Origin of the sequence: Blautia sp. OM07-19 (assembly GCF_003481595.1) — a bacterium.
Lineage (GTDB): Bacteria > Bacillota > Clostridia > Lachnospirales > Lachnospiraceae > Blautia_A > Blautia_A intestinihominis.
This window is the reverse complement of sequence record NZ_QULA01000001.1, coordinates 498311-555981: the sequence shown is the minus strand read 5'-3', so window position 1 is coordinate 555981 and position 57671 is coordinate 498311. Positions and strand designations below refer to the sequence as shown.

Here is a 57671-nt window from a genome sequence, read left to right as displayed (position 1 = left end):
GAGCACGCCAGATGCACTCAGTGCTCCAAGCTCCATATAAGTGTAACATTTGGGAATAGAAGAATAAGAATAACTGTTAAATTCCAGTGCCGGAACATCCTGCTCCGGGACATAAAGAATCCCGAACAGGTCATTCACAATCTGAAACGTATCATCGGACTGGTAATCAAAATCTCCATGAAGATTCTGATTATATCGGACGATAAAGTTCTGATACTGCTGATCCTGTGCCGGCACGATAATGCCTTCCTGTATGCGCATAGTCATCGGTCTCCTGCACATATTTCTGTACAGGCTATGCAGACATCAACCTCTTTATTCCTGTTATTTCCATATCTACGTTTTCCTCAAATCTGAATCCAATTTCCATCTGTAAGTCCAGTCTGCTCAGGCATTGCTTTTCTTGCTTCGGAGGATCAATATGATAATTCCCGCCGCCCCGGTAAACAGACTGATAAACTGAGAAGTCGACAGCACGCCCACGCTTCCACGGATCAGATCCCCGCGGAAAAATTCCAGGATAAACCTTCCGATACTGTAAAAGATCAGATAGCACGCCGCCACCTGTCCGTCCTTCTTTTTACGGCTGGCAATAAACAAAAGCAGCGCAAAATGTGCAAAATCAAGCACGCTGGAATAAATCTCTGTCGGGATCAGCGGCACATTGTTTGGTGCAAACTCTGACTCATGAAAGGTGATCGCAAAGATACTGTCCGTTTCTTTTCCATAACAGCAGCCTGCAAGCAGACAGCCGATCCGTCCAAATCCCTGTGCCAGCGCAACAGACGGCATCACGAGGTCAAAATATTTCCAGAAATTGACTTTTTTATTCTTGCAGTAGATCCAGCCTGCGAGGATTCCTCCAAGAATCCCGCCATAGACTACAAATCCATCCGACAATGTGTCCAGAATAAATCCCGGATCTGCCATGATGGATTTCCATTCTGTGATCCAGTACAGAAGTTTCGCACAGAGCAGACCGCCCAGAAGCCCCCAGAGGGCAAGGGCGAATACATGGTCACTGCTGAGTCGGAGCTTTTTTGCCCGGAGTTCTGTCACTACCCAGGCTGCGATCACGCCAAGTGCGATCATTGCACCATATCCGTAGACCGTCAAAGGTCCGATCGCCAGGAGTTCATTTTTCATAAATCTATCGCTCCTTTCTCCATAGTTCCAGAAGTTTCCGGTTCGCCAGATCGTTCAGATGATCACCCTCACAGGCATCCGGATCACATTCTCCGCAGACATCCATTCCCAGAATGTCCTGTTTTTCCAAAAGGATCTTTACAAACTCGCACAATTCTTCCAGTGTCATCTCTCCCTGGCTCCAGGTCGTTGAGGCCTCCTCCGGACAGAGTACATCCTTATCAACCGAGAGATACGTCGGAAGTTCTGCTGTCAGCTCCTCAAAAAACGAAACTTTCTCCTCCAGCGTCATCTCTCCCAGCTTCTCCCTCGACAAAAAACGTACTTTTTCCCGAAGGACCGGTTCTGTCTGGTCAAAAGCCTCCTGATCCGGTCCGACCAGGAGCACTTCTTTAAGCAGTGGAAGTTCCTCAAGGGACGCCGCCACCCATCCTCCACAGGAAAGCAATCCTCCAAATGTCGGCGGCTGCATATCGGTATGGTTGTCAAAAACGACCAGTCTGAATGGTGTGTTCAGTTTCTCAAGCCAGATACGGCTCATATAGTGATAATTGCCGGAATCAATGAAATGGATCCCATCTGCATCAAATTCCTCCAGCTTTTGCCGCAAAGTCTCCATTGCATCTCCATCGCAGTAGCAGTTGCTTCCCGGAAGTTCCTGTACCTCCACCCAGGAAATTTCTTCTCTCTGTATTTCTCCGTTCTGCCAGAACTGCTGCTCCTTGTAGATTCCCGAAAAATTCATAATGATGATATCTTCTTTTTTTGTCATAGCGCTATCTTACCACGAAGAGAAATATCCCGCAACCTCTGCGTGACAGGAACCCTGCTGAACAGCTTTTCAGAACACAAAAGACCTGGAAAAGATTCCGAAAAATCCTCTCCAGGTCTCTCTCTTTACAAATTACTCAAGCTGAATAAATCTCAGGCTTTGTTAACAGAACCAAACAGTTCCATTTTTTCTTTAACAGTAGCCTTGATTGCTTCGAATCCAGGAGCAAGAAGTTTACGTGGGTCATATCCTTTGCCCTGCTCATCCTTGCCTTCTTCGATGTATTTACGTGTAGCTGCAGCAAATGCAAGCTGGCACTCTGTATTTACGTTGATCTTGGATACGCCAAGGTCGATAGCTTTCTTGATCATATCAGCCGGGATTCCTGTACCACCGTGAAGTACGAGCGGCATATCTCCTGTCAGCTGCTGGATAGCGTCCAGAGTCTCAAAGCTCAGGCCTTTCCAGTTTGCCGGATATTTACCATGGATGTTACCAATACCTGCTGCAAGGAAGTCGATACCAAGATCAGCGATCATCTTGCATTCCTTAGGATCTGCACATTCACCCATACCTACAACACCGTCTTCTTCACCGCCGATGGAACCTACTTCTGCTTCCAGGGACATTCCGTGATCTGCAACGATCTTAACCAGTTCTTTTGTTTTTGCTACGTTCTCTTCAATCGGATAATGGGAACCATCAAACATGATAGATGTGAATCCGGCTTCAACACATTTCAGGCATCCTTCGTAGCTGCCGTGGTCAAGGTGAAGTGCAACCGGAACAGTGATGTTCAGTTCTTCCAGCATTCCTTTCACCATACCAACAACTGTCTTGTAGCCTGTCATATACTTTCCTGCGCCTTCGGATACACCGAGGATAACTGGTGAGTTCAGTTCCTGTGCTGTAAGCAGGATTGCTTTTGTCCACTCAAGGTTGTTAATGTTGAACTGACCAACTGCATAGTGACCAGCTTTTGCTTTTTTCAACATTTCTGAAGCGTTTACTAACATGATAAATTCCTCCTAATCTTATCGGAAGTTGGTCTTACCACTTCCAATTTATATGTCTAGTTTAACAGATTCCATCCATTTCGTCCAGTCTATTTGGACAAATTCCTGAGTTAATCTGACAAAATAATGACGATCACCTGCTGACCGGCTCATGAACCGGTGCTTCTGTGGTAATCCCGGGTGAGTTTCTGAAGTGTTTCGTCTATATTTTCGTAGTCTGTCGGGATTTCCGGTTTCTTTCCGAATTCTGCAAGTTTCTCCTTGATCTCCCTTAAGACTTCCTTCTCGACACCAAGCCTCCTTACCAGATTCTGATATTCTTCTGATGTCTTTGTGACACCAAACGCCAGAAGATATGCGATCAGTGCATCCTTACTCCTGCTGCCCTCATACGCCCTGCGGAAACATTCGACCGCTTTTTCCATCTGGAACAGGTAGCTGTAGGCACATCCCAGATTGTGGAAGATATCCTCCGTAAATCCTTCCCTGACCTCTTCCAGTGTTTCTTCTTCCAGAAGTTTCTGATAAACCTGGATCGCATGGACATACATGCCATTCTCTACCAGTGCATCGCCTTTTCGCTTTTCTCTCAGAAAAGGAGCTTCTTCTGCAAGCTTCTGGATCTGCATGTTCAGGCTCTTCATTTCTTCATAAGTGAGATAATTGATCTCCTTGAACACCGGATACAGAAACTCCTCGATACTGTAATTTCTCTCAAAAAGAGGGCGGAGCTTCGCCGCCAGTTTCGGAAGTTCCAGTTCCTCCTGCAGCCATCTGCACAGATTTTCATTCAGGATGGTCTCATCTACAAGATAAAGATTATGATAAAAATAGTAGCAAAGTTCCTCCAGGGAATAAACATTTGTGCTGATATTCTCGATATAATACGGAATCTTCGCTTTTTTTGTCTGGCATAAAATATATCCGCTCATGCTATCCCCTCCTTACCATCTGGTTGTTTCTTTCCATACTTTGCCGCTTGACGGGAACATCTCACCGAACCCCAGATCCGTTACCATGATCTCGCATTCATCCTGAGAAATATACTGCAGTTTCACATCAAGGCGGGTAGTCTTATTTGGACGCTTCGGAAGCCCCGGAAGACGCATGCCGATGTATTTCTTCTCACTTTCTCCCATCGCAGATGCGACAAATATCAGCTCATCCGTTCCGTCAAGGATCAGTTCACACTCTGCCCTGCATTCATACCAGTTTCTTCCTGCCTCGATCAGTGGATAATATGCCTGCGCTCCCATAACACGCATGTCCATCCCCACATCTTTAAGGACAAGGGAACTGCTCAGATAGCGGTAATCCCGAAGTTTTCGTGTAAGGAAGCGTTCTGCTCCTGCTGCACAGGCTCCTTTTGCAAAAAGGTTATTGCCATAGAACACTTTACGCTTCTGATAGTAGAGCAGCTTGACGGATTTCTGCGCCCATTCCTGGTCAAATCCCTCACCATCGATCTGTATGCTGGAATACAATTCCGATCCCAGTGTATTCTTGGCAAATGTATAGAAATCTGCGTCTCTCTGCTCATTATCGCTGTCATTCAGATCAGTTTCCACCGGATCTTCCAGTTTCACCAGAATCGGTTTCGCATTAGAATTCATGACCATCTTGCGGAAGGTCACATGATTTTTGTCGAAACTGTACCAGCCGACACTTCTGTTCCAGGTCTCCGTTTTCTGGGTCATGATATAATAATAGAAGCTTTCTTCATGATCCATGATGATAAAGCTGGTATTCTGGATCTCCAGTTCTTCTCCTGCTTTCTGAAGGTTTTCTACCTGGATATCGTCCAGCGATTCCATTGTCACAGTCAGACAGCGGATGTTTCTGTTGATATCAGCAACTCCGGTAAGCTTCAGCATTCCATTCAGGAAATATGCAAGGATCTCCCAGGGCTGTTTCTCCTCGCCTGCTACCTGGACCGGTTTACGGCTTTTGGAGATACCATAGATATCTTCTACCAGAAAACCGCCTTTTTCTCTTGCAAAATATTCTGCCTCGATGCCAATGCAGTAGTCTTTCTGCTCTACTCTCCTGCACAGGCAGGTCGGCACCTCATACTGACTGCTGCCCACCTTTACCGGAAGCGAACGTGGTTCTTCTGCTTTTCGGTCATAATAACAAAGCTGTGAAGAATCCTTACCCAGATCGATCCCGATCATCAAATCTCTTGTTTCGTTCATTTTCCGTTTTCCTTATCTATTGTAAACATTTCTTTGACATACTGTTCCTGGCGGAGATAACTCTTGAGTCCGTCCTTTACTTCTTTCTTCTTGTCCAGTCTCCGGTCAGAAAGCATCTGGTTGAGAAGCTGGTATTTGCTTCCGGAGATCCCCTCGATTTTTTTCATGTTGAGGACGCGCTCCGCTGTTGTTCTGGTACTCCGCTCTCTGTCGATCTGGAAATAGTAATGAAGATTTTCACCATAAAACAGAGTAAAAGTCCTGCCAAAAATCCCCTCGTAAATTTCTCTTAAAGGCTCACACTTGTATTCCAGTTCTTTTCCAAGGCCGGTATCCAGCGCATAGAACAAAGTAACCCTTGCCCCCGGATGCGCATGACACTCTACAAATGTCTTGTCATCCAGCTGATATGGACTCAAAAGTTCCGGTGAAAGTCTTCGGAAAAATCCAAAAACAAGGTTGTCCCTCGCACATTCCTCCAGGATCTTCTGCTCCATTCCTACATATTCCGGCTTCGGATCTTTTTCCCTGGAAATTTCTTGCAGAAGTGCCAGTCTGCATACCTGGTTCAGCGGCCATCCATTCATATAAGCATACTCCAGTCTGCTCCGTATAAATGGGCTCATGGTATATTCCTTAACAAAAACGCCATAGGCTACCTGTGTCAGATAAGCCCCGATCAGACGCTCCCTGCCTGACTGATTCACATAGGACTCGAGCACTGCCTCTCCTTCTTTGCGGTAATCCGCGGTGAAGATCAGAAGTTCCAGGATCCTTTCCTCCAGATCATACGTATCCATCTCAAAACCACGGGCACTTTTCCAGATGGAGATCAGTTCTCCGACCGGTCCGAAGCGATACAGCATCAGGTAATGCAGGATCACCTCGTCATATTTGCCCTCACGGTATACCTCGGATGCCAGTGCCAGGAGTTCATCGTCCTCTGCCATATCGCTCTTGAGGATCATCCTGCTGGTGAGTTTGAGGAGACTTCCAAGTTCGATCCCTTCATAGCCAAACTCCTCGACAATACTCATTGCCTGGCGGAACATCCTGCGGGAGATCAAAACTTCCAGAAGCACTTTGCGGTCTGCTTTGATATATTTGCGATAGTCCAGTCTGCTCAGATAGCTGTCCAGATCTGCTCCGTTCACATGACCTGCATAAAAATCCAGGATCTGTTTTCTCACAGAATTCCTGTATTCCTCAGTACATTCTTCTGCTTCTGCCAGTTTCTGGAAATATTCCAGATTTTCTCCATTCAGTTCATGACTCTCACAGTAATGCAGAAGGACACCTGTATCATCCACACCGCACTTCAGGATCCTCTCCAGCGCATCACATTCATTCATCAGTTTTTTGATATTATAATGTACCGTGGATGCATAGCAGCGCTGTTTGTCGTCGCGGAACAAAAGAACAGCATCTTCTGTATAGATCCGTGGATATGCAACACCCTGCACACATGGATAAACCTCCTGCGTGGCAAGCTGACTGTGGCAGACGATCACTTCCCGGATCTTTCGGTCATCACAGTAAAGACGATTGGTAAAAAGTTTCCCTGAAATCTTGTCAGCATCTTCTTTTTGCTTTGGTCCAAGAAGAAATTCCTGATAAAGTACAGCGTAATTCTCATCGATCTGTCCGTCTGCTGCCTTGCGCTGTGCAAAACGCTCCATGGTTTCCTTATAGTTTCCATAAGTCTGCGGGTCATTATCCTTATATGTGATCACACTCGCATAGACATACGCTTTTCTTGAATCTCCCAGAGAATTATCATTATAGGCAAAATACATCAGAAGCGGTTTCGGAAGCTGTCTGCGATAGGAAATATCCATTGTTTCCATATAATATTCGTAAAGTCTCGTGATACGCAGCCCCCTCTGTACTGCAAGGGAAAACCATCGGAAATATGCAGGTTTACGCGGATCTCCCTTCATCACATATTTGCAGATTGCTTCCAGCACATCGTCGGACGGAAATTTCTCATATCCTGCCGCCAGTGCCTTGTACAGACATCCATAAAATTTCTTTTCATAACCGGAAAGATAAGCAAGGCGCATCACCAGTTCTTCCGTGAGGAAACCTTTCCTTCCGGCATAATGGAACACCTGCATCCAGAAAGGGGAAAGTCTGTGCAGATTGGAAATATCCTTACTGATCCAGTTCCATGCTTCCAGATAGAGGATCGGGCTGGTACAGCCTTTCTCATACAGCTCTTCCATCATAAAGAGTGCCATGGATGGTGATTTCTGATAAGTCGGATCTAACTGGAGAAGGATCCAGAGAAGCTGGAAGCTGTCAGATTTCTGACGGAAAAAGTTCTGTAGTTTCTGGACCGCCTGCCCTTTGTCTCTGTAAAGGCCTACCAGCGTACACAGATAAAGGAAAACTCCTGCTTCTTCCAGTTCATCACGGGTAAATTCTTTACTCTGATAGTTCTTGAGAATTTCTTTCGCAAGTGCCTGGTTATCCTCCAGGTAAGCAAGATAGGCTTCAAACAGCCGGTATTCCGGATACTCATTTCCTGATTCGTGAAGTCTCTCCAGAGTTCTGTGTGACTTCTCCGCCCAGGTCCTGAAATCTGTTTTTTCTTCGCAGTAATCAATATAATCACGAACCAGACTTGCTTTGCGGCGTTTTTCTTCTGTATTAAGATCAATACGGATGCGCGCTCCTCTGGAAGCAGTCACATGGTAGACAAGTTCCTGATACGGACTCTTCACGATGATCTCGCCGAGCTGGTTTCCTTTTTTGAGTTTTTCTGTACGGACCACATAATTGATACTGCAGCTGCTTCCGATAAAATCTTCCTCTGTGATCACATGTCTCTCCGGCTCCAGGAAATCTGCGGTAGACTCAATTTCAAGCCGGAGATGCCCCCACCCTGTCTTGTGGATGTCAAAAGATTCCTGGATCGGCTCACGGAGTCCATAAAACTCATTCGCTGTTGTCTTGAGGGAAACCGATACCGGTTCCTTCTCTCCAAGACCGATCAGAAATTCTTCAAGATTCTGATATGTAACAGGAGCTGCTGAAAGTCCTGCATATAAAGCTTTCTGTTTCTCGTCTGCATTCTCCATCACTGCTGCAAAAGATGGATCCTTGAAAAGATGATATGCTCCTCTGAAATCTTCTTTTGCAATTTTTTTGAATGCTTCAATATCCTTGATCTCTTCCAGAAAATTCTTCTCTTCGCCCTGCTTCGCTTCAATTGAGAATGGGATCTTGTACTCTCCAACACTGGAAGTTACACACAGCCATCCTGTGCATACTTCTCCCGGCTGCATCCCGGTTCCGTCAGCTCCGTATGGAATGCACACGGTCGTTCCTGAGAAACGGCTGTTTCCCGGCACAAGCCTGCGGTTGGATGAAGTTATATATCCTTTGATCTTGTCATTATCTTCGGTTCCAAGATACAGTTCTCCCCGCGCCGTCTTCCCCGCTTCCAGAGTGACAGACAGCTTTTCCTTCGAAAAAAGGAGCTGCGGCTGATCGTATTTGAATTTTCCGCTGAGTAATTGTTCAATCTGTTTTTTCAATATGGTTCACCTGATTTATCCCTAAAAATTGTATTTTTGGCTCACATACTCGGTATTATACACTACATCAGTTTGTTGCGCAAGAAAAGACAGATGTTCTTATCTGTCCAGTACTTCCTGACGCAGTGATATGGATGCGGTTGCCCCGGGGCGGGAAACTGCGACCGCGGATACTTTTGCCGCCGCAAAAAATCTGTCGGTCCTTAGAAGCCTGTGTCTCTCCCGGAATCAGAATGCTTTCTACCTGATATACATAATCGATGTTCAAAGAACCAAAATTTAATACTTTCATAAGTTTTGCACGCCCCACATGTTATTTATTTTTGTACCATTATAGCATATCTGCGGCTAAAGCTTCTATATTCTTTTTGTGGGAAAAGCACGCAGAACCTGTCTCAGACATAAACTATAAGGAACACCCCTTTCGAGGTGGATATTTGAAGACTTTTTCGAAACCTTTGACTTCCGCTCAGGAAAAAATATATCTTCACCGCTGTCAGGAGGGGGATCTGGATGCAAAAAACATTCTTATCGAACGAAATCTCCGCCTGGTCGCCCACATTGCAAAAAAATATCAGAATTCCGGGGAAGACCTCGAAGATCTGATCTCTATAGGAACTATTGGACTTATCAAAGCAATTTCCACATTCGACCATACACGCTGCGCAAGGCTTTCCACCTATGCTGCGCGCTGTATTGATAATGAACTTCTGATGATGTTCCGCTCCAAGAAAAAACATTCCAGGGAAATTTCGCTGCATGAACCGATCGGGACGGATAAAGAAGGAAATGAGATCAGCCTGCTGGATATTATCGAAAGCCCGCCGGTAGATATTGTAGAGGAGTATTCTACAAGAGAGGATATCAGGTTTTTGCTTTCTGTTTTGAAAGATACGCTTTCTGAGAAAGAATATCAGGTTATTTGTTTAAGATATGGGTTGTTTGGGATTGAGGAACAGACGCAGAGGGAGATTGCCACACAGCTCGGGATCAGCCGGTCGTATGTATCTAGAATTGAGAAGAATGCGTTGGAGAAGCTAAAGAAATTGTTCAACTACAGATAATAACACAAAGCTCATTCACAGCCGCTCAGATAAACGAAGCACAAAACAACATTCATAACAGATTTCCACATCGGAAAATATGCTAACTTCCAGTTCCGATGCATCGACGCATAATTCAGAACATAGAATAAGCCCACAGCATTTGCCATGGGCTTACTCTACAGTTTGAAAGCTTCAAAATCTCCTATGCTTCAGATCTTCTCAAGAGATCATATTTCTCAATTTCAACTCCAAGATCCACCGCGAGTTTCTGTTGCGGATGCGGTGCGCTCTCGACGGAATTTCCATCTTCATCATAGATCGCCTTCACCGTAGCTTCGATATTTCTGCCATCTGGTTTCATGATCTCGATGGTCTCACCTACAGTAAATTTATTTCTCTGGGTGATATGTGCGAAGCCGTTTTCATCAACTTCCTCTGCATATCCAAGATAAGTATATTCCTTAACATAGGTATTATTATCATAGATCTGCGTATTCTCATCTGGCTTGCCGTAGAAGAATCCTGTCGTAAACTGACGGTAGGTGCAGTTTGAGATCTGCTCCTGATACCAGGACATGTTTGCCTTGTATTTCTCCGGTGATTCCAGATAATCGTCAATCGCCTTGCGGTAGGTTCTTGCAACAGTCGCTACGTAGAGAGCTGTCTTCATGCGGCCCTCGATCTTGAGGCTGTCGATACCGCTGTTCAGGACATCATCCATGTGTTCTACCATGCACAGATCCTTTGAGTTAAAGATGTAGGTTCCTCTCTCGTTCTCAAAGACTGGCATGTACTCGCCTGGGCGTTTCTCCTCAACGATGGAATATTTCCAGCGGCATGGATGTGTACAGGCTCCCTGGTTAGCATCTCTTCCTACCAGATAGTTGCTGAGCAGGCAGCGTCCGGAATAGGAAATGCACATGGCACCGTGAACAAAAGTTTCAATCTCCATGTCATCCGGGATATTTGCACGGATCTCCTGGATCTCCTTGAGGGAAAGCTCACGCGCTGTTACAACACGCTTCGCTCCAAGGCGGTACCAGAATCTGTAGGTTTCATAGTTTGTATTGTTTGCCTGTGTACTGATATGGCACTCGATCTCCGGGCAGATCTCACGCGCATAGGTAAAGATTCCCGGGTCTGCGATGATAAGTGCATCCGGTTTTAATTCCTTGAGTTCCTGAAGATATTCTCTGACTCCCGGAAGGTCTCCATTGTGTGCAAGAATATTCACTGTGACATAAACTTTCACTCCATGCTCATGGGCAAAAGCGATCCCCTCTGCCATATCTTCATGGGAAAAGTTCTTGGCTTTGGCGCGGAGACCGAAGGCTTCACCGCCGATATATACTGCATCTGCGCCGAAGATGACTGCGATCTTGAGGACCTCAAGGCTGCTCGCCGGCACCAGTAATTCAATTTTTCTCATAATTTCCTCTTTCCTGTTTTACACTAAGTGAAATCCCGTCCCCCAGCGGCACGATGCTGGTAAGAAGCTGTGGATGGTGTTTCAGTTCATAGAGATATTCCCGCATCCTTTTGTAGATCGTGCGGTTTCTACGCTCTACCAGATAATGGGATTCGATCAGTTCGCCCTCCTGAAGCACGTTATCCGACAGAAGGATCCCTCCCGGTGCAAGCAGACGTACCACATCTGGAAGCCAGTGAATATACTGTCCCTTGGCTGCGTCCATAAAAATCAGGTCATATCGTCCCAAAAGTGTCGGAAGGATCTCACCTGCATCTCCTGTCAGAAAAGTGATCCTGTGTTCCTTTCCGGCTTTGCGGAAATTTTCTCTTGCGATGGGAATTCTCTTTTCATAGTTTTCTATCGTTGTGATATGCATATCCGGCTGTCCGTACTCACACATAAGAAGTGTGGAGAAGCCAACGGCTGTCCCCACCTCCAAAACCTGCATCGGCCGTTTGACCGCAAGCAGTACCTTCATGAAACTCTGCATTTCTTTACGTATGATCGGAACTTCATTCTCCAGGGCAAAACGTTCCAGTTCTTCAAGAAATGGTGTATTGCCCGTATCGAGAGAATTGATATATGCACGCATTCTCTCCTCTACGATCACGAAGTAACTCCCTCCTGCTCTGCATCCCCTGCCAGGATCCCCATGATCCTGTTCGGTGTATAGGCAGTGCTGAGAAGGTAGGTTCCCGGTCTCATCTTGCCACTGTAGTTAGACAGTTTCTCCTGGACCACAAACACCAGCGCATTATCGATCAGGCCCTTGCTCTTGAGAGTCTTCGCAATGTCATAACTGGTCGCATCTTCCTTGATGACAACCGTTACTTCCTGCCCTTCTCCCGGGCTCATCGCATGCTGGTTAAAAATGTCATAGCCGAACTGATATGTGACCTTACCGATCCAGATGATCAGAACTGCCACGCAGACATACAGTGCGATCTTAAAAAATCCTCCTGCCACTGCTACTCCGGCCGCCCCCATCCGGTCTCTCGTGTCTCCCATATTGGTTCTCCTTTCTTAGATCCGGGGAATATTCATCTCTATGCCGTCTGTCAGGGTCCGGCAGATCTTCTGCATCATCCTGCACAGGGCAAGCTCTGCATCCAGATAGGCATTTACTTCCGGAAAGCTGCGGAGTTCCTCGGATTCTCTGGCAAGCTGTTCTGCTTTTGCCAGGATATTCTCCGGATCTCCCTCATTCTGAAGTTTGAAGTTCTCAGCACGAAAATGCTGTACTCTCTGCGCCAGTTCCGGATTTTTGTTCAGGATTGCTTCCTGTTTCTTGAAATCTTTGTATACCTGGCACTTCTGGATCGAATTCAGAAGCGCATGAATATTCCTGTTTACTGTTTCCATCTGTATTGTTTATGCCTCCATGATGATCGGAAGAATCATCGGGCTTCTCTTGGTACGTTTCCAGAGGAACTCGCTGAGTGCATCCTTTACTACATTCTTGATCTTGCCCCAGTCGGTGATATTTCGTTCCAGGCAGGAATCCAGTGCGGATTCCACAACTTCCTTGGCATGTTCCATAAGATCCTCGGATTCCCTTACATAGACAAATCCTCTGGACACGATATCCGGTCCTGCAAGAACCACATTGCTGTGACGTTCCAGTGTCATGACTACGATCATGATTCCATCCTCAGCCAGATGCTGACGGTCACGAAGTACGATGTTTCCGACATCACCAACACCAAGTCCGTCGACAAGGATCGCTCCTGTGTGTACGGAACCTGTCACCTCTGCACTGTATTCATCCATCTCCAGAACATTCCCGGATGCCAGGATAAAGATATTTTCTTTCGGGATCCCAAGATCCTCTACAACATGCTTCTGCGCTGTCAGATGACGATATTCTCCATGAACCGGGATCGCATATCTCGGTTTGACAAGGGAATAGATCAGTTTGATCTCTTCCTGGCAGGCATGTCCGGAAACGTGGACATCCTGGAAGATAACCTTCGCACCCTTCATGGAGAGCTCGTTGATAACCTTGGATACTGCCTTCTCATTTCCAGGGATCGGGTTGGAACTGAAAATGATCGTATCATTTGGCTTGATCGTGATCTTCTTGTGGATATTTGCAGCCATACGGGAAAGAGCCGCCATGGACTCACCCTGGCTTCCTGTCGTGATCAGGACTACCTTATCATCCGGGTAATTCTTGACCTGGTCGATCTCGATCAGTGTATTCTCCGGGATACGTAAATAGCCAAGTTCAGACGCCACTGAAATGATATTGACCATACTGCGTCCCTCTACGGCTACCTTACGTCCGAAGCGGTATGCTGTATTGATGATCTGCTGTACACGGTCTACATTGGATGCAAATGTCGCGATGATGATCCTTGCGCTTCTGTGTTCGTTAAAAAGGCTGTCAAACACTTTACCAACTGTACGCTCAGACATTGTGAAGCCCGGACGTTCTGCATTGGTACTGTCGCACATCAGGGCAAGGACACCCTTCTTGCCGATCTCAGCAAAACGCTGCAGGTCGATCGCATCTCCGAATACCGGTGTATAGTCAACCTTAAAGTCTCCTGTATGGACTACAATTCCTGCCGGAGAATAGATTGCCAGGGCAGATGCATCCTGGATACTGTGGTTTGTCTTGATAAATTCGATCGCAAAATCACCGAGGTTGATGACCTGTCCGTGTTTTACTTCCTTGAGCTTGGTGGAACGCACCAGATTGTGTTCTTTGAGTTTGTTTGTGATCAGCCCCAGTGTCAGTTTGGTGGAATAGATCGGGACATTAACTTCCTTGAGTACATAAGGAAGGGCTCCGATATGGTCCTCATGTCCATGTGTGATCACAAATCCCTTGACCTTGGAAATATTTTCTTTAAGGTAGGTCACATCCGGGATAACAAGGTCGATTCCGAGCATGTCATCCTCCGGGAAGGAAAGACCGCAGTCTACGACCACAATGCTGTCACCGTACTCAAAAGCGGTGATGTTCATTCCGATCTGCTCCAATCCGCCTAACGGAATGATCTTGAGTTTGGAAGCACTCTTGCGTCCTCGCTTGCCTGTATTTCTGTTCTGGACTTTGGCAGGTGCCTTGAGAGCAGCTTTTGCCGGTGCTTTGGACTGGCCGCTTCTGAAATTAGATCTGCTGTTCCGCTCGCTTCTGTCTGTCTTGTCATTTCTGTTGTCGTTTCTGTCGCTGTTTTTGTCGTTGTGTCTGTTATTTCTCTGCTGCTTATTGTAACGATAATTGTTTTTTCTGTTTGTCGGTCTTTTGTTATCGTTTGGTCTTCTGTCGTAACTACTGTATTTTCGTTGAGTTTCTTTTGCTTCGGCTGTATTTTCAGTTACATTATTTTCACTCTTCAATCAAGCACCTCCATATTATTCCGTGCATTTTGTGCACACTAATGTAGGAATACCGTGGGCATTCCTTCCAAATTTGCCTTGCAGATTATATTTTTGATTTTGCTTACATTTCAAGATCTACGTCATCAAGCATCTGCTCAAAAACTTTATAAACTGCCTGCAGTTCTTCGTCGTCTTCTACCATCTCATAGCAGGCTTCCGGCTCTGTGCCTGCGGAAACATCCTTAAGGATATATGCAGTTGCTTCCTCATCCATAGAGTCTGATACCAGAAGATAGGATACTCCTCCTATCATCGTCTGCTCTTCGATATAAAATTCTTCTACTGTTCCGTCCGGAGACTGAAATTTGATTTTTTCCATTTTGTCACCCTTATTTCATCACCAGAGAATCAAGATATCCCTGTAAAATAAAAACTGCTGCAAGTCCATCCAGATACTGCTTACGGTTTTCTCTCCGCACGCCCGCCTCCATGAGAGTTCGATCTGCTTCTACAGTTGTCAGTCTTTCGTCCCACATGACAACCTCAAGCCCGGTACGTCTCTTCAGCATCTCGCCAAACTCCAGCGCTTTCTCTGCACGTTCCCCCACGGTGTTATTCATGTTCTTCGGATAACCGACCACGATCCGCTCTACACCGTATTCTTCTACCAGAGCTTCAATGCTCGCAAGGGTCTTACGCAGCTTGTTTTCCTGTTTTCTCCAGATCGTATCCAGTCTTTGGGCAGTCAGTCCCAAAGGGTCACTGACTGCCACGCCGACTGTCTTAGATCCATAATCCAGTCCAAGAATCCGCATACTAACGTTCCCAGGATTTGTTCTTGATATACTCGTTTAACAGTTCCTCTACCAGTTCATCTCTCTCAACTTTCATGATCATGCTTCTGGCTCCTTTGTGGCTGGTGATGTAAGTCGGATCACCGGACATAATATAACCTACGATCTGATTGACCGGATTATATCCCTTCTCATCCATTGCGTTGTAAACCAGGTCCAGGACTTCCTTTACTTCCAGTTCCTGATCCGGTTTGGTTCTGAAATATTGTGTATTTCCTAAATTGTTTTCTGCCATTTTCTCTCACGTCCTTAATAAGATTTCTTTTTTATTTTAATATAAATCTTCACAAATTGCAAGAAGCACATGCTCATCTGCAAAATCAACTGCTTTTGCCTTTACGAGATCGTTGACTTTGTGTGCATCTGTCTTCTCGATGACTGCACGTACATATTCTTTGCTGTGTGCCATAAAATAGGTTTTACCGCCGATCTCCACTTCTTCTTCAAGGAGCAGCTCCAGAGTCCTGCCGATCATGGCGGTTTCGTATTCTTTTGCACGAATCTCATGCAGTTTCAGCATTTTTTCACTTCGCTGTGCCTTGACTGCTTCTGTAAGCTGTCCATCCATAGCTGCGGCTTTGGTTCCCTGTCTTCTGGAATATTTAAAAATATGTGTCTCGTAGAAATGAATATTTTTTACAAATTCATAAGAATCTTCGAAATCTTCCTCTGTCTCCATCGGGAAGCCTACGATCACATCTGTTGTCAGTGCCGGTGCCGGATAAAATCTGCGGATCAGTTCGCATTTCTCTGCATATTCCGGTGCGCTGTATCTGCGGTTCATATTCTTGAGGGTCCTGTCACAACCACTCTGCAGGGAAAGATGGAAATGCGGGCACACCTTCGGGAGAGCGGAGATCCCCTCCATGAATTCTTCTGTAATGATACGCGGCTCCAGTGATCCCAGACGGATCCGGGCAATCCCATCCACTTCATGTACTGCCTGGATCAGTGACAGGAGGCTTTCTCTTTCTTCCTTCGGGAAATCCAGTCCATAGGAGCTCAGATGGATCCCGGTAAGAACAACTTCTTTGTAACCTCTTGCTGCAAGAGTACGTACTTCCTCAAGGACCTCTGCGATCTTTCTGCTGCGTACACGGCCTCTTGCATAAGGGATGATGCAGTAAGTACAGAACTGGTTGCATCCGTCCTGAACTTTGATATAGGCACGCACATGTTCTGCAGTGTAACCGATGGAAAGGTCCTCGTATTCCTTTGTCTTGTTGATCTCGATGACTTTTACCTTCTTGGCATGTTCTTTTTCGTATTCCTCGAGAGCTTCTACGATCTGTTTTTTCTGGTTGTTTCCAAGGATCAGGTCCACAGCACTGTCCGCCTCCAGTTTCTGTGTATCTGTCTGGACATAACATCCTGTTGCCACGACAATGGCATCCGGATTCATTTTTTTTGCTTTGTGGAGCATCTGTCTGGATTTACGGTCTGCGATATTGGTGACTGTGCAGGTATTGATCAGATAAATATCCGCCCCTTCTTCAAAAGGAACGATCTCATATCCTGCTTTTTCCAGAAGCTGCTGCATGGCCTCTACTTCGTATGCATTTACTTTGCAGCCCAGGTTGTGAAGGGCAACTTTTTTACTCATATTTTACCTCGATCATTCTTTTAGTTGTTTTATTTTTTCAGACTTTGTTATGTTTTTCATTGAAATTTCATTATATTTTCCCTTGACTTTTTCAGGGGGTACAGGTAAGATTACTCTTGAAAGAGTTACTGTTCACTTTGTTCACAGTAACTTGGCCAAAATGCATTCCACATCACCTTCGGTGATAGCATTTTGCCCTGTATGTCTCGGGATTTTGCCATATCCATGGCAAAACACCTCGCGGGATACTACCGGTGAGCAGTTACTTTACTAATAATAAAGGAGGATTTATCATAATGAAAACATTAAAGATTTCTCTGAACTCAATCGATAAAGTGAAGGCATTTGTGAACGAGATCAGCAAATTCGACTGCGATTTTGATCTGGTTTCCGGAAGATATGTGATCGATGCCAAATCTATCATGGGTATCTTCAGTCTGGATCTTTCCAAACCGATCAACCTGAACATCCACGCAGAGGGAAGTACTCTCGATACAATCCTGGCTGTTGTTGAGCCATATGTTATTGAGTGATTCTGCATCGTGCCGGTTTCTGACCGGACATACCAGATTTTAAAACAGCTTCATTGTGTGACCACATATGAAGCTGTTTTTATTTTGCTTTTTTACTGGATTTCGATGATTTCTGTTGTGGCCAGTGCTTCTTCCATCAGCTGGTCGATCTTCTCGTTCAGTTTCTCCTCGGATCTGCGGATCACTTTGAGGTTTGGTTTTGTTACAGGATGTTTTGCAACAAAAATCGTACAGCAGTCTTCAAACGGCTGGATAGAAGTCTCGAATGTGTTGATCTTTCTGGAAATCTGAACGATCTCCTCCTTGTCAAATCCGATAACCGGACGGTATACAGGAAGCTCGCATGCCTCATCTGTTGCAGCAAGACTCTGTAAAGTCTGGCTCGCTACCTGTCCAATGCTCTCTCCTGTGATCAGACCAAGGCATTTATCCTTGCGTGCAAAATGCTCTGCGATACGCATCATGTAACGGCGCATGATGATCGTCAGTTCTTCATGCGGGCACTGATCGTAAATATAAAGCTGGATATCTGTAAAATTGACCACGTGCAGACGGATCGGTCCGCTGTAGCGTGCTACCAGTTTTGCAAGATCTACAACTTTCTGTTTTGCACGCTCGCTGGTGTACGGCGGAGCGTGGAAATAAACGGCTTCGATCTTGACACCACGTTTTGCGATCATGTATCCGGCAACAGGGCTGTCGATACCGCCGGAAAGAAGGAGCATTGCCTTGCCGTTTGTTCCGATCGGCATTCCTCCCGGTCCTGGAAGAGTCTCGGAATATACATAGATCTTGTCACGGATCTCTACGGACAGTGTCATTTCCGGATGATGTACATCTACAGATGCCTCCGGGAATGCATCCAGGATCTTTTCTCCGATTCCTGCGCTGACTTCCATGGAAGTGATCGGGTAGGATTTCTTGGCTCTTCTTGTGTAGACTTTGAAGCTTCCGGCATATCCCGGGTATCTTGCTTCCATATAAGATACGACATCTTTTGCCATCTGGTCAAATCCCTGATCTTCGTAGATCACGACCGGGCTGATACCTACGATACCAAATACTCGCTGCAGAGCCTCCACAGCCTCGTCAAAATCATATTTCTCCGGACAGAACACGTATACACGGCCCTGTTCCTTGGTTACTGTAAATTCGCCTTCTACCGGCTCCAGAGCCAGTTTCATCTGCTTTACAAGGGCATCTTCAAAAAGATATCTGTTTTTTCCCTTGATGGCGATCTCTGCATATTTGATCAAAAATGCATGAAATATCATACTGTTCCTCCTGATTATTTTCTTGAATATCGTCTGAGCATCGGAACCAGAGTTTTCATGGTTTCCAGGAAATAGTCTGCTTCTTCGATGGTATTTTCTTCACAGAAACTTAAGCGGACGGTGCTTTCGATCTGGTCCTTGGACATTCCCATGGCACTTAAAGTTGCGCTTGGTTTTCTCTTGTGGCTGGAGCATGCGCTTCCTGCGGAAATGTAGATTCCCTTATCTTCCAGGGAATGAAGCAGGACTTCGCTTCGAACGCCCATCACGCTGATACTTAAGATCTGCGGTGCGCCCTCACGGAGCGGCATTCCGTTGATGCGGATGTCTTCGATCTGGGAAAGTCCCTCGGCAATGTGCTCTTTGAGCTGATACATATGCTCTACATTCTCATCCAGATTCTTGTAAATCTGTCCGGCTGCCACACCAAGTCCGGCGATCCCAGGTACGTTGTCGGTTCCTGAACGCATGCCGCTCTGCTGACCGCCGCCAAGGATCTGCGGGATGATCTTGACTTTCTCATTGATGTACAGGAAACCGATTCCTTTCGGCCCGTGGATCTTGTGTCCACTGACTGCGAGAAGGTCGATCCCCATTTTTTTCGGATAGATACGGTATTTGCCGAATCCCTGGATCGCATCCACGTGATAGAGCGCCCTCGGGCTCTTTTCATGGACCATCCTGGCGATCTCCTCGACCGGCATCACTGCACCGACTTCGTTATTTACAAGCATGGTAGATACCATGATCGTGTCTGGTCTCAGAACGGCTTCCAGTGCTTCCATCTTCACTCTGCCCTGTGCGTCTACCGGGAGGTAGGTGATCTCAAATCCCTGCTCCTGAAGGTACAGTGCCGGCTGGCTGACCGCCGCATGCTCTACAGATGTGATGATGATGTGGTTTCCGTTTCGTTTGTTTGCCATTGCACCACCAATGAGTGCAAGGTTGTCAGACTCTGTACCACCGGAAGTAAACAGGATCTCTTTTTCCTGTACTTTCAGGATTCCGGCGATCGTCTTTGTTGCTTCTTTTACATATTTCTCCGCATCTACACCCTTGAGATGCATGGCAGATGGATTTCCGAAGTCCTCTGTCATGGTCTTTACTACGATGTCTTTGACGGAATCGTAGCATCTGGTGGTGGCGGAATTATCAAAATAAACTTCCATAATTTCCTCTTTATTATTGTATCCGTATTAATTTTCAAGCTGGAACATGAGAACAGACAGGATCGCAAGTCCTGCTGTCTCTGTGCGGAGGATCCGTCGTCCGAGGGTGATCGGCTTCGCTCCTCCTTCGATCGCAGCTTTTACTTCTTTTTCTTCGAAACCGCCCTCCGGTCCGATGAAGATCCCGATGGACTGTCCCGGTTCTATCGCCGCAAGGATTTCCTTTGTCTCTGGCATTCCCTTTGCAAGTTCATAAGGGATCAGGCGGATATCCATGGATTCCGCGTATTTCAGAGCTTCTTTAAAGCTGATGACATCATGTACATGCGGGATCAGCATTCGCTTGGACTGCTTCGCCGCGCTCTCTGCAATCTGCTGCCAGCGGTCGACTTTTTTGGCGGCCTTTTTGCCATCCAGTTTGACGACACAGCGTCTGGTCTCCACCGGAATGACTTCGTATGCGCCAAGCTCGACTGCTTTCTGTATGATCAGTTCCATCTTATCCGCTTTCGGCAGGCCCTGGAACAGATAAATCCTGCTTGGGAGCTCATAATCCGGCTCCTGAGAATAAATGATGTGAAGGAGCACCTCGTCCGGCTCAAAAGCCTCGATCGTACAGCGGTATTCACATTTGCCGCCGTCGCTGATCCACAGTTCCTCTCCCTGTTTCATACGAAGGACATTGGCGATATGGTTCACATCGGTCCCTGTGATATGGATCTGGTGCGCTTCCTCATCAATCTGATGCGGTTCTACAAAAAATCTCTGCATGAGATCAGTCCTTTCTTGCAGTTACGCAGACCCATTCGCCCTGCTTTGTAACTTCTACCAGAGTAAGACCGGCTTTCTCTACTGCTTCTCTGACAACTTCTTCCTTGACATCAAGGATTCCGGAAGTGATGTAGTATGCACCTTTTTTCATCTGATGAACGATAACCGGGGTCAGCGGAACGAGAACATCTGCAAGGATGTTTGCAGCTACGATATCGTATCTCTCATATCCGACTTCATTCTGTACTTCAACGTCATCGATGATGTTTCCGATCATCATATCAAAAGAATCATCTTCAATCTGGTTTGCTTCTTTGTTATCCTGTACAGCAGAAACTGCACATGGATCAAGGTCTGTTCCGACAACATGTCCTGCACCGAGTTTGAGGGCTGTGATTCCAAGGATTCCGCTTCCTGTTCCTACATCGAGGATCTCTGCGCCGCGGGTCACATATTTCTTGAGCTGACGGATCACGAGCTGTGTTGTCTCGTGCATACCGGTTCCAAATGCTGTACCCGGGTCAATGTGAAGGATCATTTTGTCCTTATCTTCTTCTTTGACTTCTTCCCAGGATGGAACGATCAGGATATCATCTACATAGAACTGATGGAAAAATTCTTTCCAGTTGTTGATCCAGTCCTTATCTTCTGTCTCGGATTCTTCGATCGTGCCTTCTCCGATGTCCATGAAAGTACGCAGTTCTTCCAGTGCGTTTCTTACATCACGAAGAATGCTCTCCTTGTCGGCATCTTCTTCCAGATAAAAATTCAGATATGCGATCCCGTCATCTGCCGGTCCTTCCGGCATGATATCAACGAACATCTGAGCTTTATCTTCTTCTGTGAGCGGCTGATGGTCCTGGATCTCAGCACCCTCTACGCCGATCTCTGCCAGTGTGCAGATGATCATGTCCTCTGCTTCTGTTTTTGTTTTAATGGTAAAACGATTCCACTTCATATATTTTAATCTCCTGTCTATTATATGCGACAATTTTACGATACTTACGGATTGTTCCGCAGCAAGCTTTTGTTCTTTTAACCCTGGTATCTAATATACATGAAACCACAAAAAAAGAAAAGAGGGAAACCCTCTTTTCCTTAAACTTTTTAGTCCTCAAAAGTTTCTTTGAGTTTATCCATAAAACTCTTTTTCTTCTTTTCGGATTTCTCGGAACCGCCTTTTTTCTCATCGAGGTTGACGTTTCCGCAGGCTTCGTCGAACTTGCGGAGTGCTTCTTTGGCTTCCTCATTGAGTTTGGTCGGAACCTGAACGATCAGGGTAACGTAGTGGTCACCACGGACATTCTTGTTTCTCAGGGATGGAACACCCTTACCCTTGAGACGGATACGTGTGTCGGTCTGTGTTCCTGGTTTTACTTCGTATACAACGTCACCATCAACAGTATTTATATGGATCTCACCACCCAGTGCTGCCTGTGCATAAGTCAGCGGTGCGGTAGAGAAGATATTCATATCCTGTCTCTGGAAGATCGGGTGACGTGCTACATTTACTTCTACGAGAAGGTCGCCTCTCGGTCCGCCATTGGTTCCTGGTTCACCCTTATCACGGATACGGATGCTCTGTCCGTTGTCGATACCGGCCGGGATGGAAACCTGGATCTTCTTACGTGCGGAAGTATATCCTGTTCCATGGCAGGCACTGCATTTATCCTTGATGATCTTACCAGATCCGTTACAGTCCGGACAGGTCTGTACATTACGGACCATACCAAACATGGACTGCTGTGTATAGACGATCTGACCTTCTCCTTTACATTTCGGACAGGTAGTTGGCTGTGTTCCTGGTTTTGCTCCTGTTCCATGACAGGTGGTACATTCGTCCTTAAGCACGATCTCCAGTTCTTTGTCACAGCCGAATACAGCTTCTTCAAAAGTAATATTTACACGGGCACGTAAATTGGCACCTTTCATCGGTCCGTTGTTGGCACGGCGTCTTCCGCCGCCTCCAAACAGATCTCCGAAAATGTCTCCAAAAATATCTCCCATATCTGCGCCATCGAAACCGCCAAATCCACCGTAGCCGCCGGCTCCACCGCCGCCCTGCTCAAATGCAGCGTGACCAAACTGGTCGTACTGTCTACGTTTGTCTGCATCACTTAAGACACTGTATGCTTCTGTTGCTTCTTTGAATTTGGCCTCTGCTTCTTTATCTCCCGGGTTTACGTCCGGGTGATATTTCTTGGCTAATTTTCGGTATGCGCTCTTCAGTTCTGATTCACTGGCAGTCTTGCTGACACCCAGGACCTCATAGTAATCTCTTTTATCAGCCATCTTTTCTCTTTCCTATATGTGTTATTAGTTTTATTTTTCTTATATCCAAGATGCCTCCCGCGCAGACGGAATGTGTGCGCCGGAGGCTTATTGTTTTTACTTTACTGTCTGGTTCTCAGTAACTTTTATTTAGACTTCTTTGTAGTCAGCGTCTACAACATCATCGCCATAGCCTGCTTCATTTCCACCCTGAGCTGCGCCTGCTCCCGGGTTCGGACCAGCCTGGCCGCCTGCCTGCTGTGTCTGCTCATACATTTTAGCGAAAAGCTTCTGAGCACTTTCCATCATCTTTTCCTGAGCTGCTTTGATGTCTGCGATCTGAGCATCTGTCAGTTCTGCGTTTGCTGTCTGAGCAAGCAGATCTTTGAGTGCGTTCAGGTCTGTCTCAACTGCTGCTTTGTCGTTAGCGTCGATCTTGTCGCCAGCTTCTTTGAGTGCATTCTCAACCTGGAATACCATGGAGTCTGCGTTGTTTCTTGTGTCGATTCCCTCTTTACGTTTCTTATCCTGAGCTTCGAACTCAGCAGCTTCTTTGACTGCTTTGTCGATCTCGGAATCAGACATGTTGGAACCTGCTGTGATTGTGATGTGCTGCTCTTTACCTGTTCCAAGGTCCTTAGCAGATACATTTACGATACCGTTGGCATCGATATCAAATGTAACCTCGATCTGCGGAACACCACGACGTGCTGGCGGGATTCCATCCAGACGGAACTGTCCGAGGGATTTGTTGTCTTTTGCGAACTGACGCTCACCCTGTACAACGTTGATATCTACAGCTGTCTGGTTGTCTGCTGCTGTGGAGAAGATCTGGCTCTTCTTGGTCGGGATTGTTGTATTTCTCTCGATCAGACGAGTTGCGATACCACCCATTGTCTCGATGGACAGTGACAGCGGAGTAACATCCAGAAGAAGGATATCGCCGGCACCTGCATCACCTGCAAGTTTACCACCCTGTACGGAAGCACCAAGTGCAACACATTCATCCGGGTTCAGGGATTTGCTTGGCTCTTTGCCTGTGAGCTGTTTTACTTTGTCCTGTACAGCCGGGATACGTGTAGATCCACCTACCAGAAGTACCTGACCAAGTTCGGAAGCTGTGATTCCTGCATCAGACAGTGCACGGCGAACCGGCTCTGCTGTCTTCTCTACCAGGTCATGTGTCAGCTCATCGAATTTAGCTCTTGTAAGGTTCATATCGAAATGCTTCGGTCCTTCTGCTGTTGCAGTGATGAACGGAAGGTTGATGTTTGTTGTTGTTGCGGAAGAAAGTTCTTTTTTAGCTTTCTCTGCTGCTTCTTTCAGTCTCTGAAGAGCCATCTTATCTGCACTTAAGTCTACGCCTTCTGCTTTCTTGAATTCCTCGATCATCCAGTCTGTAATTTTCTGGTCGAAGTCATCACCACCAAGACGGTTGTTACCAGCTGTGGAAAGAACTTCGATGACACCATCACCGATCTCGATAACGGATACATCGAATGTACCACCACCTAAGTCGTAAACCATGATCTTCTGCTCTTTCTCGTTGTCAAGACCATATGCAAGAGCTGCTGCTGTAGGCTCGTTGATGATACGTTTTACATCAAGACCTGCGATCTTACCAGCATCTTTGGTTGCCTGACGCTGAGCATCGTTGAAGTAAGCCGGAACTGTGATAACTGCTTCTGAAACAGTTTCTCCAAGGTATCCTTCTGCGTCTTTTTTCAGTTTCTGAAGGATCATAGCGGAGATTTCCTGCGGAGAATATTTCTTCTCGTCGATAGTTACACGGTAATCTGTACCCATCTCTCTCTTGATTGAGGAGATTGTTCTGTCAGCGTTTGTTACTGCCTGACGTTTTGCAGGCTCACCTACAAGACGTTCTCCTGTTTTTGTGAAAGCAACTACGGATGGTGTTGTTCTTGCACCTTCTGTATTAGCGATAACGGTCGGCTGTCCACCTTCCATTACGGCTACACAACTGTTTGTTGTACCTAAGTCAATACCAATGATTTTTCCCATGATAAATTCCTCCTGATAAATATCTAAATATATGAAATATTAATTAGCCACTTTAACCATGCTGTGACGAACTACGAATCCTTTATAGGTGTAACCTTTCTGAAGTTCCTCTACAACAATGTTCTCTCCGACAGATTCATCCTCCACATGCATGACTGCGTTGTGGAAATCTGGATTGAATTCCTTGCCGACTGCTTCGATCGGTTCTACTCCCATGCCTTCCATTGTGGTGGTAAGCTGTTTGTAGATCTTCTCCATTCCATCAGCAAACGGATCATCCTGTGGTGCCTGTGCAAGTCCTCTCTCAAAATTATCCACAACCGGAAGGATCTTCTCGATGATGTCCTTTGCTCCGATCACATACATGCTGGATTTCTCTTTCTCCGTACGTTTACGGAAGTTATCGAACTCAGCCATGTTACGTTTCAGTCTGTCTGTCAGTTCTTCGATCTGCTGTTCTAATTTATTGTCTTTTTTCTTCTTGCCGAAGAAAGATGTTTTGGATTTGGTTTCTTTATCGTCGTCTGCCTCAGGGGCTTTCTCCGCTTCTGCGTCCTGTCCTGCCGTTGCTTCCGGCGATTCTTCTGTCGGCTCGTTCACAGTTTCTGTTTCCGGAATGTCTTTCTCTGTTTCTTCCTGCTCATTTGCCGTGTTTTTATTTTCTTCTGACACCTTTGTTTTACCGCCTTTCTGCCTGGCTGCTAGCCGTCTTCATTGCTTTTATTTTTTATGAAAACCTGATCAAGTTCGACCTTGAGGGTCTTCAAGCTGTTTACTACATTCTCGTAATCCATTCGCTTCGGTCCTACAATACCGATCGTTCCATGCATTCCCTCTCCCAGTTCATAGGTTGCGGTTACAACGCTGCAATCCTTCATGGTCGAGATCGGAAGTTCGTCTCCGATGTACACCTGAACTCCGGTATTGTCATCTGCCATCCGCTCCTTGACCAGATCTACCAGCTGCTGCTTCTCCTCGAAAGTGGAGATCAGTCCGGTTGCTCTCGTCGTATCCGATAACTCCGGATACTTGAAGAAGTTCGTGGCTCCTGACGTATAGATTTCCATGTCGTCCTCATCCACATGAATCGTAGCTGCCACTGCATCCAGCACCTTGGCCACCAGCTTACTGTGAATACCTGCCTGTTCCTTAAGTCTGGCGATCATTCCAAGATTGATATCCTGGATCGGCAGTCCGTTCAGATTGGTATTCAGAAGCAGGTTCAGCTTCAGGATCGTCTCATCGTCCATCTCTTCATCCAGATCGATGATCTGATTTCGGATGACGTTGCCTTCGCATACAACAACTGCTACCAGCTGCAATTCATTGACACGGGATAACTGAATAAATTTCAGTTTGCTTCCGCTGTACTGAGGAACCGAAACCATCGTTGCGTAATTGGTGTTCGAGGCGAGGACACGTGCTACATTCTTAAGCACTTTCTCCATCTTATCTGTCTTCTCGATCATCAGATTACGGATCTCTGCAATCTCGTCTTCCTTCTCCCGCATCAGTTCATCCACATAAAGCCTGTAGCCCTTATCAGAAGGTATTCTTCCTGCCGATGTATGTGGCTGAACGATATATCCCATGTCTGTCAGATCAGACATCTCGTTCCGGATTGTTGCTGAGCTGACATTCAGATCCTTGTCCTTGGAAATCGTCCTGGATCCTACTGGTTCGCCTGTCTCCATGTATGTCCTGATGATCGCCTTGAGAATCCGTTTCTTACGATCTGTCAGTTGTTCATCCATGTTCCCAGCTCCTTTCCGTTTAGTCTGTTAGCACTCATCATTAAGGAGTGCTAACATCTATAGTGTTAAGATAGCACTGTCGTTATTATTTGTCAACAGATAATTACGAATTTTTTGAAAAAAACATAAAAATCACAGTTCCGACACAGATAGGGAAACTCCGACAATTCTGGCAGGACCTTCTCTGTGTTCGACACTGTGATTCTCTTAATCTTCCTGTATTATGATATATCTGTTTTACTTTACAGACCGCTTCTGCGGATCGCTTCTACTACTTCTTTGATCTTCTCCGGAGGGAGTACCAGTGCGAAACGTACATATCCTTCTCCGTGCGGGCCAAAGCTTGCTCCTGGTGTCACGATGACGCCGGCTTTTTCCATCAGTTCCATACAGAATGCCATGCTGTCTGTACGTCCTCCCGGGATCCTTGCCCAGACGAACATCGTTCCCTTGCCATTTGGAAGGTCCCAGCCGATCTCGCGGAGACCATTGCAGAGTGCATCCCTTCTCTCCTGATACATCTGGCACTGCTCCTGAACGCTTTCAAGAGGTCCTTTGAGTGCCGCGATCGCTGCTTTCTGGATCGGAAGGAACATTCCGAAATCAATCTGGCTTCTGAGTTTGCGGAGTGCCGCGATCACATCCGGGCGGCCTACGAGAAAACTGATCCTTGCGCCTGTTACATTAAAGGACTTGGAAAGGCTGAAGAATTCTACGCCAATCTCCTTTGCTCCTTCTGTTGCAAGGAAACTTCCACCATGTGCTCCGTCAAAGATGATGTCGCTGTATGCATTGTCATGGATGATCAGAATGTCATATTTCTTCGCAAATGCTATAATTTCTTCGTAAAGTCCCGGTGTGGCAATGCTTCCTACCGGGTTGGATGGCAGAGAAACTACCATGTATTTGGCTTTGCGTGCTACTTCCTCCGGGATATCCTTTACATATGGAAGAAAATCGTGCTCTGCGACGAGCGGATAGTAGTATGGCTCTGCTCCTGCCATCAGGCTGCCTGCGGCAAATACCGGATAACATGGGTCTGGAAGAAGGACAACATCTCCCTCATCGCAGAGTGCCATTCCAAGATGTCCCATTCCTTCCTGGCTGCCGTAAACGGTCATGACCATGTCCGGTGTCAGCTCTACGTCAAAACGTTTCTTATAATAGTCACAGACTGCTTCCAGAAGTTCCGGAAGATCCCTGAGACTGTATTTCCAGTTATTGTCATCCATGGCCGCCTCTGCCAGAGCTTTCTTGATGTGTTCCGGTGTTTTGAAGTCCGGCGTTCCCACACTCATATTATAAATTTTCATGCCCTGTGCTTCCAGTTCCATACGTCTGTTATTCAGGGCTGCAAAGATTTCTTCTCCAAATCTGTCTAATCTCTTGGAAAACTGCATATCGATTTACCTCTTTCGTTTCTGTTCAGGCATCATACCTGCCGTTCGTTCTATTGTAGCACTCTCTCCATTACTGTACAAGAGTAAAGTACACTAGTCATCCAATTCTTCCAGATTTTTCTTAAGTTCGATCATCTTGTCACGGAGTTCTGCTGCCTGTTCGAAGTTCAGACTTGCTGCTGCCTCGCGCATCTGCTTCTCAACTTTGGTGATCAGCCTGGTAAGTTCTTTGCGGTTCATGGACTCCGGATCTTTCTTGAGTTTCGCTTCAGTCTCGGCAACTGCCTTGGAAACTGTGATCAGGTCGCGGACTGCTTTCTTAATTGTGGTCGGCGTGATTCCATGTTCTTTGTTGTAGGCTTCCTGGATGCTTCTTCTTCGCTCGGTCTCCTGAATGGCTTTTCGCATGGAATCGGTCATGACGTCCGCATACATGATAACGTGGCCTTCGCTGTTTCGGGCGGCTCGGCCGATCGTCTGGATCAGAGAAACTTCTGAACGGAGAAAACCTTCTTTGTCTGCATCGAGGATTGCAACCAGTGTGATCTCCGGGATGTCAAGACCTTCTCGGAGAAGGTTGATCCCGACAAGTACGTCAAAGACATCCAGTCGCATATCGCGGATGATCTCTGCACGTTCCAGCGTGTCAATGTCAGAGTGGAGGTAGCGGACGCGGATTCCTACATCCTTCATGTATTCCGTCAGGTCTTCTGCCATTCGTTTAGTCAGAGTCGTGATCAGGATCTTGTGGCCCTTGTCCACTTCTTTGTTTACTTCGCTGATCAGATCGTCGATCTGTCCTTCGACCGGGCGGACTTCTACCTTCGGATCGAGAAGTCCTGTCGGACGGATGATCTGTTCTGCACGGAGAAGTTCGTGCTCTGCCTCATACTGTCCCGGTGTTGCAGAGACAAACAGGACCTGGTCGAGTTTGTTTTCGAACTCATCGAAGCTTAACGGGCGGTTGTCCTTGGCAGATGGCAGGCGGAAACCGTAGTCGACAAGCGTCTGCTTACGGCTTTGGTCTCCGGCGTACATTCCACCGACCTGAGAGACTGTTTTGTGGGACTCATCTATAATAAGAAGAAAATCATCCTTAAAGTAGTCCATCAGGGTATATGGCGGCTGGCCCGGTGCAAGCCCGGTAAGGTGTCTCGAGTAGTTCTCGATTCCGGAACAGAAGCCGGTTTCTTTCATCATTTCTACATCGAAGTTGGTACGCTCGGCGATACGCTGCGCTTCAATCAGCTTATCCTCGCTCTTGAAATAGGAAACCTGTTCTTTCATTTCTTCCAGGATCGCATCGGCTGCTTTCTGGATTTTTTCCTGTGGAACAACGTAATGGGATGCAGGGAAAATCGCAGCGTGCTTCAGTTCATTGCGGATCTCACCTGTCAGAACATCTACTTCTGTGATGCGGTCAATCTCATCTCCGAAGAATTCTACGCGGATCGCACGGTCTGAGTAGTTGGCAGGAAAAATCTCCAGCACATCGCCCCGCACGCGAAAAGTACCTCGATGGAAATCCATCTCGTTGCGGTTATACTGGATATCGATCAGTTCTTTGATCACATCATCCCTGTCCTTCTCCATCCCCGGGCGCAGAGAGATCATCATATCAAAAAATTCTTCCGGTGCACCCAGACCGTAGATGCAGGATACAGAGGAAACCACTATGACGTCTTTGCGCTCGCAGAGTGCCGCCGTTGCAGAGAGGCGGAGCTTATCGATCTCGTCGTTAGTGGAAGCGTCCTTTGCTATATAGGTGTCGGTAGATGGGACGTATGCTTCTGGCTGGTAGTAATCATAATAGGAGACAAAGTATTCTACTGCGTTCTCAGGGAAGAATTCCTTCATCTCGCCGTAAAGCTGCGCTGCCAGTGTTTTATTGTGCGCAAGTACCAGGGTTGGTTTGTTGAGCCGGGCGATGACATTCGCCATCGTGAAGGTCTTACCGGAGCCGGTGACACCAAGCAAAGTCTCGAACTGGTTGCCTTCCTTGAAGCCCTTGACTAGCTGCTCGATTGCCTGCGGCTGATCGCCGGTGGGGTGATATTCGGAGTGTAGTTTGAAGATTTGTTGTGAATTTTGCACAAAAGCACCTCCTGGTTGTATGTTGAAAAAGTTCAATGCTATTCTTTTTGCAATTCTATTGCATTTGTGTTTCCAAATATTTCTCACATAAATGATTATTTAGAAGAGATGGCAAAGACCATCTACGACTATTGGTTTGTGCAGTTTGAGTTTCCTGATGGAAACGGAAATCCATATAAAACTTCAGGTGGAGCCTTATTATACAATGAAGTTCTCAAAAAAGAGATTCCATTTCTTCACTTTTTGCAATAGGTTTGATATCCACATCAGAATCCGAACGGAAGTCACCCCTTGCATAAGAACCATAAAGGATTATCTGGCGTACATGAGAGCCATAAATCTTTTTGATAGCCTCCACATATTCTTCAATTAAATCCTGCATAAGCTTAGACATACATCTCACCTCACTTCTCATCTACCTCAATTGTGTCCATCATTGCTATTTTTAGTATATCATTTCACATAAAAGAAGTACAGAACAAGCGAATATTTGTTCTGTACTTTTTATAAGTTCTATTCTATCAGACCTCCACCTCAAACGGCAGCCGATCGAGGATGTCTTTCTGCATATCCACTCCCGGGTAGACTTCGATCAATTTCAGGCCTTTGGGGGTGAGGCGGAAGACGCAGCGTTCTGTTACGTAGAGGACTTTCTGGCCGTTTTCGATCGCGCGTTTTGCGGAGAAGCTGATGCTTGAGACGTTCTCTACAAATTTAGGGATCTCGCCTTCTTTGTGGATGGTTACGACACCCTTTTCCTGGGTGACTTCCAGACCTTTGGCGTTGAAAGTCATGCAGAAAACTACGGTTGGGGTCTTGGCTGTGATATTGGCAAAGCCACCGATGCCTGCAAAGGCCCCTGTTCCTCTGTGGGCATTGATATTTCCGTAACGGTCTGCCTCCAAACCGCCCATAAAGCAGATATCCAGCCCACCGTTGTCATACAGGTCAAACTGGTTTGCCATATCATAAACGGAAGCGGCACCAATCATTGCCCCAAATGCTTCGCCCGAAACAGGAAATCCCCCGATTCCTCCGGACTCCACCGTGAGCGTGATCATATCGAGCATCCCACTCTTTCGCGCATATCTGGATACCATTTCCGGAATTCCGATTCCTATGTTTACAATATCATCCACTCGCAGCTCTTTAGCGGCTCTTTTTCCTATGATATTTGCCGGAACGTTGTTTTTACGCTGCTTCTGGGAGAGGTCATTGATCTTCTCATTCCAGGTATGCCATTCTTTGTACGGGATCTCAAAACTTCCGGTAAGTGCCGTGTATGCTTCATTTCGCTCCTCCGGCTCTGCCACAACGATCGCATCGACCAGACAACCCGGAATGATGGCGTTACGCGGACGGGACGGCGTGTCTACGAGACGATCCACCTGTACGATGACCTTTCCACGGTTTGCTTTGACCGCCTGACAGATGGACAGTGCGTCGCCGGACATGAACATATCATCAAAGGTGATATTTCCTTTTCTGTCTGCAGCAGTTCCCTTGATCATGGCAATCGTGATCTTTGGAAGTTTATAATAAAGAAATTCATCCCCATCCACTTCCACATGCTTCACCAGTGAATCATCGATGGAAATTCTGTTGATCCCCGGTCCTTCTCTCCTCGGATCAACAAAAATATCCAGTCCGACTTTGGACAAAGCTCCCGGAAGACCGCCTGCCTGTGCACGGATTGCATGAGAAATACACCCAAGCGGCAGATTATACGCCTCAAATCTGTCCTCCAGCACCAGTTTTTTGGTGCTCATCATCGCGCCAAAATGACCGCAGATCAGCTTGTCCACCGCACCTTCCCGAATATATCCTTCCGCATTATGTTCGTCATCCCAGACACCAAATCCGGCACTGGATACGATCGTCAGATGCGTCGGCGACTGCATTTTCTGATATCTTCGGTATAATGCCTCGTGGAGTTCAGTCGGGTTTTCGATCCCTACAAATGAATTCACGCAGATACAGTCCCCGTCCCGGATCAGACGGATGGCTTCATCTGCATTCATGATCTCATACATACTTATTTCCTCTCAAATACGGTCTCGCCGCCAAGGATCGTCATATCCACCTTCGTGGTCTTGATCTCATCCGGGTCGATCTCATAGAGGTCTTTCTCAAGCACAACAAAATCCGCGTTCTTTCCAGTCTCGATCGTACCGTTCTCATCCCCTGTGTACGACGCATAAGCAGCATATTTTGTAAAAAGTTTCACTGCCTCATCTACTGTCAGGCGTTCCGACGGGATCCAGCCCTCTTTCGGCTCGCCGTTTATATTCTTGCGGGTCACGGCAAAATAGATGTTTTCCATTGCATCGAAACTTACCACCGGTGCATCAGAGCCGCCGGATGCATGGATGCCGAGATCCAGCATGGTCTTCCATGCATAAATACCTTCCATACGATGTGTTCCGATCGCCGGTTCTACGGTATTCATATCAAGATCGACAAATACAGGCTGAATGTATGCCAGAATGTCGTTTTCTTTCATTGCTCGCAGGATCCGCGGGTTTGTGATCTGACAGTGGACGATTCCATGTCTGCCCTTGGCGTTATCCTTACGGTATGGAGATTTCGCGATCGCCTCGATCACCATATCCATCGCACGGTCGCCAATGCAGTGTACTGCCGCCTGCATCTGATGCTGGTCAAAAAATGCGAACAGCTCATCCAGTTCTTCCTGCGTGAAGATAATGTTCCCGCAGTTTCCAGGGCTGTCCTCATATGGCTCGTTCATCGCTGCAGTTCTCGCACCAAGAGAACCATCCTGAATGAGCTTCATCGGCCCGATCGTAAAATGATCGCCCCTCTGACCAGTACGATATCCCTCTTCCACAAATGCCTTGGCGTCATCAAAACGCTCAAACAGGCACTGCTCATAATGGCGGACATTCAGCTCGCCTCTCGCATCCAGTGCTTTGTAGGCATTCATGATACGCTTCCAGTTTTTGCCCGGAAGTGCTGCGAGGTCGTCAGACTGTACACCGGTAAAGCCGCATTCGTTCAGTTTTTTTGCGCTGTAGGTAATGTAGTTTTCTACTTCTTTCTGTGACGGGGTGTCAAGCAGAGAATAGTAAAACTGTACAGCATTTTCCTTGATCAGACCTGTTTCCAGATCAACATCCTTCTCGATCTCAGAGAACTGCGGAATCGTCTTAAGCAGTTCCAAACCGCGGCTGTTGCAGACACCTACATGTCCACAGACTCTGACCATGATGATCGGGATTTCTTTGGACAGGGCATCCAGCTCATCCTTGTGCGGATATCTCGGCTCCGCAAAATGTTCTTCGTTCCATCCTCGGCAGTAAAGCCAGGTCAGCGGTTTGCCCGCATGCTCCTCGATACGCTTCTTCGCTGCGTCCAGCATTTCTTCCACGCTGGTGCAGTCAAACAGTTTGACGGAACGCTCTACAAATGCATAATGCAGCATGTGCAGATGCGTGTCCACAAATCCCGGAAGAAGCAGTCTGTCGCCAAGGTCAACTTTTTCTTCACAGGCGATCTTCTCTGCCTCTTCGTTGGTTCCTACAAAAACAATTTTGCCATTTTCCACGCCAACCGCTTCTGCTACGTGGCCGGCATCATCTAATGTACGGATTCGTCCGTTAAAAAAAATCTTATCCACTGCTTCTTCATCCTTTATGAATTATTTCTGATAAATCATTTGTTTTCTTTTGCCTTTTTATCTTCGTAGAAAAGTGCAAGATCTTTGTCTACCTCTCCAATTCCCATGTAACGTGCCTTGTAATCCTTAAGCAGTTTGATAAAGGTTCCGCTTAAGAGAAACAGAGTCGCTACGTTTACGAATGTCGGGAATACGGTCGTGAAATCTGCGATCACCCAGAGCTGTGCCGGTGTTCCGTTTCCATAGAGAGTCAGTACAGTTACAAGCAGCCCCCATAACGGAGTTCCGAAAATAAATACTTTTTCTGCAACCTTGAGGACTTTCTGATTTCCCTTGAGCCAGTGTTTCAGGATGACACTGTAGTATGTAAACCATCCTGTAGAAGTGGTCAGACCAAACAGGAAGATGCTGAGTGCGATCAGTGCACGTGCCACAGAGCCCATGCCGGATTCAAATGCAGTCAGAGTAAGTTCGGAACCCTGAAGTCCTGAATTCCAGTAACCTGTCACGATAACAACAAGTCCTGTCATAGAGCAGACAACGATGGTATCTGCAAATACTTCAAATGCTCCCATCAGACCCTGTTTTACCGGGTGGTCTGTCTTCGCGGAAGCGTGGATCATCGGAGAAGTTCCCCATCCAGCCTCATTGCTGTATACAGAACGGGCAAAACCAAGACGCATACAGGTTGCGACACCAGCTCCCAAAAATCCACCAACAGCAGCCTGTGTGGTAAATGCACCTTTGAAGATCATACCAAATGCTGCCGGCAGCTGTTCAAAGTTTGTGAGCAGGATAAAAAGTGATCCCAGGATATAAAGCAGACACATGATCGGTGTCATATAAGAGGAGATCACGCCGACCTTCTTTACACCGCCAATGATGATCACATAGATTGCAAGTACGTACAACAGAGACGGTACGATGTATGGAAGTTTGAAGGTACTTCCAACTGCCTCAGATACCGTATAGTTCTGAAGAGTGATAAACCATGTCATAAAGATACATCCACCGAATAATACCGCAAAGATCTTCCAGAACGGAAGTTTCTTCTCATCGCCCAGACCTTTCTGCATATAGTAGGTCGGTCCGCCGAGATATTCGCCGTTTGGCTGTTTTTCTCTGTAGTAGACAGCCAGAGTTACCTCTGTCATTTTGATGACCATGGCAAGAAGTGCAGCAACCCACAGCCAGAACAGTGCACCAGGACCTCCTGTTGCGATCGCGGTTGCAACACCGGACATATTGGATACACCAACGGTTCCTCCAATCGCGATGGAAATCGCCTGAAATGGCGTCAGACTCTTGCCGTCGTCTCCACCTTCCTCACGACGTTCTTTGCTGAACATATTTTTGATGATATGTCCAAAGTGACGGAACTGGAAAAATCCGGAGCGGATCGTCAGATAGATTCCTGTTACCAGAATTGTGATCAATAATGGCAGCCCCCATAACCAGTTTGTTAAGTTTTCGAATAATGCAAACATTCCCTCTCTCCTTTTCTTTTGTTTTGCATAAAAATGCATTGCCCCTCATTTTTATTCGTCTCAGTATAGCATATACTTTTCTTTATTTCTACGCTAAAGCGGCATTTTTCTAAAATATTTTTAGATATATACAAAAAAACACAGAGCAGTCTGCGAAACTGCTCTGTACTTGATTATTATTGTAAAGCCACCGGGGACACTCAAAAAGCCGGCAAACACCGCCCCGTGGTCACTCCACTTCTTCCGGCTCCATGCTCACTACATGATCCCCGCCATTGACAGCATCAATGTCATATTTCTGTCTGTATTCATTGAAATAAGAATAATACTCCATTGTGTCAGTCGGATAGACCTTGGAATCGTGGATGTGAAGATCCGGGTCTTCTTCTCCACTCTTCATCAGCGCCATCATTGCACTTGCGCTGTGGGCTGCAATACGTCCGAAACTGTTAAGGATGTCATTAAATACGGTTCCCTCTTCCAGGCCGCACTCGCCCTTGCTGAGTCGTGCTACATGATGTAATTTGAGTTCATCACAGAGATTGGTGATAACTGCTCCAAGCGGTGCTACTCTCTGCGCTGCCTCTCTGTCATCCTTCATAAATGCATTGCAGGTCACATTGATCTCCTCACGGACAGCTTCCATGACGATGTTCAGCTCATCCCAGGCTGACTGAGAAAAGTTTGTATGGTTGTCATGCATCTCATTTGCCATATGTGCGATATAAGATGCGTGATCCCCGATTCGTTCAAAGTCATTGATCGTATGCAGATACAGGGAAACCTGTCTTGTCTGTGCTGTATTCATCTCACGCTTGGTGAGCTGGATCAGGTAATCACCCAGACGGCTCTCGTATTTGTCGATCAGGTCTTCCTTACGCTGAACCTTGTCGTATTTATCCTGCTGATAATCATTCAGAAGGTTCATCGCACGGTTGACATTCTTGCGGAGTTTCTTGGACATTCCGTTCATTGCACGATGGCACTGACCGATTGCAAGTGCCGGATAGTTGATCAGACGCTCCTCAAGAAGGTCAAAGTCTGCTTCGTCTTCCAGTTCTTCTGCGCTGTCTTTTACAAGCATGCATACCAGTTTCTCAAGCTTCGGAATGAACGGGAACAGTACGATAACTGTTGCCACACGGAACACTGTGTTCAGGGCAGCGATCGTTACTGGTGTCATGATCATATCCATAAATCCAAAATGTACGATCGCATTCGCGGTATAGAAGATAATGGACCACATGATAAGACCAAACAGGTCATTCATAAGATAGATGAGTGCTGTTCTCTTACCGTTCTTATTTGCACCGATCGCAGAGATCAGTACCGGACAGGCTGCGCCGACACCGATACCAAGTACGATCGGGAATGCACTTGCAAAGGTCAGGATACCTGTTACGGAAAGAGCCTGCAGCACACCGACTGTCGCAGATGCACTCTGAAGCACAGCGGTGAACAGGATACCTACTAGGATACCTGCCAGCGGGTTGGAAAACATTGTCAGCATGTCAATAAATACTTTGCTCTCTCGAAGAGGTGCAACTGCACCACTCATTGTCTGCATACCGGTCATAAGGATCGAGAAACCAAGCATGATGTTTCCGATGTTCTTATGTACAGAACGTTTGCAGAACATACGAAGGATAATACCGATGATCGCCACAACTGCTGAGATCGTTGCTGTAGAAAGGATGCTTGCGATACCGCCGGATCCCTGAATATAGGAAAGACAGAGAATCCATCCTGTGATACTGGTACCGATGTTGGCACCCATGATGATACCGATTGCCTGTTTCAGTTTCATCATACCGGAGTTTACAAAACCGATGACCATGACTGTCGTTGCCGATGAAGACTGGATGATGCTGGTAACAGCAGTTCCCAGGGCAACACCCTTGAGCGGGGTATTGGTCATGCGGTACAGAAATGCCTCCAGCTTATTGCCAGCCACCAGTTTCAGGCCATCGCCCATCAGAGACATTCCAAACAAAAATAGTGCTACTCCTGAGAGTAAAGATAAGACCATTGAAAATATTGCCATAATTTTCTCCTCTGTTGTCTTTTCGTCCTGCGTCCGTGCAGAACGGACACCTTCTGTTTTTTTACCTTTTCTTAACTTTCTTTTTATTCATTTTTTACATTGCCTTTTTTATTATGCCATACTCATGGCTCGATTACAACATTGGATTAAATTTTATACCAAAAAAAATCCTCCCGGATCTGATCCCGGAAGGACTCTTTTTGTCAAAAATCAATAAAAATCACAGCCATTTCGACCATTTTCTTTGACACGGTACAGGACCTTGTCTGCATCCTTGAAAATGCTCTCTCCTGGATTTTCTCTGTCTGCAAAGGCAACACCGACACTCAGGGAAACTGCCGGGGTACCATCCTCTGTCGAAAGCTACACATCCCGGATCTCTTCCGGCAAGGATTCCTCGGATTTACCATAGGATTCTGCAACAAGACGCATGGAATAGTACTCTGTCTTACCGGTCATTGCATACATCCGGACCTGCTCTGTAAGATAATCCGAGCCGTCCTGCAGTTCCTTGGCTGAATTCTGACACAGAATATATTCATCTGTCGTCTGCCTGAGAACCTGAAATTCTTTCTCACTGGACACAGAAACTGCTGCAAATATGACTGCAAGTACGATCGTAACAATAATACTCCAGGTACTGACCCTCTGTATTCTGATTTTTTTCGTATCTTTCATACGAGCATTTCGATTCCTTTTATTGGATTTTCCTCATTCATTATACGACAGCAGATACCTCGCATCAAATAAATAGTTGTTAAGTTTTCCTCTTAACATTTTGTTATTCAAAACAATTGACAAAAATTTATCCAGATTCTATACTGTAAAAAAATTTAAAGCAATATGTTCCATATAATAAGGAGGAAACTCTATGAACCTGCAGTTATTTGCAACCCTGAAAAATTATAATTTCAAAAATCTTCCCAGGGATATTTTTTCCGGCATTATCATTGCCGCCGTGTCGATTCCTATTTCCATGGGATATGCACAGATTTCCGGAATTCCTGCCATATACGGGCTCTATGGTTCGGTCTTTCCTATTCTGTTCTTTGCGCTTTTTTCTACCTCGAAGCAGTTTATCTTTGGCGTGGATGCCGCACCTGCTGCGATCGTAGGAAGTGCACTCTCCACCCTTGGGATCGCTGTGGAATCCCCGGATGCCATGAAATATGTTCCGATGATCGCGCTTTTTGCCGGTCTGTGGCTTCTTTTGTTTTATTTTCTGCATGCTGACCGTATTGTGGATTTTATTTCCACACCAGTCATGGGCGGGTTCATCAGTGGTATCTCGCTTACGATCATTTTTATGCAGATTCCCAAACTTATGGGAAGTTCTGCCGGTTCCGGCGAGATCCTGGAACTGCTTATACATATTTTTCACGCTGTCAGAACTATAAGCTGGCTCTCTCTTGGCATGGGGATCGGCGCGCTGCTTCTGATCCGTATTTTTAAGAAGATTTTCCCGAAGTTTCCTATGGCGATCGTGATCATGATCCTTGGAGTCCTCGCTACACGCCTTTTCCATGTTGACGAACACGGTGTCGTTCTTCTCCAGGCAGTTGAACCAGGCCTTCCATCCCTGGTCCTTCCGCAGTTTGGAGGGATCCAGCTCACACACGTTGTCGGAAGAGGTCTGATGGTCGCTGTCGTTATCATGGCAGAAACTCTCCTTGCCGAAAATAACTTTGCTTTCAAAAATGGTTACAAATTAAACGACCGCCAGGAAATCCTTGCCTGTGCTGCTGGAAACATCGCGGCCTCCGCTGTTGGCTGCTGCCCGGTAAACGGAAGTATTTCCCGTACTTCCATGAACGAACAGTACGGAGGAACCTCGCAGGCCGTTTCCCTGACCGCCGGTCTTGTCATGGCAGTCCTCCTTGCCGGTTTTACAGGTTTCATCGGCTATCTGCCGGTCCCTGTCCTGACCGCGATCGTGATCTCTGCCCTGATGGATGTCGTGGAAACGCATCTGGCGGTCCGTCTGTTCAAAGTCAGCCGCAATGAATTTTATATCTTCATGGCAGCCTGCCTGGGCGTTTTATTCCTCGGCACGATCTACGGCGTGATAATTGGAATCCTTCTTTCCTTTGTTTCCGTGATCCTCAAAGCAACCAACCCGCCGCGCTCTTTCCGAGGCATGATCCCCGGCAAAGAAGCCTACTATGACCTTCAGAGGAACCGCCACGCCTACCCGATCCGGCATGTCGTGATCTACCGTTTCAGCGAAAATCTTTTCTTTGCCAACGTAAAGATCTTTCAGGAAGACCTTGAAAACAGCATAAAAGAAGACACGAAAGTTATGATCGTGGATGCATCTTCCATCAACTCCATCGATATCACAGCCGCTGACCGTCTGGAAGCCATTGCCTCAAGCATGAAGAAAAAAGGGATCCAGTTCTACATCACGGAACATTCTTCCAATCTGAATGAGCAGATGTGCTCTCTCGGAATCGGTCATCTTATCAAGGAAGGCTGTGTCCGCAGGACTATCCTGGCCGCACTTAACGATGCCGATGTCCAGAAACCCTATGATCTGGAAATTCCGGAGACGGAGAAAAAACTGGCTCAGATCCGCAGCCAGTCCCATCTTCCTGCCGAAGAAGAGAATACACTGGAAGAATTTGCCTGGGCATTTGGCAGCAATACTGTACGGGAACTGGAAGAAGCTACTCACCAGATCATCCAGCATCTCCATCAGATGCCTGACGTTGAGAAGTTATCCGACGAAGGTCTCCGGGAGCATTTCGAAAACTGGCATGCCTTTGGTGCTCTGGACGAAGATGAGATCCTGCACCGAATTGAGCTGCATATCGATGAACTTCCAGAAGAACTGCACAAAGAACATGGACATATCCTGGAACTGATTGAGAAACGCCGAAGCCGTATCCGTGAGAAGATTCTGGAAGAACATCCGGAACTTGCTTCCAAGCTGGAGCAGAACCGCAAACGTCTGGAAGAACGCCTGGAACAGCAGAATCCGGAGGCCATGAAAAAATGGCGTGAATGGAAAAAGAAAGATTAATTACAACACAAAGAGGACTCTGCACAAAGCAAAGTCCTCTTTTCTTTTGGGAAATATTTCTATCTGATATAAATTCCGTCTGCTCCAAGGTATGCTCCCTCCGGGCATTCTGTCAGGTTCTGTTCTCCCGCAAGCTCTGCAACACGGGAATAGTCTTCTTCCATCAGTGCCTGCAGAAGTTTACGTGAGATCCCGACACGCACCTTACGTTCCTCCGGTTCTTCATACTTCTCTGAGAAATATGGGATCGTCACCGCAATCTCCGCATTGGAATCATGAAATCTCAGTCCACTCTCTTTATCAAGGAACAACTCACAGATTGGTTTATAGTAAGATCTGTAGAATTCTTCCGGTGTAAATACAATCTTTTCGCCCTCGGTATCACCTTCCGGTTCTCTTAAGATCCCACATAAATATCCATGATCATAATATGTCATGCAGACAACTCCCGGATCTGGTCCGGCTCCATTTACCGTGCCGATCGCTTCCAGCTGCTGTGCACCCTTCTTGAGTGCCTGTTCCCTGCGGTTACTGCCGCCCTTGGCTTCCCACACGCTCCAGGTCTGTGCGCCAGGACGATAACCGATCATCTCCGGTCTCCACTCGCTTGCAAAGAAATCAATAAACTCTTTCTCATCCGGCTTACGGATCAGGTTCAGCTGTGTAAGATAATCTGTTCCATACAGCCGGCTGCTGATCATCTTTGTAAAAAACATGCCCATATAATAGGAAATAACACTCTTCTCCGAAGAATCCAGGTAAGCGATCTTCCTGGCCTTCTTGAGCCTGTCTCCCTCTGTATCCAGTGCAGTCTCCACAAGAAACAGCTTATAAAGGACTTCCAGTCTGCGTTTCTCAGGATATGCCGCAGTCAGTCTCTGGATCGGCATTCCACAGGTGATGATCGCATGAAGGAGTTCTTTGTTTGAAAACTCCAGTTCAACGGTTTTGTTTGTCAGTACACTGTCACTGCTGTTATCCTCGGTCTCCAGTGACATGGTATATGTTTTGTCCTCTGTCAAGATCATTTGTATTTTCCTCGCTCTTTCCGAACCTATGATTTCCTGCCATTTCGACAGTTAGTCTGCATATATTATAGCATCGGTTTTCTCATTCATGCAACGATATTTGTCGAAAAAAATGATCGGCTCCCTGCAGAGCCGATCACTTCGGATGTTTATTTACTTCATGTATGTCTTAAGCCAGGTATATACTTTCTGCTGACGGGTCTTATAGGTTCCTACCTGACCTCCTGTATCTGTCCTCATAGCCTTGTAGATATTGTCAAGGGTATACTCACCCCGGGTTTTACCAAGAATTCTGGTTACTGCTCCATAACCGCCCTGATGCCGGATATTAATGCATTCACCCACTGCCTTTGCATCTTTAACCCCAAGATTTCGTACCTCTGCTTCATACTCCTCAATCTGCTTATACATCAGATAATCCTGACATTTAATTCCTGCCGGTGAACTGATCAGATTTATTATTATCTGTATTTTGTTTTTATCTTTTTTGTCTTTTTTCTCAAGTCTATACTTTGACCAGTCTGCATTTACAACATCATTCCATACTTCATTCTTGGAATCGTATTTCTTGTATGTCTTCGGGCTCGTTGTATGAATCAGTTTCAGAAGTCTCTGTGCCTCAGTTGCATACCACTGACCGGCTCCTATCGTAATCGCATATTCTGTCTTACTGTTTGTAAATGCCTCTGTAAAATCACTGTAATCCTGATTTCCATACACCTGTCCGCCAGTCTCTACAGCATAGAGGATTTTCTTCATGACTTCCTTCTGGCTGCTGCTGAACTTTGAATTAGAAGAAGAGATTTTTGGAGTTGTCACTGTATTGCTCTGCTTTAAAGTACCAAGATATTTTACATTTCCGGCTTTTTTGTAAGGTCTTACCGTATATACGTACTTTGTACCTGCGGATACTTTCTTATCTGTGTAAAATGTTTTTGAAGAACCGACATCTGCTGCCAGACTCCAGTTTCCGTTGTTTGCCTTCCGGTAAATACGATATCCGTCTGCTCTGCTTACAGCCTTCCACGCAATATTGATCTGGCTGCTGGATGCCGCTTTAATTGTTGATGATGTTCCATCTGGTCTGGTTGCTCCGAGAACGGCAGTATATTTACTGAAAACGTATTTTCCATTTTCTCTGCGGTATGCTCTTACTGCATACTGATAGGTTTTTGCCACCGGAAGACTTCTGTCCAGGTAAGATGTTGTACTTCCTGATGTTACCTTACGGTAAATCTTAAAAGGTTTTCTCAGAGACTCTCTTCGATATATAGTGTAGCCACTAGCACCTGAAATCCTGTTCCACTGAATTTTCAGTGCACGTGTCCCTGAAGCAGTTATAGATGTCTTAACTGTCTGATTCATAATGCTGGATGCCGCATTTACAGATACTCCGCTTCCCAATAGCAGTGTCAGCATAAAAAGCACTGAAAGTCCATACATCTTGCATCGTTTATGTAACCTTGCTCTTTTCATATTCTGTTCCTTTCCAATACCCCACTGGTTTTTGTTCTGTCTGTCAACTTCTCCACGGAATATTGTAATAAATTTCTATAAAAAAAACAAGTATTTTTTACATTTCTTTTAAATTTGTTACATTTATCTTACATCGCCTACAAAAAACAATGCCATTGTTCCAGGACCGGAATGCGCCCCGATTACTGCTCCGACATCATTAATCAGTTCTGTTGTGATCTGATATTTTTGTTTGATTTTACGGGCAAGAAATTCTGCTTCTTCACGGCAGTCCCCATGACTGATAAAAATCATATTACATGATTTTGCATAACTTCCAATCTTACGATCCATCAGATCTGCGAGTTCGAGAAGAGATTTTTTCCTTCCCCGTACTTTTCCTATCGGAATCAGCTTTCCTGCATCATCCACATGGAGAATTGGCTTGATATTCAACATTCCTCCCAGAAACGCAGTAGTTCTGGATACCCGGCCGCCACGATAAAGATGATCCAGATCATCTACCGTAAAAAGATGCACAATATTTCTTTTGTGTGTCTCAACCCAATTCGCAACATCCTCTATACTGCCGCCCCTCTCCTTGCGCTCCTGTGCAAGATAAACCAAAAGTCCCTGTCCAAGAGATGCCGATAATGAATCCAGCACCAGAACACGCCGTCCGGGATATTCCTGCATCAGTTCTTCTGCCGCGATCCGGCAGCTGTTGAACGTACCGCTAAGACCCGAAGAAAACGCAATGTGCAGAATATCTCTCCCGTCTTTAAGATACGGCTCAAAAAGTGCTCTGGCACTCTCTGGATTGACCTGTGATGTTGTCGGCATACTTCCTGCACGCATTTTATTATAAAATTCTTCCACCGGAAGGAAATTTCCCTCTGTGTATTCCTTTCCCTCCAGGGTATAGCTTAAGTATGTGCAGCCCACCTCATGATTCTTATAAAAATCCTCTGGAAGGTCGGCATTATTGTCTGTTGTGATCATATAATCGTTCATAGCTGGTCCTTTCCGGCTTCTCACCATGTTTCAGACTCTGGTTACATTGTTATTTTATCATACCCGGCATCATTGCACCACTTAATTTTTGTCATTCAGGACCTTCAGTGCCTCCTGAAGCTGGTTGTCCTCATCATGGCTGATCTCTGTTTCGTTTACGAGAGATGCATCCAGTTCCACTTCCACATCCGGCTCAATTCCTGTCTTGTTGATTGAATTTCCATTCGGCGTATAATAATTTGCCACGGTCAGCTTTACTGCACTTCCGTCACTTAACTGACGGATCGACTGCACCACGCCCTTGCCGTAAGTCGTCGTTCCTACGATCGTTCCGATTCCATAATCCTTGACTGCTCCTGCAAAGATTTCAGACGCACTGGCACTGTTTCCGTTGACAAGGACCGCAAGTGACATGTCCAGAGGATTTTTGCCATCGCAGGTTTCCTCGCTCCGGTTTCCGTTTTTGTCTTCTGTATAGACAATCAGACCTTCCGGAAGGATATCTCTCAGAATGTCGCAGACAATATTCAGAAGGCCTCCCGGGTTGTCTCGAAGATCAACGATCAGTCTGGTCATTCCCTGATCTTTAAGGTCTGCAAACGTTTCCTCATACTGCTGCGCCGTCACGCCCTTAAATTCTGTGATCTGAATATATCCGGTATTTTCGTCCAGCATCTCTCCGAAAACAGATGGAAGTTCCACGTCGCTTACTTTGACAGTGATCTCCTGTGTATCCTCTCCCTGCCTCTGTACAGTGAGGACAACGTCTTCGTCCTGCTTTTTCTTTATCATAGAAACAACATCACTTAATTCTGCATCTGTGATATCCTCTCCGTCAATTGCGGTGATCACATCACCAGCTTTGATTCCCGCTTCTTCTGCAGTACTTCCCTTATAACACTCCACGATCTGCACTCCACCGGCCGCATTTTGCTGCATGGATACTCCGATTCCAACGTAGGATCCTTCTGTTGTTGCATTTTCCTGATCGTATTGTTCTTTCGTATAATACCTGGAATACACATCATCCAGCCCGTAGATCAGTCCGGCATACACCCCTTCCTTCAGATCATCTGTACTGATATCTCCCAGATATTCCTCGTCGATCATATTTTCCAGATATTTTACTTTCTGTGTAAAAGATACATCTGAAAGGATCTCTCCCGAACGGTAAAACTGTACTGCCCTGATACCGCCTCCTGCAAGTATTGTCAGAACAACTCCCGTTGCCACGCCCTTCATGTATGTCCCGTGTTTCATCTTATTATTCACCTTTCCCCGAAATCAGAGAACGCACCGCTGGCGCTCCTCAACATGCAATGTAACAAGATATGCGGCCTATGAGTTCTGTCCTCAGCTTAAGAGGCTCAGCTTCATACGCCGCATATCAGATATTCAGATATTTATATTTATACTCTTAAATGCTTTCTTGAAGTCAGGAAACTTCCGATCAGGCCGATTCCGATTCCAAGTGCCAGTCCCATAGGAAGCAGTGTCTGGTAAATTTTCCATACCGGAATAAAGTCTACCACTCCTGTGAGGACATTGAAACGTGTCAGAATGTATTCTACTGTTGTGTTGTAAATGAAATATAAGGCGGTAAGCGGAATTGCCGCGCCGATCACTCCAAGTACCATACCTTCCAGCAGGAACGGTGCCCGTACAAAACCGTCTGTCGCACCGATGTACTTCATGATCCCGATCTCTTCCTTACGGACTGCAATACCAACAGAAACCGTGTTGCTGATCAGGAAGATAGAAATGACCAGAAGGATCGCAATGATGATCATAGATGCGTAAGATACCAGCTTGTTAAAGTTTCCAAGTGTGTTGGCTGCTTTTTCTGACTGCTCTACATCACGCACATGATCCAGTCCCTGTATGTAGGCAACCAGTTCTGTCTGCTTCTCGATCTGATTGAGGTAGACCTGATAGTTGGACGAGTTTACCAGCGGGTTGTCATCCTTAAATCCATTTGCCGCATCAGAACCCTGGAAATACTGATCTTTAAATTTCTGCCATGCCTCGTCTGCGGATTCAAATTCAATTCTCTCCACTTCCGGACGCGCCTGGATCAGATTGCCTACTTCCTGCATCTGCTCCTCTGTGGTTCCTTCATCAAAGAATACGGTGACCGGAACTTCCTGTTCCACCTTATGTGCAATATTATTGACGTTTGTCACCATTGAATAAAAAACTCCTACCAGGAAGATGCAGGCTGCCATGGTCAGGATGGATGCCAGTGAAAACATCCAGTTTCTCTTTATGTTTATAATACCCTGTTTCAGAGTATACCAGATTGTACTAGGCCTCATGATATCCTCCTTCTTTTTCGTCACTGACGATCACACCATCATGCATCGTAAGTACTCGTTTCTTCATCGCATTTACGATTTCTTTGTTATGTGTTACCACCAGTACCGTCGTGCCTTTCTCGTTGATCTGCTCCAGAAGTTTCATGATCTCCTCAGAAGTCTTAGGGTCGAGGTTTCCTGTCGGCTCGTCTGCGAGAAGGATGTCCGGGCGGTTTACGAGTGCTCTCGCGAGGGCAACTCTCTGCTGCTCACCACCGGACAGCTCATCCGGAAAAGATTTGTATTTCTCGGCAAGTCCGACTTCCTGCAGTACTTCCGGCACACGCTTGCGGATCACCTTGGTCGATCTTCCAATAACGCGCTGTGCAAAAGCTACGTTCTCATATACGTTGCGGTCCTTGAGAAGTCTGAAATCCTGGAACACAACGCCCAGTTTACGACGATATTTCGCTACACGGCGGTGTTTCATCTTCTCGAGACGCTCACCACTTACGATCAGCTGACCGCTGGTGCAGTCCAGTTCTTTCATAAGAAGCTTGATCAGGGTAGACTTACCGGATCCACTGCTTCCTACAACAAACACGAACTCACCTTTATCAACATGCAGATTCACATGGTTAACGGCCGGAAGCCCTTTGCCATATGATTTGCTCACATCTATCAGATCAATCATCCGTTCCTCCTTCTTGCGCAAAAAATGCTGCCAGAATCTCCGGCAGCATTTCACGCATTTTGCTGCATAAATAGTTTAATGTTTTTGTAACATTGTTGTAACATATCTTTTGGCAGAATTCAAGTATTTTTGTTGAATTCATAAAATTTTCACGATTTTAGTACTCAAGTGTCTCCATATACTTCATGTATCTTACAACCATCAGTGCGATCTTAAATGTGATTGCATCCTCAAACACACGAAGATCAAGGCCTGTGCTCTTCTGGAGTTTGTCCAGGCGGTATACCAGAGTGTTTCTGTGGATGTAAAGCTGTCTGGATGTCTCGGAAACATTGAGGCTGTTCTCGAAGAACTTGTCAATGGTGACCAGAGTTTCCTCATCGAAGTCATCTGGTGATTTGTTCTCAAAGATTTCCTTGATGAACATCTTACACAGCGGAATTGGAAGCTGGTAGATCAGACGGCCGATTCCAAGAGAGCTGTATGCGATGACATCCTTCTCTCCAAAGAAGATCTTACCTACATCAAGTGCCATTCTTGCTTCCTTATAGGAACGGGAAACTTCCTTCAGTTCATTTACGATCGTTCCATATGCGATATGTGTTTCTTCGTTCTGGTTCAGTCCGAGAGTATCAAGGATCGCATGAGACAGTTTGTCCAGGTCTGCATATCCCTCTCCCTCCTCAAGTTCCTTGACGATAATGATGCTCTTCTCATCAACAGCAGTAATAAAGTCCTTGCTCTTGCCGCCGAAGAAACTCTTCACGCTCTCCATGGAACTGTGATCCTTCTCCTGCTGAAGTTCCAGAATCATAACTGCACGGCGTACATCTGCATCGATGTGCAGTTTCTTGGCGCGGTTGTAAATATCTACGAGGAGCAGGTTATCAAGAAGAAGGTTCTTGATAAAGCTGTCCTTGTCAAATCTTTCCTTATATGCAACGATCAGATTCTGGATCTGGAACGCTGCCAGTTTACCGATCATATAGGTGTCCTCATCGTCTCCATGAGCGACCAGAATATATTCCAACTGATAGTCGTCACAGACCTTGAAATACTGGAATCCCTTGACGAGCTGACTGTCAGCCTGGGATTCTACAAATGCCTGGATGTCTCCCTGCTGTATTGAAAAATCTGAAAATGTCGTTGCGAGCACCTTTCCCTCGGTGTCAATAATGCAGAATTCTGTCCTGGAGATTTCCTTTAATCCTTCCAGTGTATTCTGAAGTACCTGATTTGATATCATCTGCCTACATCCCTTCTCGCTTATTGTGCGTTTTCTCTTGCTATCCCCATATCAACCTGAATATTTACTATATTTTAATACAAAATCACCAAAAATAAAAGAGGAAAACACAACTTTTTTACAACTTTTTGTTTATTTTTGCTATTTTTCGAGGAATCCTTCGCCATGGACCTCTCTCGCATCCCCAACGATCACGAACGCATTCGGGTCGATCTCATCGATCATTTCCTTGAGATGTACCAGTTCTTTCTTTCCGACTACGCAGAAAAGCATCAGTTTATCCTGTCCGGAATACATTCCCCTCGCAGAGATTCCGGTAATTCCGCGGTCAAGATCCTCCATTACCATGCGTGAAACTTCATCCGGCTTCTCTGTGATGATGTAGACAGATTTGGAGAATTTAAGACCTTCGATGATGCCGTCGGATACTTTTGTGACGAGATATACTGCAATGATCGCATAAAGTGCGCGCTCTACCCCAAATACATACATGCCGACCAATACAACTGCTCCGTCAACAAACTGCATGATCTGCGCGATCGAATAATGTCTCATAAAGTTCTGGATGATTGCTGCAAGAAGATCGGTCCCGCCTGTCGTTCCTCCCCCAAGGAACACAAGACCGATCCCTACACCCTGCAAAAGACCTCCATATAATGCCACGAGAAGAAAATCTCCGGACAGTTTCCATGCCGGAAGGACTGCCAGCCAGACAGTCAGAGAGAGATCTCCCAGAAGTGCTTTTTTTACAAAGGCAATTCCTTTTATTTTGGCTGCGAGAAGAAACACCGGAATGTTTAATACAAGGTTTGTTACCCAGAGAGGAATTCCATTTCCGTATAAACTCTTTGTTCCTGCTTTGACCAGGATTGAAATGCCTGAAAAGCCTCCCGTTACCAATCCTGCCGCATCAAAACAGGAAGTGATCGCAGTTGCCATCAGTGCGGTTCCAACGATGATCAGCAGATATTCCATATACCATGGTTTTTTGCCCGTAATTTTCATAAGTTCTCCTTTCTACTCTCCTATCGCTGTACTGTAATAAAGTATCCCTTAACCCAAAAGAACGGGATACAGCGATTTGGCTGTTTCCCGTTCTTAGTGTGCCCTACTTGGAAGGCTTGTTTGCAAATTTTATGAAATGATAGCTCTCAACGATCTGGAAATATTTGACGATTCTCGGATAAAGCGGCTCTGCTGCCTCCCCGAACTCGTCCTTGACCAGTGCTGCGATATCAGCAACGGTACGTTCTCCATCGATCAGAGGCCAGATAAATGTCCCCTGCTGATCCAGATGTACCTTGGTGAACTGCGGTTTGTTGAATACCTTCTGGGCAATCTTGTTGAACAACCCTGTATTCTCGACTTTGAGCACGATACGGTCCCTGCGGTCTGTAAACCACTGAAGTTCCTCTGCGCGCACCGGGATCAGATCCAGATAGTTGATATCCAAAACTTCTTTTTTGCTTTTTTTATTCTGTTTTTTCATCAGGCTTTTTTCTTTTTCCATAAGGAGAATTTAAGCAGTGTAAGGATCATGATAACCATGAGGATAACACCACCGATGTTACCAAAGTTAGCAACACCAGAGATATCCAGGCTGACACCTGCAACTGCAAGGATCGCAAGTGCGATACCAACAAGACCCTCACCGGCGATCATACCAGCACAGTACAGAGTACCGTCTGTAACCTGATCGTTCTTTGTGTTCTCATCAACGTTCTTTCTGCCATCCATCAGCATACGAACAACACCACCGATCATGATGGTTGCGTTCAGGTAGATTGGAAGGTAGAGACCGATTGCGAATGGCATTACCGGGATTCTCAGGATTTCCATACCGATTGCAAGGAATACTCCGATGAATACGAGTGTCCAAGGAAGGTTTCCTCCCATGATACCCTCAACGATCATCTTCATAAGTCCTGCCTGCGGAGCCGGAACTTCTGCTCCGCCGTATCCCCATGCTGCATCCAGAAGGTAAAGAACACCACCGATTGCAAGACCGGAAGCAACAACACCGATCAGCTCACCGATCTGCTGTGTCTTAGGAGTTGCTCCAAGAAGGAATCCTGTCTTAAGGTCCTGAGAAGTATCACCAGCGATAGCTGCGATGATACAGATAACAGAACCGATAGCGATAGCTGCTTTCATACCATCGATTCCAGTCTGTCCGCTTCCTTTGATCACCATTGTGGAAATCAGAAGTGTAGCGATCGCCATACCGGAAACCGGGTTGTTGGAGCTACCGATCATACCTACCATACGGGAAGATACAGTTGCAAAGAAGAATCCGAAGATTACGATAAGGAGTGCACCAAGCGGGTTAACCGGGATAGCCGGTACAGCCCAGATGATAACTACCATTGCAATGATTCCGATCAGGATAAAGTTCATCGGAAGGTCCTGGTCAGTTCTTGCTGTTCCCTTAACAGATCCGCCCTTCATGCTCTTCATGGAATCACGGAATGTGCTGATGATCAGCGGCAGGGATTTGATCAGGGAAATGATACCACCAGTAGCGATAGCACCAGCTCCGATGTATTTAACGTATGTGCTCCAGATTGCAGCTGCTCCGCCGTTTGCATACAGGTCAGCGATTGTAGTTCCCTGCGCTGCCGGATACAGCCATGTGTCTGGTCCGAACAGACAGATCATCGGGATGATGACCATCCATCCTACAAGTGAACCTACGAACATGAAGGATGCGATACGCGGTCCTACGATATAACCAACACCAAGAAGTGCCGGATATACTTCCATACCGATCTCACCCTTGAGGGATGTAAATGCTGCAGAAACGTCTGCCGGGATCACCTTCAGACCGTCTACTACAAATTTGAATACTGCTGCAAGTCCCATTCCTGAGAATACAGTAGATGCATTAGCTCCACCCTCTTCACCGGCAAGAAGTACGTCTGCGCAGGCAGTTCCTTCCGGATAGAGAAGTGTTGCGTGCTCTTTTACGATAAGAGCGTTACGAAGCGGTACCATGAAAAGTACACCAAGGATACCACCGCAAAGTGCGATCAGAGTGATCTCAACCAGACTCGGTTTGTCACAGAGACCTTCTTCTGCCCATAAAAAAAGAGCAGGCATTGTGAAGATAGCACCTGCTGCAAGTGATTCACCGGCGGAACCGATGGTCTGTACCAGGTTACTCTCCAGAATGGAGTTTTTCTTCATGATGACACGGATAACACCCATAGAAATAACTGCTGCCGGAATAGATGCAGAAACAGTCATACCGACACGAAGTCCGAGGTACGCGTTAGCAGCACCAAATACGATAGCAAGGATGACACCCATGATCACTGATGTTACCGTCATCTCTGCTGTGACTTTCTCAGCAGGAATATACGGCTTGAACTCTTTGTTCTCGTTCATTGATTTCCTCTCCCTTGTTTTTATTGGTATATGAACCTCAGACTATTATAACCGACTTTGGTTGTATTAGCAAGGGCGATTTTATGAAATTTTTATATTTTCGTTCGTCTTATTTTACTCTTTTTGGAAATTTTGCACATTTCTGTCTATTATCCATCAGTTTCCAGCTGTTTTGTCAGATACCTTCCGACAATCTTCGAGAAATTTTTGATATTACGGATATAGGCAAAATCCTTGCCGAAGATCTTTTTTTCCGTGGCAAGGTCCTTCTCCTCTCCTGCAAAAACACCCAGGACGCTGACATCCAGATTCCTCAGACGGCGGATCTCCGTTGCGGTATCCGCGATCGCTTCTTTTCCCTGATATGGTTTCGGATTTCTCGCATTCGGACGGTTCACCAGCACATCGTAAGGCTTGCCGTCGCTCAAAACGATCAGGATCTTTTTTTCCTCTTCTCTTGCGAGAAGTCCGTATCCGGCGGTCTTGATCGCCAGTCCGTCCCTGTTGTTGGAAGATGTTACATAATTAAAAATATTCTCATTCGCTGACCGCGGGTCATCGTATTCCCGGAACCGGTGAAGGATCGTATAATCCCAGAATGTGCAGAAACTCATCACTCTGTGAGGGATTTCGACATTGCTTAAGGCTTCGCTGATGATATATGCCTGAAGCGCCACCTCTCCCTGCCGGCTCATCTGCGAACCGCTCGCATCGATCAGTACATCCACTACGAAATCTGACGCATCCGCCTTGAGCTCTCTTTCAAAAAGTTTCGCATCCTGGCTTCGTCCGACCCGCCACAGCCTCGATGGTACGATCTGTCCGCGGTCAGAAAGGACTGTCTGTGTCTCACTTCTGAGGACAAGAGATTTGCGGAGTGTATCTGTCAGCACAGAAATATTCCGCTTCACGATACGGTGCTTGTCATGGTACAGCCAGATATTCTTGTTCCGCAGGCGCTTCGCGTATTCATACTGGTAATTTCGTTTTACCGGATTCTTAAGGACTCCCTCTGTGAAATAAAGGCTGCAGTCGCTGTGAACGCCCCGGCACATCAGATAGTTGATCTTTTTTTCCTCTGCTTCGCTTAAATAGGTTCTGCCGTAGTTCAGTTCTACATAGGTGTAGGCTTTTTCCAGCATTTCGGGAGTGACTACTGTGATGTTTTTCTTTTTCTGGCGTTTCTGCTCCATCTCTTCTGTCACGGAGCGGTCCTCCATGCCTGCCATGTTGGTCGTCAGTTTCTCGACATAACTCTCAAGTGCTTCCTCATACATCTCCTCAGAGAGAAAATCTTCCCAGGAAAATTCTGTAAGTTCTTCCAGTGTAACCGCCATTACACGTTCCAGACTGCCTCGCCGCTGTTCAAATGCCGGGTCGATCATGGAATTATACAGTTCATCGATGCAGCGGATCAGTTCCATCGTATCCTCTGCCTCGCCGGAACGGATCACCAGATCCATAAACGGCTGAAGTTTCTGTTCGACTCTGTATACGCCTCCGTCCAGTCTCCTGCGGAGCACCGCGACCTTCAGTCTTCCCAGAAAGTCTGCCTGTGACGGCATCTTCTCGAACTCCTGATCCAGAATATCCTCAAAAGCCTCTCTCTGCATGTTCCGGATGCCCGGGCGTTCCTCACAGATCTTTTCTCCGATCGCCTCCTCGATGCAGAGCTGTGCAACAGCAGTCAGTTCGCCTTCGTCAGCCTGCAGAAATACTTTTTTGACGAGATAAAGCCCCAGAAGATCTTTATCATAAAATCTTGCCAGGGCTCCCTGTTTGATTCCGTCATAAAGGGCAATCGCCTTCGAGCGGAGAAAAAGTGAAACATCCGGTTTCATATCCAGTTTATAATCACCGCTGACTGTCCACAGAAGATTTCGGATCCGGTTCTCGAGTTCCAGACGGCTGTCCTCTATTTCCAGTGTTTCTTCTTTATTCATAGACATCCTCTCTGATCCATTCTGCCGGAATCCTCGTATGTACAACGTCCTCCACGATTTCCTTCTCAAAGACATCAAACGTCTTGTTCACGATTCCCATCTGCACTGCAAGGGGCGGAGAAAGTCCGACTTTGATGATCTTCATTGCCGCCAGAAGTCCTCGAAGATCCAGCGCCTTCGTGGAGATCTCACTGTTCAGTGCTTTGAGCTGGAGATCCAGGAACAGTCCGGTAAACTGCTCAATGGCTTTTTCCTTTGCATCCGGGAACATTTCTTTAAAAATAAAACGAAGTGTTTCCTCTGTCTGCGCCGGCATATCGATCACGAGGAAACGGGAAACCAGAGCTTCGTTCAGCTCCTTGGTTCCTGCGTATCCATAGTTCATCGTTCCGATAAACCGCGCTGCCGGATGAAGGTCTATCTTGTCATATCCCGGCACATCGATGGAACGGCGGTAGTCCAGTGTCGCATGAAGCACAGAAACTGCGTCGTTTTTTGCCATATTGATCTCGTCCAGGATACCGAATCCGCCATATTCTGCACAGCGGTAGATACTTCCCTTGCGAAGCTTCACTTCGTTGTCCTCAAAAGTATCCGTTCCGATCAGATCACCACTGTTGGTATTTACGTGAAACGATACATTGTAAGACGGACGGTTAAAAATATATGCCAGGTTCTCGGCAAGGATATTCTTGCCGGTCGCTTTCGGTCCGGTCAGGAGCAGGTTCTGACCCTGGAGGATGGCTGCGATCGCCATCTCCAGGATCTCCTTTCCATAGAAAGGTATGGAAGGTTTCGTGATCCTTCCTGCTGCTTCTTCCTTTACCGGATAAGCCTGTCTGAATTCTTCGACTCTTTTTATCAGTTCTGGAGAAACATTCTGTTCCTCCAGAAATCTTAATTCTTCCATTTATAAGTACTCCCGAAAATCTTATACTTCAAAGATCAGATCGCCGTAGGAAGGCATCGGCCACATTTCCTTGTCAACCAGCATTTCCAGTTCATCCACCGGTGTACGCAGTTCTTCCATTGCTTTTGTGATAGTGTCCTTGCAGTATACGGCGCGTTCTCTTCCCTCCGGGATCTCCGGAACTTTGGCTACTGCCTTAGAAAGTTTGTTCATTGCGCTGTTGGTGCTCTTGAGAAGTGCAGAGCATTTCTTGAGAAGGTCAAGCTGTACGCTCACATCGATCGCACCGACTGCCTGTACGGCATTGATGGAATCTGCCAGTACAGTCGTATATCTGATCACTGCCGGGATGATCTGCTTGGTTGTAATGTCGATCATGGTCTTGGCTTCAATGTTGATCGCTTTTGCATAGATCTCGTACTGGATCTCTGCACGGGATTCCAGCTCTGTTCTGGTAAATACATGGAATTCCTCGAACAGTTTCACAGCTTTATCTGTGGTGAGTGCCGGGATCGCATCTACCATGGATGGAAGGTTCGGAAGTCCGCGGCGTTTCGCTTCCTCTGCCCATTCCGGAGCATATCCGTTGCCGTTGAATACGATCCTCTGATGATCGATCGCGTATTCCTTGATCAGATCATGGACTGCCATATCAAAGTCCTCGGCTGCTTCCAGACGGTCGCAGGCTTCTTTGAAAGCCTCGGCTGCAATCGTATTCAGTACGACGTTGCATTCAGAGATAGAGTCTCTGGAGCCCACCATACGGAATTCGAACTTGTTTCCGGTAAAAGCGAACGGTGAAGTACGGTTTCTGTCCGTTGCGTCCTTCATGAAGTCCGGAAGAGTCTTGACACCTGTCTCCAGGATGGTTCCCTTCTTGCTGTGTGTGGCTGTTCCTGTGCTGATAAGCTGATCCAGGACATCACCAAGCTGCTCGCCAAGGAATACAGAGATCACTGCCGGCGGTGCTTCGTTTCCACCAAGTCTCTGGTCGTTTCCGACATCTGCCGCGGACTCACGGAGAAGGTCTGCATGTGTATCTACAGCCTTGAGGATACAGGTCAGGACGAGAAGGAACTGAACGTTCTCATGCGGTGTCTTGCCAGGATCCAGAAGGTTGATCCCGTCATCTGTAGTCAGGGACCAGTTATTGTGCTTACCGGAACCATTGACTCCTGCGAATGGTTTCTCATGGAGCAGGCAGCGCATACCGTGACGGCTCGCTACTTTCTTGAGGATGCGCATCATGATCTGGTTATGGTCTGCTGCGATGTTTGCCGGTGCATAGATCGGAGCCAGCTCATGCTGTGCCGGTGCAACTTCGTTGTGCTGTGTCTTGGCTGTCACGCCCAGTTTCCAGCATTCTTCGTTGACTTCTTTCATATAAGCGGAAATCCTCTGACGGATGGTTCCAAGATAATGGTCGTCCATCTCCTGTCCCTTCGGAGGCATTGCTCCAAACAGAGTCCTTCCTGTATATGTAAGGTCTTTTCGCTGAAGCCATTTTTCCTTATCTACGAGGAAGTATTCCTGCTCTGCACCGACAGACGGAGTTACTTTCTTAGATGTGGTATTTCCAAAAAGTCTGATGAGACGTAATGCCTGTGTATTGATCGCTTCCATAGAGCGGAGAAGCGGTGTCTTCTGGTCCAGTGCCTCTCCTGTATAGGAGCAGAATGCAGTCGGAATGCAAAGTGTGCCGCCTGCGGCATCATGACGTACAAAAGCCGGTGAAGTGCAGTCCCACGCTGTATAACCTCTCGCCTCAAATGTAGCACGAAGTCCACCTGACGGGAAAGAAGATGCATCGGATTCTCCTTTGATCAGTTCTTTACCTGAAAAGCTCATAAGAACCTTGCCATTTTCCTTCGGTGCTGTGATAAAAGCATCGTGCTTCTCTGCTGTCACACCTGTCAGTGGCTGGAACCAGTGGCTGTAATGTGTCGCACCTTTCTCGATTGCCCATTCCTTCATCTCATGAGCAACGACATCTGCTACTTCCGGTGAAAGCTCCTTGCCTTCCTCGATGGTTTTTTTGAGTTCTTTGTAAACTTTCTTCGGGAGTCGTTCTTCCATGACAGAATCATTGAATACATCGCATCCAAAAAGTTCTGTTACATTCACGTAATCTGACATTCTGTTTCTCCTTTGATTGTATTTCTATTAATTGTTTCTTGACAGTTTAATTTTTGGTACTCTTAAGATAAAGATTCAGTGCCTTATGACGGTTCTCAATCTCTATGATCCTGTGGTCGCCGCCAAATTCTCCATCCAGAGTCCATGGGACTTCTTCTTCTGCCTCGATCGTAAGCTTCCTGGTCTTGAAGGAATATACAAGATCCGTATTGTCCTCTGCCATTACAAGAGCTGTAATGATCTCCTGCAGTTCCAGCGGATTCTTTGGATTCACGATCAGTGTCACCTCAAAGAGTCCATCATTCATATCGACATTCTTCCCGGTAAGATTCTTAAATCCACCTACAGATCTGGAATTTGTTACCATTCCGACGATAAAATCATCTTCCACCTCAAGTTCATCTGAAGTAACCTTCATATGATAAGACTTGATGTCAAAAAGACGCTTTACACCTTCCAGAATGTATGCCACATGTCCAAGAACATTCTTGAGATCCTGATCTGTCTCATAGGACACATCTGTAAAAAGTCCAAAAGCAGCAACGTATGCAAATGTCTGCTGATTAAATCTGCCGATGTCACAGTGATAAAGTTCTTCTTTCGTAATCATCTCTGCCGCTTTGACCATATTCTTAGGCATAAAAAGACTGTTGGCAAAATCATTCGTACTTCCGGCAGGAATATATCCGATCGGTACATTGCTTCCTGTTTCCATAATTCCGGTAACAACTTCGTCAAGAGTGCCGTCACCTCCACTGCATACGATCAGATCAACAGAATCTGCATATTCTTTGGCTTTTTCATAGGCATCACGCGGTGCCTGCGTAGCACGGATAATGACTTCATAATCATGTCCGCTGAAAATATCTACGATATCCAGGAGGTGCATCTTGATCCTGCCCTTTCCTGCTTTGGGATTAAAAACAAAAAGCATTTTTTTCCCCACGGTCTGATGTCCCCTTTCTTTTTGATTTCTTACGCATTCTATATCATACAACAAATCTTTTGAAATTCCTAGACGCAAATTTTTCGACAGGTGACACCAAAAAAATTTATTGTACATCCTGTGTTTTTATACAAAAAAAACCCCCTGAATTTCAGGGGATTCAAG

The 57671-nt window shown here is 46.3% G+C and carries 49 protein-coding genes and 2 pseudogenes (1 of these 51 cut by a window edge); 3 read left to right on the top strand and 48 right to left on the bottom strand.

What is annotated here, in order from left to right:
* The 8 genes and pseudogenes from DXC01_RS02480 to DXC01_RS21175 form a co-directional block, all read right to left on the bottom strand.
* Nucleotides 1-261, bottom strand: the 5' end (the start) of a protein-coding gene (locus DXC01_RS02480) for a S8 family peptidase (protein ID WP_243111531.1). The gene continues 1446 nt to the left of window position 1, outside the view; only the first 261 of its 1707 coding nucleotides appear in the window; its start codon is at nucleotides 259-261; its stop codon lies off the left edge, out of view.
* Nucleotides 262-387: 126 nt separating this feature from the next.
* Nucleotides 388-1146, bottom strand: a complete 759-nt coding sequence (locus tag DXC01_RS02475; protein ID WP_118698134.1) for a prolipoprotein diacylglyceryl transferase — start codon at nucleotides 1144-1146, stop codon at nucleotides 388-390.
* A 4-nt stretch (nucleotides 1147-1150) separates the two neighbouring features.
* Nucleotides 1151-1918 (bottom strand): arginase family protein, encoded by a 768-nt coding sequence (locus DXC01_RS02470; RefSeq protein ID WP_118698133.1) that lies wholly within the window; start codon nucleotides 1916-1918, stop codon nucleotides 1151-1153.
* A 152-nt stretch (nucleotides 1919-2070) separates the two neighbouring features.
* Nucleotides 2071-2934, bottom strand: coding sequence for a class II fructose-1,6-bisphosphate aldolase (gene fba, locus DXC01_RS02465; RefSeq protein ID WP_022213508.1), 864 nt, complete (start codon nucleotides 2932-2934; stop codon nucleotides 2071-2073).
* 149 nt (nucleotides 2935-3083) lie between these two features.
* Nucleotides 3084-3866 carry a hypothetical protein gene (locus DXC01_RS02460; RefSeq protein WP_118698132.1) on the bottom strand — a complete coding sequence of 261 codons (783 nt, stop codon included), beginning with the start codon at nucleotides 3864-3866 and terminating at the stop codon, nucleotides 3084-3086.
* A 12-nt stretch (nucleotides 3867-3878) separates the two neighbouring features.
* Nucleotides 3879-5129: a DUF5716 family protein gene (locus tag DXC01_RS02455; protein WP_118698131.1), complete on the bottom strand. Its 1251-nt coding sequence runs from the start codon at nucleotides 5127-5129 to the stop codon at nucleotides 3879-3881.
* Nucleotides 5126-8671 (bottom strand): DUF5717 family protein, encoded by a 3546-nt coding sequence (locus DXC01_RS20475; protein ID WP_243111530.1) that lies wholly within the window; start codon nucleotides 8669-8671, stop codon nucleotides 5126-5128. The genes DXC01_RS02455 and DXC01_RS20475 overlap by 4 nt, the downstream gene beginning before the upstream one ends.
* Nucleotides 8672-8840: 169 nt before the next feature.
* Nucleotides 8841-8963 (bottom strand): annotated as a pseudogene (locus DXC01_RS21175) (ribokinase); the annotation flags it as partial.
* Between the two features lie 145 nt (nucleotides 8964-9108).
* Here DXC01_RS21175 and sigK point away from each other — a divergent pair.
* A complete protein-coding gene (gene sigK, locus DXC01_RS02440; protein WP_118698130.1) occupies nucleotides 9109-9735 on the top strand; it encodes an RNA polymerase sporulation sigma factor SigK in 627 nt (208 codons plus the stop codon).
* Between the two features lie 184 nt (nucleotides 9736-9919).
* Here the strand turns inward: sigK and DXC01_RS02435 are convergent, their stop codons facing one another.
* The 9 genes from DXC01_RS02435 to mtaB all read right to left on the bottom strand — a co-directional run bounded on the left by DXC01_RS02435 (nucleotide 9920) and on the right by mtaB (nucleotide 16975).
* Complete coding sequence (locus DXC01_RS02435) at nucleotides 9920-11146, bottom strand: peptidase U32 family protein (protein ID WP_118251550.1); 1227 nt, start codon at nucleotides 11144-11146, stop codon at nucleotides 9920-9922.
* Nucleotides 11133-11798 (bottom strand): O-methyltransferase, encoded by a 666-nt coding sequence (locus tag DXC01_RS02430; RefSeq protein WP_022213525.1) that lies wholly within the window; start codon nucleotides 11796-11798, stop codon nucleotides 11133-11135. Before DXC01_RS02430 ends, DXC01_RS02435 begins: the two co-directional genes overlap by 14 nt.
* Entirely contained in the window at nucleotides 11795-12196 is a 402-nt protein-coding gene (locus DXC01_RS02425; RefSeq protein ID WP_022213526.1) for an endolytic transglycosylase MltG, read from the bottom strand. Before DXC01_RS02425 ends, DXC01_RS02430 begins: the two co-directional genes overlap by 4 nt.
* Before the next feature lie 15 nt (nucleotides 12197-12211).
* A complete protein-coding gene (locus tag DXC01_RS02420; protein ID WP_022213527.1) occupies nucleotides 12212-12550 on the bottom strand; it encodes a YlbF family regulator in 339 nt (112 codons plus the stop codon).
* Nucleotides 12551-12559: 9 nt separating this feature from the next.
* Nucleotides 12560-14194: a ribonuclease J gene (locus DXC01_RS02415; RefSeq protein WP_227221940.1), complete on the bottom strand. Its 1635-nt coding sequence runs from the start codon at nucleotides 14192-14194 to the stop codon at nucleotides 12560-12562.
* A 445-nt stretch (nucleotides 14195-14639) separates the two neighbouring features.
* On the bottom strand, nucleotides 14640-14897 hold the full coding sequence (locus tag DXC01_RS02410; RefSeq protein WP_022213529.1) for a DUF1292 domain-containing protein: 258 nt from the start codon (nucleotides 14895-14897) through the stop codon (nucleotides 14640-14642).
* A gap of 10 nt (nucleotides 14898-14907) precedes the next feature.
* Nucleotides 14908-15333: a Holliday junction resolvase RuvX gene (gene ruvX / locus DXC01_RS02405; RefSeq protein ID WP_022213530.1), complete on the bottom strand. Its 426-nt coding sequence runs from the start codon at nucleotides 15331-15333 to the stop codon at nucleotides 14908-14910.
* A 1-nt stretch (nucleotide 15334) separates the two neighbouring features.
* Nucleotides 15335-15607, bottom strand: a complete 273-nt coding sequence (locus DXC01_RS02400) for an IreB family regulatory phosphoprotein (RefSeq protein WP_118251561.1) — start codon at nucleotides 15605-15607, stop codon at nucleotides 15335-15337.
* Between the two features lie 36 nt (nucleotides 15608-15643).
* Complete coding sequence (mtaB, locus tag DXC01_RS02395) at nucleotides 15644-16975, bottom strand: tRNA (N(6)-L-threonylcarbamoyladenosine(37)-C(2))-methylthiotransferase MtaB (protein ID WP_118698129.1); 1332 nt, start codon at nucleotides 16973-16975, stop codon at nucleotides 15644-15646.
* A 296-nt stretch (nucleotides 16976-17271) separates the two neighbouring features.
* Between mtaB and DXC01_RS02390 the strand changes: the two genes are divergently transcribed.
* Nucleotides 17272-17508: an HPr family phosphocarrier protein gene (locus DXC01_RS02390; RefSeq protein WP_118698128.1), complete on the top strand. Its 237-nt coding sequence runs from the start codon at nucleotides 17272-17274 to the stop codon at nucleotides 17506-17508.
* A gap of 92 nt (nucleotides 17509-17600) precedes the next feature.
* Here the strand turns inward: DXC01_RS02390 and thiI are convergent, their stop codons facing one another.
* The 17 genes and pseudogenes from thiI to DXC01_RS02300 form a co-directional block, all read right to left on the bottom strand.
* Nucleotides 17601-18782 (bottom strand): tRNA uracil 4-sulfurtransferase ThiI, encoded by a 1182-nt coding sequence (thiI, locus tag DXC01_RS02385; RefSeq protein ID WP_022213534.1) that lies wholly within the window; start codon nucleotides 18780-18782, stop codon nucleotides 17601-17603.
* Nucleotides 18783-18796: 14 nt separating this feature from the next.
* Complete coding sequence (locus DXC01_RS02380) at nucleotides 18797-19951, bottom strand: cysteine desulfurase family protein (RefSeq protein ID WP_022213535.1); 1155 nt, start codon at nucleotides 19949-19951, stop codon at nucleotides 18797-18799.
* Between the two features lie 27 nt (nucleotides 19952-19978).
* Nucleotides 19979-20722, bottom strand: coding sequence for a 16S rRNA (uracil(1498)-N(3))-methyltransferase (locus DXC01_RS02375; protein WP_118698127.1), 744 nt, complete (start codon nucleotides 20720-20722; stop codon nucleotides 19979-19981).
* Nucleotides 20723-20726: 4 nt separating this feature from the next.
* Nucleotides 20727-21680: a 50S ribosomal protein L11 methyltransferase gene (gene prmA / locus DXC01_RS02370; RefSeq protein WP_022213537.1), complete on the bottom strand. Its 954-nt coding sequence runs from the start codon at nucleotides 21678-21680 to the stop codon at nucleotides 20727-20729.
* Between the two features lie 149 nt (nucleotides 21681-21829).
* Nucleotides 21830-23014, bottom strand: coding sequence for a molecular chaperone DnaJ (dnaJ, locus tag DXC01_RS02365; RefSeq protein WP_022213538.1), 1185 nt, complete (start codon nucleotides 23012-23014; stop codon nucleotides 21830-21832).
* Nucleotides 23015-23143: 129 nt separating this feature from the next.
* On the bottom strand, nucleotides 23144-25015 hold the full coding sequence (gene dnaK, locus DXC01_RS02360) for a molecular chaperone DnaK (protein ID WP_118698126.1): 1872 nt from the start codon (nucleotides 25013-25015) through the stop codon (nucleotides 23144-23146).
* 39 nt (nucleotides 25016-25054) lie between these two features.
* Entirely contained in the window at nucleotides 25055-25687 is a 633-nt protein-coding gene (gene grpE / locus DXC01_RS02355) for a nucleotide exchange factor GrpE (RefSeq protein ID WP_022214190.1), read from the bottom strand.
* 29 nt (nucleotides 25688-25716) lie between these two features.
* Nucleotides 25717-26769 (bottom strand): heat-inducible transcriptional repressor HrcA, encoded by a 1053-nt coding sequence (gene hrcA / locus DXC01_RS02350; protein WP_022214189.1) that lies wholly within the window; start codon nucleotides 26767-26769, stop codon nucleotides 25717-25719.
* A gap of 242 nt (nucleotides 26770-27011) precedes the next feature.
* On the bottom strand, nucleotides 27012-28169 hold the full coding sequence (locus DXC01_RS02345; protein ID WP_118698125.1) for a pyridoxal phosphate-dependent aminotransferase: 1158 nt from the start codon (nucleotides 28167-28169) through the stop codon (nucleotides 27012-27014).
* A gap of 93 nt (nucleotides 28170-28262) precedes the next feature.
* A complete protein-coding gene (uvrB, locus tag DXC01_RS02340; protein ID WP_118698124.1) occupies nucleotides 28263-30263 on the bottom strand; it encodes an excinuclease ABC subunit UvrB in 2001 nt (666 codons plus the stop codon).
* A 256-nt stretch (nucleotides 30264-30519) separates the two neighbouring features.
* Nucleotides 30520-30657, bottom strand: a pseudogene (locus DXC01_RS02330) (nucleotidyltransferase domain-containing protein); the annotation flags it as partial.
* Between the two features lie 127 nt (nucleotides 30658-30784).
* The gene (locus DXC01_RS02325; protein ID WP_118698122.1) at nucleotides 30785-32296 is read right to left on the bottom strand and encodes a CoA-transferase; all 1512 of its coding nucleotides are present in this window, start codon (nucleotides 32294-32296) and stop codon (nucleotides 30785-30787) included.
* A gap of 2 nt (nucleotides 32297-32298) precedes the next feature.
* Entirely contained in the window at nucleotides 32299-33900 is a 1602-nt protein-coding gene (locus tag DXC01_RS02320; protein WP_118698121.1) for an amidohydrolase, read from the bottom strand.
* A gap of 35 nt (nucleotides 33901-33935) precedes the next feature.
* Nucleotides 33936-35387, bottom strand: a complete 1452-nt coding sequence (locus DXC01_RS02315; protein ID WP_118698120.1) for an alanine/glycine:cation symporter family protein — start codon at nucleotides 35385-35387, stop codon at nucleotides 33936-33938.
* A gap of 229 nt (nucleotides 35388-35616) precedes the next feature.
* Nucleotides 35617-37431: a Na/Pi cotransporter family protein gene (locus DXC01_RS02310; RefSeq protein ID WP_118698119.1), complete on the bottom strand. Its 1815-nt coding sequence runs from the start codon at nucleotides 37429-37431 to the stop codon at nucleotides 35617-35619.
* A gap of 210 nt (nucleotides 37432-37641) precedes the next feature.
* The gene (locus DXC01_RS21410; protein WP_118698177.1) at nucleotides 37642-37761 is read right to left on the bottom strand and encodes a diguanylate cyclase; all 120 of its coding nucleotides are present in this window, start codon (nucleotides 37759-37761) and stop codon (nucleotides 37642-37644) included.
* A 33-nt stretch (nucleotides 37762-37794) separates the two neighbouring features.
* On the bottom strand, nucleotides 37795-38109 hold the full coding sequence (locus tag DXC01_RS02300) for a hypothetical protein (protein WP_118698118.1): 315 nt from the start codon (nucleotides 38107-38109) through the stop codon (nucleotides 37795-37797).
* Nucleotides 38110-38302: 193 nt separating this feature from the next.
* Between DXC01_RS02300 and DXC01_RS02295 the strand changes: the two genes are divergently transcribed.
* Nucleotides 38303-40453 (top strand): SulP family inorganic anion transporter, encoded by a 2151-nt coding sequence (locus tag DXC01_RS02295; RefSeq protein ID WP_118698117.1) that lies wholly within the window; start codon nucleotides 38303-38305, stop codon nucleotides 40451-40453.
* A 59-nt stretch (nucleotides 40454-40512) separates the two neighbouring features.
* Here DXC01_RS02295 and DXC01_RS02290 read toward each other — a convergent pair whose 3' ends face one another.
* From DXC01_RS02290 to DXC01_RS02225, 14 genes are all read right to left on the bottom strand, one after another.
* Nucleotides 40513-41481, bottom strand: coding sequence for a hypothetical protein (locus tag DXC01_RS02290; RefSeq protein ID WP_022213932.1), 969 nt, complete (start codon nucleotides 41479-41481; stop codon nucleotides 40513-40515).
* A 153-nt stretch (nucleotides 41482-41634) separates the two neighbouring features.
* A complete protein-coding gene (locus DXC01_RS02285; RefSeq protein WP_118698116.1) occupies nucleotides 41635-42957 on the bottom strand; it encodes a fibronectin type III domain-containing protein in 1323 nt (440 codons plus the stop codon).
* Nucleotides 42958-43080: 123 nt separating this feature from the next.
* Nucleotides 43081-43950, bottom strand: coding sequence for a DegV family protein (locus tag DXC01_RS02280; RefSeq protein WP_118698176.1), 870 nt, complete (start codon nucleotides 43948-43950; stop codon nucleotides 43081-43083).
* Between the two features lie 81 nt (nucleotides 43951-44031).
* Complete coding sequence (locus DXC01_RS02275; RefSeq protein ID WP_118698115.1) at nucleotides 44032-45210, bottom strand: S41 family peptidase; 1179 nt, start codon at nucleotides 45208-45210, stop codon at nucleotides 44032-44034.
* 149 nt (nucleotides 45211-45359) lie between these two features.
* Nucleotides 45360-46265: a permease-like cell division protein FtsX gene (gene ftsX / locus DXC01_RS02270; protein ID WP_022213928.1), complete on the bottom strand. Its 906-nt coding sequence runs from the start codon at nucleotides 46263-46265 to the stop codon at nucleotides 45360-45362.
* Nucleotides 46255-46938, bottom strand: a complete 684-nt coding sequence (ftsE, locus tag DXC01_RS02265; protein WP_022213927.1) for a cell division ATP-binding protein FtsE — start codon at nucleotides 46936-46938, stop codon at nucleotides 46255-46257. Before ftsE ends, ftsX begins: the two co-directional genes overlap by 11 nt.
* A gap of 157 nt (nucleotides 46939-47095) precedes the next feature.
* A complete protein-coding gene (locus DXC01_RS02260) occupies nucleotides 47096-48184 on the bottom strand; it encodes a PucR family transcriptional regulator (protein WP_118251606.1) in 1089 nt (362 codons plus the stop codon).
* Between the two features lie 141 nt (nucleotides 48185-48325).
* The gene (locus DXC01_RS02255; protein WP_118698114.1) at nucleotides 48326-49189 is read right to left on the bottom strand and encodes a YitT family protein; all 864 of its coding nucleotides are present in this window, start codon (nucleotides 49187-49189) and stop codon (nucleotides 48326-48328) included.
* Nucleotides 49190-49292: 103 nt separating this feature from the next.
* Entirely contained in the window at nucleotides 49293-49694 is a 402-nt protein-coding gene (locus DXC01_RS02250) for a PqqD family protein (RefSeq protein ID WP_118251612.1), read from the bottom strand.
* Nucleotides 49673-51571, bottom strand: a complete 1899-nt coding sequence (locus tag DXC01_RS02245) for an OPT family oligopeptide transporter (RefSeq protein WP_118698113.1) — start codon at nucleotides 51569-51571, stop codon at nucleotides 49673-49675. The genes DXC01_RS02250 and DXC01_RS02245 overlap by 22 nt, the downstream gene beginning before the upstream one ends.
* Nucleotides 51572-51720: 149 nt before the next feature.
* On the bottom strand, nucleotides 51721-53514 hold the full coding sequence (locus DXC01_RS02240; protein WP_022213922.1) for a cobaltochelatase CobT-related protein: 1794 nt from the start codon (nucleotides 53512-53514) through the stop codon (nucleotides 51721-51723).
* Nucleotides 53507-54424, bottom strand: a complete 918-nt coding sequence (locus DXC01_RS02235) for an AAA family ATPase (protein WP_118698112.1) — start codon at nucleotides 54422-54424, stop codon at nucleotides 53507-53509. The genes DXC01_RS02240 and DXC01_RS02235 overlap by 8 nt, the downstream gene beginning before the upstream one ends.
* 21 nt (nucleotides 54425-54445) lie before the next feature.
* Nucleotides 54446-56560: a glutamine synthetase III family protein gene (locus DXC01_RS02230; protein WP_118698111.1), complete on the bottom strand. Its 2115-nt coding sequence runs from the start codon at nucleotides 56558-56560 to the stop codon at nucleotides 54446-54448.
* A gap of 46 nt (nucleotides 56561-56606) precedes the next feature.
* On the bottom strand, nucleotides 56607-57506 hold the full coding sequence (locus tag DXC01_RS02225) for a diacylglycerol/lipid kinase family protein (protein ID WP_118698110.1): 900 nt from the start codon (nucleotides 57504-57506) through the stop codon (nucleotides 56607-56609).
* Nucleotides 57507-57671: the final 165 nt, after the last annotated feature.

Bases quoted from the DNA above. Each gene is read 5' to 3' on its own strand.
- DXC01_RS02245 (WP_118698113.1), bottom strand. From the start codon at position 51,571: ATGAACGAGAACAAAGAGTTCAAGCCGTATATTCCTGCTGAGAAAGTC.
- ruvX (WP_022213530.1), bottom strand. From the start codon at position 15,333: ATGCGGATTCTTGGACTGGATTATGGATCTAAGACAGTCGGCGTGGCA.
- DXC01_RS02390 (WP_118698128.1), top strand. From the start codon at position 17,272: ATGAAAACATTAAAGATTTCTCTGAACTCAATCGATAAAGTGAAGGCA.
- DXC01_RS02470 (WP_118698133.1), bottom strand. From the start codon at position 1,918: ATGACAAAAAAAGAAGATATCATCATTATGAATTTTTCGGGAATCTAC.
- DXC01_RS02295 (WP_118698117.1), top strand. From the start codon at position 38,303: ATGAACCTGCAGTTATTTGCAACCCTGAAAAATTATAATTTCAAAAAT.
- dnaK (WP_118698126.1), bottom strand. From the start codon at position 25,015: ATGGGAAAAATCATTGGTATTGACTTAGGTACAACAAACAGTTGTGTA.
- DXC01_RS02290 (WP_022213932.1), bottom strand. From the start codon at position 41,481: ATGATCTTGACAGAGGACAAAACATATACCATGTCACTGGAGACCGAG.
- DXC01_RS02280 (WP_118698176.1), bottom strand. From the start codon at position 43,950: ATGAACGATTATATGATCACAACAGACAATAATGCCGACCTTCCAGAG.
- thiI (WP_022213534.1), bottom strand. From the start codon at position 18,782: ATGATATTTCATGCATTTTTGATCAAATATGCAGAGATCGCCATCAAG.
- DXC01_RS02240 (WP_022213922.1), bottom strand. From the start codon at position 53,514: ATGAATAAAGAAGAAACACTGGAAATAGAGGACAGCCGTCTGGAACTC.
- DXC01_RS02435 (WP_118251550.1), bottom strand. From the start codon at position 11,146: ATGAGAAAAATTGAATTACTGGTGCCGGCGAGCAGCCTTGAGGTCCTC.
- DXC01_RS02315 (WP_118698120.1), bottom strand. From the start codon at position 35,387: ATGTTTGCATTATTCGAAAACTTAACAAACTGGTTATGGGGGCTGCCA.
- DXC01_RS02235 (WP_118698112.1), bottom strand. From the start codon at position 54,424: ATGGAAGAATTAAGATTTCTGGAGGAACAGAATGTTTCTCCAGAACTG.
- DXC01_RS02410 (WP_022213529.1), bottom strand. From the start codon at position 14,897: ATGGAAAAAATCAAATTTCAGTCTCCGGACGGAACAGTAGAAGAATTT.
- DXC01_RS02255 (WP_118698114.1), bottom strand. From the start codon at position 49,189: ATGAAAATTACGGGCAAAAAACCATGGTATATGGAATATCTGCTGATC.
- DXC01_RS02300 (WP_118698118.1), bottom strand. From the start codon at position 38,109: ATGAAAGATACGAAAAAAATCAGAATACAGAGGGTCAGTACCTGGAGT.
- DXC01_RS02325 (WP_118698122.1), bottom strand. From the start codon at position 32,296: ATGTATGAGATCATGAATGCAGATGAAGCCATCCGTCTGATCCGGGAC.
- ftsX (WP_022213928.1), bottom strand. From the start codon at position 46,265: ATGAGGCCTAGTACAATCTGGTATACTCTGAAACAGGGTATTATAAAC.
- dnaJ (WP_022213538.1), bottom strand. From the start codon at position 23,014: ATGGCTGATAAAAGAGATTACTATGAGGTCCTGGGTGTCAGCAAGACT.
- DXC01_RS02285 (WP_118698116.1), bottom strand. From the start codon at position 42,957: ATGAAAAGAGCAAGGTTACATAAACGATGCAAGATGTATGGACTTTCA.
- DXC01_RS02420 (WP_022213527.1), bottom strand. From the start codon at position 12,550: ATGGAAACAGTAAACAGGAATATTCATGCGCTTCTGAATTCGATCCAG.
- DXC01_RS02455 (WP_118698131.1), bottom strand. From the start codon at position 5,129: ATGAACGAAACAAGAGATTTGATGATCGGGATCGATCTGGGTAAGGAT.
- prmA (WP_022213537.1), bottom strand. From the start codon at position 21,680: ATGAAGTGGAATCGTTTTACCATTAAAACAAAAACAGAAGCAGAGGAC.
- DXC01_RS02400 (WP_118251561.1), bottom strand. From the start codon at position 15,607: ATGGCAGAAAACAATTTAGGAAATACACAATATTTCAGAACCAAACCG.
- DXC01_RS02310 (WP_118698119.1), bottom strand. From the start codon at position 37,431: ATGGCAATATTTTCAATGGTCTTATCTTTACTCTCAGGAGTAGCACTA.
- DXC01_RS02375 (WP_118698127.1), bottom strand. From the start codon at position 20,722: ATGCAGAGATTTTTTGTAGAACCGCATCAGATTGATGAGGAAGCGCAC.
- DXC01_RS02260 (WP_118251606.1), bottom strand. From the start codon at position 48,184: ATGATATCAAATCAGGTACTTCAGAATACACTGGAAGGATTAAAGGAA.
- mtaB (WP_118698129.1), bottom strand. From the start codon at position 16,975: ATGAGTAAAAAAGTTGCCCTTCACAACCTGGGCTGCAAAGTAAATGCA.
- DXC01_RS02345 (WP_118698125.1), bottom strand. From the start codon at position 28,169: ATGCAGTTTTCCAAGAGATTAGACAGATTTGGAGAAGAAATCTTTGCA.
- ftsE (WP_022213927.1), bottom strand. From the start codon at position 46,938: ATGATTGATCTGATAGATGTGAGCAAATCATATGGCAAAGGGCTTCCG.
- DXC01_RS02475 (WP_118698134.1), bottom strand. From the start codon at position 1,146: ATGAAAAATGAACTCCTGGCGATCGGACCTTTGACGGTCTACGGATAT.
- fba (WP_022213508.1), bottom strand. From the start codon at position 2,934: ATGTTAGTAAACGCTTCAGAAATGTTGAAAAAAGCAAAAGCTGGTCAC.
- DXC01_RS02275 (WP_118698115.1), bottom strand. From the start codon at position 45,210: ATGAAACACGGGACATACATGAAGGGCGTGGCAACGGGAGTTGTTCTG.
- DXC01_RS02380 (WP_022213535.1), bottom strand. From the start codon at position 19,951: ATGGAAGTTTATTTTGATAATTCCGCCACCACCAGATGCTACGATTCC.
- DXC01_RS02460 (WP_118698132.1), bottom strand. From the start codon at position 3,866: ATGAGCGGATATATTTTATGCCAGACAAAAAAAGCGAAGATTCCGTAT.
- hrcA (WP_022214189.1), bottom strand. From the start codon at position 26,769: ATGGATGAACAACTGACAGATCGTAAGAAACGGATTCTCAAGGCGATC.
- DXC01_RS02425 (WP_022213526.1), bottom strand. From the start codon at position 12,196: ATGGGAGACACGAGAGACCGGATGGGGGCGGCCGGAGTAGCAGTGGCA.
- DXC01_RS02230 (WP_118698111.1), bottom strand. From the start codon at position 56,560: ATGTCAGATTACGTGAATGTAACAGAACTTTTTGGATGCGATGTATTC.
- DXC01_RS02250 (WP_118251612.1), bottom strand. From the start codon at position 49,694: ATGGAAAAAGAAAAAAGCCTGATGAAAAAACAGAATAAAAAAAGCAAA.